The organism is Archangium sp. (assembly GCF_036277355.1).
Lineage (GTDB): Bacteria > Myxococcota > Myxococcia > Myxococcales > Myxococcaceae > Archangium.
Genome location: NZ_DASUNC010000046.1, coordinates 1 through 55,786 on the forward strand (window position 1 = coordinate 1; position 55,786 = coordinate 55,786).

General features: G+C 70.2%; 49 protein-coding genes and 1 pseudogene (1 of these 50 cut by a window edge). 25 read left to right on the forward strand and 25 right to left on the reverse strand.

The features are described from left to right. Positions 1-426 precede the first annotated feature (426 nt). The 4 genes from VFZ09_RS11345 (at position 427) to VFZ09_RS11360 (ending at position 4,689) form a co-directional block, all read left to right on the forward strand. Positions 427-1,692 carry a (d)CMP kinase gene (locus tag VFZ09_RS11345; protein ID WP_329727543.1) on the forward strand — a complete coding sequence of 422 codons (1,266 nt, stop codon included), beginning with the start codon at positions 427-429 and terminating at the stop codon, positions 1,690-1,692. Positions 1,693-1,811: 119 nt separating this feature from the next. After that, on the forward strand, positions 1,812-2,231 hold the full coding sequence (locus VFZ09_RS11350) for an MGMT family protein (RefSeq protein WP_329727544.1): 420 nt from the start codon (positions 1,812-1,814) through the stop codon (positions 2,229-2,231). Between the two features lie 179 nt (positions 2,232-2,410). Further along, a complete protein-coding gene (locus VFZ09_RS11355) occupies positions 2,411-3,706 on the forward strand; it encodes an amidohydrolase family protein (RefSeq protein WP_329727545.1) in 1,296 nt (431 codons plus the stop codon). Next, positions 3,703-4,689 carry a class I SAM-dependent rRNA methyltransferase gene (locus tag VFZ09_RS11360; RefSeq protein WP_329727546.1) on the forward strand — a complete coding sequence of 329 codons (987 nt, stop codon included), beginning with the start codon at positions 3,703-3,705 and terminating at the stop codon, positions 4,687-4,689. The genes VFZ09_RS11355 and VFZ09_RS11360 overlap by 4 nt, the downstream gene beginning before the upstream one ends. Here VFZ09_RS11360 and VFZ09_RS11365 read toward each other — a convergent pair whose 3' ends face one another. Continuing rightward, complete coding sequence (locus tag VFZ09_RS11365) at positions 4,690-8,502, reverse strand: ATP-binding protein (RefSeq protein WP_329727547.1); 3,813 nt, start codon at positions 8,500-8,502, stop codon at positions 4,690-4,692. Positions 8,503-8,647: 145 nt separating this feature from the next. Next, positions 8,648-8,989, reverse strand: a complete 342-nt coding sequence (locus VFZ09_RS11370; protein WP_329727548.1) for a hypothetical protein — start codon at positions 8,987-8,989, stop codon at positions 8,648-8,650. Positions 8,990-9,278: 289 nt separating this feature from the next. Here VFZ09_RS11370 and VFZ09_RS11375 point away from each other — a divergent pair, with 289 nt between their 5' ends. From VFZ09_RS11375 to VFZ09_RS11390, 4 genes are all read left to right on the forward strand, one after another. After that, positions 9,279-10,148, forward strand: coding sequence for an oxidoreductase (locus tag VFZ09_RS11375; protein ID WP_329727549.1), 870 nt, complete (start codon positions 9,279-9,281; stop codon positions 10,146-10,148). 99 nt (positions 10,149-10,247) lie between these two features. Further along, a complete protein-coding gene (locus VFZ09_RS11380) occupies positions 10,248-11,432 on the forward strand; it encodes a serine/threonine-protein kinase (RefSeq protein WP_329727550.1) in 1,185 nt (394 codons plus the stop codon). Between the two features lies 1 nt (position 11,433). Further along, positions 11,434-12,228, forward strand: coding sequence for a tRNA pseudouridine(38-40) synthase TruA (gene truA, locus VFZ09_RS11385; protein WP_329727551.1), 795 nt, complete (start codon positions 11,434-11,436; stop codon positions 12,226-12,228). A 49-nt stretch (positions 12,229-12,277) separates the two neighbouring features. After that, entirely contained in the window at positions 12,278-12,967 is a 690-nt protein-coding gene (locus VFZ09_RS11390; RefSeq protein WP_329727552.1) for a hypothetical protein, read from the forward strand. 210 nt (positions 12,968-13,177) lie between these two features. Here the strand turns inward: VFZ09_RS11390 and VFZ09_RS11395 are convergent, their stop codons facing one another. From VFZ09_RS11395 to VFZ09_RS11425, 7 genes and pseudogenes are all read right to left on the reverse strand, one after another. Then, on the reverse strand, positions 13,178-13,936 hold the full coding sequence (locus VFZ09_RS11395) for a DUF5953 family protein (protein WP_329727553.1): 759 nt from the start codon (positions 13,934-13,936) through the stop codon (positions 13,178-13,180). After that, positions 13,933-15,048: a DUF6310 domain-containing protein gene (locus tag VFZ09_RS11400; protein WP_329727554.1), complete on the reverse strand. Its 1,116-nt coding sequence runs from the start codon at positions 15,046-15,048 to the stop codon at positions 13,933-13,935. The genes VFZ09_RS11395 and VFZ09_RS11400 overlap by 4 nt, the downstream gene beginning before the upstream one ends. Before the next feature lie 14 nt (positions 15,049-15,062). Further along, a pseudogene (locus tag VFZ09_RS11405) lies at positions 15,063-15,296 on the reverse strand (SMI1/KNR4 family protein); the annotation flags it as partial. A gap of 9 nt (positions 15,297-15,305) precedes the next feature. Then, a complete protein-coding gene (locus VFZ09_RS11410) occupies positions 15,306-15,656 on the reverse strand; it encodes a DUF2019 domain-containing protein (protein WP_329727555.1) in 351 nt (116 codons plus the stop codon). Positions 15,657-15,708: 52 nt separating this feature from the next. Then, entirely contained in the window at positions 15,709-15,921 is a 213-nt protein-coding gene (locus VFZ09_RS11415; RefSeq protein ID WP_329727556.1) for a hypothetical protein, read from the reverse strand. Positions 15,922-15,945: 24 nt separating this feature from the next. Beyond that, positions 15,946-16,314 carry a translation initiation factor gene (locus VFZ09_RS11420; protein WP_329727557.1) on the reverse strand — a complete coding sequence of 123 codons (369 nt, stop codon included), beginning with the start codon at positions 16,312-16,314 and terminating at the stop codon, positions 15,946-15,948. Positions 16,315-16,343: 29 nt separating this feature from the next. Next, positions 16,344-17,246, reverse strand: a complete 903-nt coding sequence (locus VFZ09_RS11425; RefSeq protein WP_329727558.1) for a GNAT family N-acetyltransferase — start codon at positions 17,244-17,246, stop codon at positions 16,344-16,346. Between the two features lie 80 nt (positions 17,247-17,326). Here VFZ09_RS11425 and VFZ09_RS11430 point away from each other — a divergent pair, with 80 nt between their 5' ends. The 4 genes from VFZ09_RS11430 (at position 17,327) to VFZ09_RS11445 (ending at position 26,637) form a co-directional block, all read left to right on the forward strand. Continuing rightward, positions 17,327-18,214, forward strand: a complete 888-nt coding sequence (locus VFZ09_RS11430; protein WP_329727559.1) for a hypothetical protein — start codon at positions 17,327-17,329, stop codon at positions 18,212-18,214. Positions 18,215-18,309: 95 nt separating this feature from the next. After that, positions 18,310-22,317, forward strand: a complete 4,008-nt coding sequence (locus VFZ09_RS11435) for a protein kinase domain-containing protein (RefSeq protein ID WP_329727560.1) — start codon at positions 18,310-18,312, stop codon at positions 22,315-22,317. Positions 22,318-22,459: 142 nt separating this feature from the next. After that, a complete protein-coding gene (locus tag VFZ09_RS11440) occupies positions 22,460-25,612 on the forward strand; it encodes a serine/threonine-protein kinase (protein ID WP_329727561.1) in 3,153 nt (1,050 codons plus the stop codon). 281 nt (positions 25,613-25,893) lie between these two features. Continuing rightward, positions 25,894-26,637, forward strand: a complete 744-nt coding sequence (locus tag VFZ09_RS11445) for an XRE family transcriptional regulator (protein ID WP_329727562.1) — start codon at positions 25,894-25,896, stop codon at positions 26,635-26,637. Positions 26,638-26,655: 18 nt separating this feature from the next. Here the strand turns inward: VFZ09_RS11445 and VFZ09_RS11450 are convergent, their stop codons facing one another. The 3 genes from VFZ09_RS11450 to VFZ09_RS11460 all read right to left on the reverse strand — a co-directional run bounded on the left by VFZ09_RS11450 (position 26,656) and on the right by VFZ09_RS11460 (position 29,925). Next, positions 26,656-27,312 carry a hypothetical protein gene (locus VFZ09_RS11450; RefSeq protein WP_329727563.1) on the reverse strand — a complete coding sequence of 219 codons (657 nt, stop codon included), beginning with the start codon at positions 27,310-27,312 and terminating at the stop codon, positions 26,656-26,658. A gap of 361 nt (positions 27,313-27,673) precedes the next feature. Next, positions 27,674-28,012 carry a hypothetical protein gene (locus tag VFZ09_RS11455; protein WP_329727564.1) on the reverse strand — a complete coding sequence of 113 codons (339 nt, stop codon included), beginning with the start codon at positions 28,010-28,012 and terminating at the stop codon, positions 27,674-27,676. Positions 28,013-28,080: 68 nt separating this feature from the next. Continuing rightward, entirely contained in the window at positions 28,081-29,925 is a 1,845-nt protein-coding gene (locus VFZ09_RS11460) for an RICIN domain-containing protein (protein WP_329727565.1), read from the reverse strand. Between the two features lie 150 nt (positions 29,926-30,075). Between VFZ09_RS11460 and VFZ09_RS11465 the strand changes: the two genes are divergently transcribed. The 7 genes from VFZ09_RS11465 to VFZ09_RS11495 all read left to right on the forward strand — a co-directional run bounded on the left by VFZ09_RS11465 (position 30,076) and on the right by VFZ09_RS11495 (position 36,925). Next, the gene (locus VFZ09_RS11465) at positions 30,076-30,789 is read left to right on the forward strand and encodes a hemerythrin domain-containing protein (RefSeq protein WP_329727566.1); all 714 of its coding nucleotides are present in this window, start codon (positions 30,076-30,078) and stop codon (positions 30,787-30,789) included. A 103-nt stretch (positions 30,790-30,892) separates the two neighbouring features. After that, entirely contained in the window at positions 30,893-31,417 is a 525-nt protein-coding gene (locus VFZ09_RS11470) for a hypothetical protein (protein WP_329727567.1), read from the forward strand. A gap of 174 nt (positions 31,418-31,591) precedes the next feature. After that, positions 31,592-32,314 (forward strand): sigma-70 family RNA polymerase sigma factor, encoded by a 723-nt coding sequence (locus VFZ09_RS11475; RefSeq protein ID WP_329727568.1) that lies wholly within the window; start codon positions 31,592-31,594, stop codon positions 32,312-32,314. Then, positions 32,311-33,771, forward strand: a complete 1,461-nt coding sequence (locus tag VFZ09_RS11480) for a serine/threonine-protein kinase (RefSeq protein WP_329727569.1) — start codon at positions 32,311-32,313, stop codon at positions 33,769-33,771. Before VFZ09_RS11475 ends, VFZ09_RS11480 begins: the two co-directional genes overlap by 4 nt. Positions 33,772-33,823: 52 nt before the next feature. After that, entirely contained in the window at positions 33,824-35,518 is a 1,695-nt protein-coding gene (locus tag VFZ09_RS11485; RefSeq protein WP_329727570.1) for a hypothetical protein, read from the forward strand. 14 nt (positions 35,519-35,532) lie between these two features. Next, positions 35,533-36,207 (forward strand): hypothetical protein, encoded by a 675-nt coding sequence (locus VFZ09_RS11490; RefSeq protein ID WP_329727571.1) that lies wholly within the window; start codon positions 35,533-35,535, stop codon positions 36,205-36,207. Positions 36,208-36,253: 46 nt separating this feature from the next. Continuing rightward, positions 36,254-36,925 (forward strand): hypothetical protein, encoded by a 672-nt coding sequence (locus VFZ09_RS11495; protein ID WP_329727572.1) that lies wholly within the window; start codon positions 36,254-36,256, stop codon positions 36,923-36,925. Positions 36,926-36,991: 66 nt separating this feature from the next. On the opposite strand, the gene VFZ09_RS11500 is transcribed toward VFZ09_RS11495, so the two are convergent. Beyond that, the gene (locus VFZ09_RS11500; protein WP_329727573.1) at positions 36,992-37,831 is read right to left on the reverse strand and encodes a hypothetical protein; all 840 of its coding nucleotides are present in this window, start codon (positions 37,829-37,831) and stop codon (positions 36,992-36,994) included. Then, positions 37,828-38,082 (reverse strand): hypothetical protein, encoded by a 255-nt coding sequence (locus VFZ09_RS11505; RefSeq protein WP_329727574.1) that lies wholly within the window; start codon positions 38,080-38,082, stop codon positions 37,828-37,830. Before VFZ09_RS11505 ends, VFZ09_RS11500 begins: the two co-directional genes overlap by 4 nt. A gap of 591 nt (positions 38,083-38,673) precedes the next feature. On the opposite strand from VFZ09_RS11505, the gene VFZ09_RS11510 reads away from it, so the two are divergent. Further along, positions 38,674-39,141, forward strand: coding sequence for a hypothetical protein (locus VFZ09_RS11510; protein ID WP_329727575.1), 468 nt, complete (start codon positions 38,674-38,676; stop codon positions 39,139-39,141). 8 nt (positions 39,142-39,149) lie between these two features. Further along, positions 39,150-39,701, forward strand: coding sequence for a thiol-disulfide oxidoreductase DCC family protein (locus VFZ09_RS11515; RefSeq protein ID WP_329727576.1), 552 nt, complete (start codon positions 39,150-39,152; stop codon positions 39,699-39,701). Between the two features lie 3 nt (positions 39,702-39,704). On the opposite strand, the gene VFZ09_RS11520 is transcribed toward VFZ09_RS11515, so the two are convergent. The 4 genes from VFZ09_RS11520 to VFZ09_RS11535 form a co-directional block, all read right to left on the reverse strand. Next, positions 39,705-40,277, reverse strand: a complete 573-nt coding sequence (locus VFZ09_RS11520) for a nucleotidyltransferase family protein (protein ID WP_329727577.1) — start codon at positions 40,275-40,277, stop codon at positions 39,705-39,707. Beyond that, complete coding sequence (locus VFZ09_RS11525; RefSeq protein WP_329727578.1) at positions 40,274-41,383, reverse strand: XdhC family protein; 1,110 nt, start codon at positions 41,381-41,383, stop codon at positions 40,274-40,276. The genes VFZ09_RS11520 and VFZ09_RS11525 overlap by 4 nt, the downstream gene beginning before the upstream one ends. 219 nt (positions 41,384-41,602) lie before the next feature. Continuing rightward, positions 41,603-43,204 carry an N-acetylmuramoyl-L-alanine amidase gene (locus VFZ09_RS11530; RefSeq protein WP_329727579.1) on the reverse strand — a complete coding sequence of 534 codons (1,602 nt, stop codon included), beginning with the start codon at positions 43,202-43,204 and terminating at the stop codon, positions 41,603-41,605. Positions 43,205-43,298: 94 nt separating this feature from the next. Further along, positions 43,299-45,545 (reverse strand): YfhO family protein, encoded by a 2,247-nt coding sequence (locus tag VFZ09_RS11535; RefSeq protein WP_329727580.1) that lies wholly within the window; start codon positions 45,543-45,545, stop codon positions 43,299-43,301. A gap of 176 nt (positions 45,546-45,721) precedes the next feature. Here VFZ09_RS11535 and VFZ09_RS11540 point away from each other — a divergent pair, with 176 nt between their 5' ends. After that, on the forward strand, positions 45,722-46,483 hold the full coding sequence (locus tag VFZ09_RS11540) for a 2OG-Fe(II) oxygenase (protein ID WP_329727581.1): 762 nt from the start codon (positions 45,722-45,724) through the stop codon (positions 46,481-46,483). A 12-nt stretch (positions 46,484-46,495) separates the two neighbouring features. On the opposite strand, the gene VFZ09_RS11545 is transcribed toward VFZ09_RS11540, so the two are convergent. From VFZ09_RS11545 to VFZ09_RS11560, 4 genes are read right to left on the reverse strand one after another with little or no spacing between them, the layout of a single operon-like run. After that, complete coding sequence (locus VFZ09_RS11545) at positions 46,496-47,059, reverse strand: hypothetical protein (RefSeq protein ID WP_329727582.1); 564 nt, start codon at positions 47,057-47,059, stop codon at positions 46,496-46,498. A 12-nt stretch (positions 47,060-47,071) separates the two neighbouring features. Next, positions 47,072-48,667: a hypothetical protein gene (locus tag VFZ09_RS11550; RefSeq protein WP_329727583.1), complete on the reverse strand. Its 1,596-nt coding sequence runs from the start codon at positions 48,665-48,667 to the stop codon at positions 47,072-47,074. Between the two features lie 19 nt (positions 48,668-48,686). Next, on the reverse strand, positions 48,687-49,946 hold the full coding sequence (locus VFZ09_RS11555) for a glutathionylspermidine synthase family protein (protein ID WP_329727584.1): 1,260 nt from the start codon (positions 49,944-49,946) through the stop codon (positions 48,687-48,689). After that, complete coding sequence (locus tag VFZ09_RS11560) at positions 49,943-50,800, reverse strand: DUF350 domain-containing protein (protein ID WP_329727585.1); 858 nt, start codon at positions 50,798-50,800, stop codon at positions 49,943-49,945. The genes VFZ09_RS11555 and VFZ09_RS11560 overlap by 4 nt, the downstream gene beginning before the upstream one ends. Positions 50,801-50,963: 163 nt before the next feature. Here VFZ09_RS11560 and VFZ09_RS11565 point away from each other — a divergent pair, with 163 nt between their 5' ends. Further along, positions 50,964-51,653: a GNAT family N-acetyltransferase gene (locus tag VFZ09_RS11565; RefSeq protein WP_329727586.1), complete on the forward strand. Its 690-nt coding sequence runs from the start codon at positions 50,964-50,966 to the stop codon at positions 51,651-51,653. Here the strand turns inward: VFZ09_RS11565 and VFZ09_RS11570 are convergent. Then, positions 51,626-52,480, reverse strand: a complete 855-nt coding sequence (locus VFZ09_RS11570) for a hypothetical protein (protein WP_329727587.1) — start codon at positions 52,478-52,480, stop codon at positions 51,626-51,628. The genes VFZ09_RS11565 and VFZ09_RS11570 overlap by 28 nt on opposite strands. Positions 52,481-52,609: 129 nt before the next feature. Between VFZ09_RS11570 and VFZ09_RS11575 the strand changes: the two genes are divergently transcribed. Beyond that, positions 52,610-53,626: a tetratricopeptide repeat protein gene (locus VFZ09_RS11575; RefSeq protein ID WP_329727588.1), complete on the forward strand. Its 1,017-nt coding sequence runs from the start codon at positions 52,610-52,612 to the stop codon at positions 53,624-53,626. Continuing rightward, positions 53,623-54,132 (forward strand): hypothetical protein, encoded by a 510-nt coding sequence (locus VFZ09_RS11580; protein ID WP_329727589.1) that lies wholly within the window; start codon positions 53,623-53,625, stop codon positions 54,130-54,132. The genes VFZ09_RS11575 and VFZ09_RS11580 overlap by 4 nt, the downstream gene beginning before the upstream one ends. Here VFZ09_RS11580 and VFZ09_RS11585 read toward each other — a convergent pair. Both VFZ09_RS11585 and VFZ09_RS11590 read right to left on the reverse strand, forming a co-directional pair. Next, positions 54,104-55,018, reverse strand: a complete 915-nt coding sequence (locus VFZ09_RS11585) for a DUF2381 family protein (protein WP_329727590.1) — start codon at positions 55,016-55,018, stop codon at positions 54,104-54,106. The genes VFZ09_RS11580 and VFZ09_RS11585 overlap by 29 nt on opposite strands. Before the next feature lie 23 nt (positions 55,019-55,041). Next, a protein-coding gene (locus VFZ09_RS11590) for a serine/threonine protein kinase (RefSeq protein ID WP_329727591.1) crosses the window boundary here: on the reverse strand, positions 55,042-55,786 show its 3' portion. Its footprint extends 962 nt past the window's final position; 745 of the gene's 1,707 nt are visible here — the last part of the coding sequence; its start codon lies beyond the right edge, outside the window; its stop codon occupies positions 55,042-55,044.

A 55,786-nucleotide genomic window follows, 5' to 3' on the forward strand; every position in this document is an offset into this window, starting at 1 on the left:
CCAACCTCCCGTCGAGGACGCCGGGAGCGGCGGAGGTTCAGCCTCAGCGGGAGTGGGGTCGGCCCCTCCTGCCTGGGACAGCAGCAACAGCACCAGCAGTGTGGAAGTCATCGGCGCCTCCAACAGCAGCCCCAGAGACTAGCCCGGATTATTCACCAGGGCCTGGTGGGGAGCCGCGAAGCAGCCATGCGCAGGGCCCGGGGGTACGATCTGGCTCGTTGCCCCTATCTGGCAGGTGAGTGGCGGTCAGGTTGGTAAAGGGGCGCGAAATCCGTGGGGGTTGGATGCCAAGGACTCGCGCGCAAGCACGGGACGCACCTCGGCCGTGTCGGCCAGGTGGCCGAAGCAGCAGAAGCGGGGCGTGCACCGCGCGTCAGCTCACTGGCGGCGGCCATGACAGCCTCACCCCGGCGCTGGAGGCCGGGATTGCCTGAGCAGCAGCGCCCCGCCATCGCTGGACGTGTCCGGCGCGTCGCTGCCCTCGTGGCCCGGGCGCTTCCCGCGGGCGAGCGGCTGCCGCGCTCACGTCTGCTCGATGTGGGATGCGGGGCGGGACGCTGGGCCTCCCGGTGGGTGGCGGCGGGGGCTCGCGAGGTGGTGGGGGTGGAGCCGGCACCTCCCATGGCGGCCGCAGCGGCCGCACTTGGCCTGGAGCGGTTCCGGCTGGTGCCCGGTCCCATCGAGGAGCATGTGCCGGAGGGAACCTTCGACGCGGTGCTGGCGAGCATGTCGTTGGATCATGTCGAGCACGTCGCCCCGGTCCTGGGCCGGTTGGCCCGGCACCTCACTTCCCATGGCCGGCTCATCGTGACCACGGAGCACCCACTGCGCACGGCTCCGGTGGATGGACCCCGTTGGGTGGAGGAGCCGGGCGGAGCGCGCTCCGCCCGGGTGCGTGACTACGACCAGGAAGGGTGGCGGGTGTTCCAGTGGTTCGGACACCCGTCGCCCGTGCGCGTGTACCACCGGACGATGGGCTCCTGGGTCCGGCTGTTGCGCGAGGCGGGGCTCGAGCTCATCGCCGTGCATGAGCCGGTGTCGGACCACCCGAGAGATGGGAGGAGTCCGCGCTTCTGGCTGCTCGTCGCGCAGAAACCAGGTTCCCGGCGCTCCCTGGTGACCGTGGATGGCGCGGCGGCGAGCGGGAAGACCTCGTTCGGCGCGAGGCTCGCCCAACGGCTGGAATGGATGCTGGTGGATTCCGGCCAGCTCCAGCGTGCGTTCGCCTGGAGAGGGCTCGCCCAATCGCACTCGCAGCCCGTCCAGGTTCGCTTCGACGAGGGCCGCGCGCGGTATTTCGTGGGCGCGCGAGAGGTGACGGACGAGCTGGGGAGTCACGCCGTGGCGCGGGCCTGCTCGGAGGTGGCCCGGAATCCCTCGGCGGCGGAGGAACTGGCCGCGATGCTCGGAGAGCTGACACGCGAGCGCTGTGTCGTCACCGGACGCGCCATGGGCCGCTTCCACGTGGACCCCGTGGCGCGTTTCTTCCTCTCGGCTCCCGCGGAGATACGCGCCGCCAGACGCGGTTGCTCCGTCGAGGAGATTGAAGAAAGGGATCGCCAGGACAGGGAGCGGGGCCGGCTGCTACCGCCGGACATCGATACCCTCCTGTTCGACACCGGTGCACACGCGCTCGAACCGCTCGTGGAGACGGCGCTGGCCGTCATCCGGCAACGGCTGGTGATGTCCTGACCGGGAGGTCTCCCGCCCGCCGACTTCACGTGTCGGGTCGGGTGCCCGACGGCGGACGTAGTACCGACTTCCCTGGACAGGTCCTCTGAGGTAGTACACGGCACCTGACTGGAGAAGACATGTCCACGACCGTTACCATCACCATGCAGGAGCGAAGGTTCTTCGAGCGCATCTACCAGGTCGCCGAGCAGGTGCCGCACGGCCAGGTGTCCACCTACGGGGACATCGCGATCATCGTCGGGGGCGGGTGCGATGCGCGCATCGTGGGGCTCGCCATGGGGGACCTGGGGCCGCGCGCGGCCAAGGTGCCCTGGCAGCGGATCATCAACCGCTCGGGAGGCATCAGCACGCAGGGGTACAACCAGCGCGAGCTGCTGGTGGCCGAGGGCGTCGAGTTCGACGACAAGGGCAAGGTGCTCCTGGACCGCTTCCGCTGGGCCGGGCCGAGCCAGGAGTGGGCCACGAAGCACGGCTTCACCCCGCTGCCCGCACGCAGCCCGGGCAAGGAGGAGGACAAGTCCCAGATGCGCCTGTTCTGAGCCTCCCGGGGGGCCGGGCTCACCCGGGTTCGGGGTCGGGGTTACTCCGGGTAACAGTCTCCGAACACCTCGGCGATCCACTGGCCCGCGCCCTGCGTATACTCGGCGCCTCTATGGAAGGCCGCCTGGTTCTCAAGAATTGCTCCATCTTCCGCGCCGACGGCCGTGGACGTGCCGGTATGGCCGTCGTCATCGAGGGCGGCCTCATCCGCCGGGTCGCTCCCGATGCCGAGGTCCCCGTGCTGCCCGGGGACTGGGAGGTCTCCTGCCGGGGCCGGCTGGTGATGCCCGGCCTGGTGGACTGCCATGCGCACCTGGTGGGGGACCTGATGGTGCCCACCTCGGGCGAGCTCCTGCTGCACCCGCCCCAGGTGCGCCTGGAGCACGAGCGGCGTCTGGCCGCCCAGCTCACCGCCTCGGAAGTGGAGGTCCTCTCCCTGTACGCCATGGCCCGTGCGCTGCGCTCGGGCATCACGCTGGTGGTGGACCACCTGTCGTGTCCGGGGGACGTGTCCGGGGGACTGGATGCCCAGGCGCGCGCGGCGGAGCAGCTCGGCCTGCGGCTGGTGGCGAGCCATGCCACCACCAGCCTCGAGGGCACCTCCGAGTCCCTGGCCCAGGCGGAGGCCAATGCCGACTTCGTGCGGCGCCGCGGCTCCCATCCGCTGGTGCGGGGCGCGCTCGGCTTCCATGCCTCGTGGACGTGCGCCAATCCCCTGTTGCAGCGGCTCAGCCGTCTGCGGGAGTCCTCGGGAGCGCCCGTCGTCTTCCACCTCTCCGAGGGGGACCACGACCTGGCCACCACCTGGGAGCAGCACTTCCAGCGGGTGGTGCCCCGGCTGGAGGCCTTCGGGCTGCTCGGGCCGCTGTCGGTGGCCGCGTACGCGCGCGCCGTGGACGACACCGAGTCCGTGCGCCTGGCGGAGACTGGCACCTGCGTGGCGCTCGGTCCCGGGTCGGCGCTCCTGGTGGAGCCCAGTGGCCGGGCCCTGGAGACGCTGCATGGACGCCAGAACCTGATGGGGCTGGGCAGCGCCGGACACGGCAACCTCTGGGACGCGGTCGCCGCCTCGCTCATCACGGCCCTGGGCGCCGCGCGCGGCTCTCGGCTGGTGGACCCCGATGGCGTGCTGGTGCAGCTCTTCGCGGATGGCCCGGCCGAGCTGTGCTCGCGCCTCTACGGCGTGCCCTCGGGCTCGGTGGAGGAGGGGCGGCTGGCGGACCTGGTGGTGTTCGACTGCGTGCCCGCGCTGGACCCCGACAGCGGACAGGCCCCGTTCCTCCTGGGCCAGCTCGGGCGCTCGCGGGTGGCGTGGAACATCGTGGATGGCCGCGTCACCGTGCGCGAGGGGCAGGTGCTCGGCATGGACGATGTGGGGCTGGCGCGCGAGGCGTCCCTCGTGCTCTCGCGGCTGTGGGCGCGCACCCGCATCCCGGAGTCGGCGGCCCACTTCTGGCCGGTGCGCCAGGGATGAGCCCGGGGACCGCTTCCCTGGTGGAGCTCCTCCGCCAGGCCCACGAGCGGCGCGCCCCGCTGCGCGAGGACCCGCGCACCACGGCCTTCCGGCTCGTCAACGGCGAGCCCGATGGTGTGCCGGACGTGACGGTGGACGTCTTCGAGTACCTCCACGTGGTGAGTCTCTACCGGGACTTCACCCCGGACGAGGAGCAGGCGCTGCTGGAGGGCGTGATGTCCGCGTGGGCGCCGCGCAGCGTGTACCTGAAGCGCCGGCCGAAGGAGGCGCGCCACCTGGCCAACGTGGCGAAGGAGCAGCTCGCCCCCGAGCAGGCCGAGCGCGGCGAGCCGGTGGAGTCGCTGGTGGCGCTGGAGAACGGGCTGCGCTTCCTCATCCGTCCGGGGCAGGGGCTGTCGGTGGGCCTCTACCTGGACATGCGGGACACGCGGGCGTGGCTGGCCGGAGAGGTGCGCGGCCTCACCGTGCTCAACCTCTTCTCGTACACCTGTGGCTTCGGCGTGGCGGCCACGGCGGGTGGGGCGAAGCGTGTCCTCAACATCGACGCGAGCCGCCGCGTGCTGGACTGGGGCGAGGAGAATGCCCGCCTCAACGGGCAGCCGGTGGAGCGGTACGACTACGTGGCCGGGGATGTCTTCGACTGGCTGGGCCGGCTGGCGCGCAAGGGGGAGACGTTCGACGTGGTGGTGGCGGATCCGCCCTCGTTCGCCACCACGCGCACCAGCCGCTTCTCCGCCGCGAGGGACTACGCGCAGCTGGCCGAGGCCGCCGCCCGGGTGGTGGCACCGGGAGGCCGGTTGGTGGCGTGCTGCAACCTCGCCACGCTGGAGCCGCGCCGCTTCGAGGCCATGGTGACGGAGGGCGTGTCCCGGGCGAAGCGCAAGGGCAGGGGGCTGCTGCCGCTGGGGCCCTCGCCGGTGGACTTTCCCGCGTCCGCCGCGCACCCGGCCGCCCTCAAGGTGCGGGTGCTGGAGCTGCCTTGATCAGGCCGTGGCCAGCCGTTTGAGCAGGGACTCCAGCACGTCGAGATCCAACGGCTTGACGAGGTGGGCATCGAAGCCCGCCTCCTTGGACTGCTGCCGGTCCGAGGCCTGGCCGTAGCCCGTCACGGCGATGAGCCGGATGCCCCGGGCCGCGTGCCGCTGGCGGAGCAGGCGCGCCAGCTCGTAGCCGTCCATGACGGGCAGCCCGATGTCCAGCAGGGCCACCTCGGGCTGGAACGTCTCCGCCATTTGCAGGGCGCTCGGGCCGTCATAGGCCACCCGGGTCTCGCACCCCAGGACCTCGAGCGACTCGGAGAGGATGTCGGCCGCGTCCCGGTTGTCGTCCACCACGAGCACGCGGCCGGGCACGGTGTTTCGCGCGGGCGGTGCCGGCTCCACCTGGACGGGGGCGGCCACGCTCTGCTCCTCCTCCACCCGTGGCAGCGGGAGCCGGACCGTGAACTCACTGCCGTGCCCCCGGCCCTCGCTGTGCACCTCCACACTGCCGCCATGGAGCGTGACCATGCTCCGGACGATGGCGAGCCCGAGCCCGAGTCCTCCCTGGGACCGGTCCAGGGCCTGGCTCTCCTGGACGAAGAGCTCGAACACCCGGGGCAGCGTCTCCGGATCGATGCCCGTGCCATTGTCGCGGACCCGGACGACGGCCTGGTGGCCCTCCCGCACGGCCTTCACCGAGATGCGGCCGCCGGGCTCGGTGTACTTCGCGGCGTTCGTCAGCAGGTTGGAGAACACCTGGGCGAGCCGCGTTGGATCCGCGTCCAGGCGCAGGCCTCGCGGGGGCACGTCCACCGTCAGCGTGTGCTCGCGCTGTTCGATCAACGGGCTGGCCTGCTCGAGGGCCTTGGCCACCACCGTGGACAGCTCGAGCTTCTCCCGCTTGAGCTCCACCTTGCCCCGTGTCACGCGCGACACGTCCAGCAGGTCATCCACCAGCCGCACCAGGTGCTTGACCTGCCGCTCGATGAGGGTGCGCTCCCGCTCCATCTCCGCGCCGCCGCGCAGCTGCATCAGCTGCAGCGCCGTCAGGATGGGGGCCAGGGGATTGCGCAGCTCATGGCCGAGCATCGCGAGGAACTCGTCCTTGGCGCGGTTGGCCGACTCCGCTCCCCGCCGGGCGAGCGCCAGCTCCGTCACGTCGAAGGCCACGGCCACGATGCCCTCCACCTGGCCCGCCTCGTCGAGCATCGGCTGATAGACGAAGTCGAAGAAGCACTCCTCCAGCACACCGGCCGTGCCCCGGTTGAGCATCATGCGCACGGACCTGCCGATGTACGGCTCGCCCGACGTGAACACCGTGTCCAACAGCTCGTAGACGCCCTGGTTGGCCAGCTCCGGAAGGGCCTCGCGCACGCTCCGGCCCAGCACCGGGCGCGTGGAGAACAGCTGGAGGTAGCTCGCGTTCAGGAAGTCGAACACGTGCTCGCGGCCCCGCAGGATCGCGATTCCCACCGGGGCATGCTGGAAGACGCGGGCGAGCCGCCGGTGGTGCGCCTGCTCCACGGTGCGCAGCCGGGCCCGCGCGAGCTGGGACTCGACGCGCGCCACCAGCTCCCGGGCCGAGAACGGCTTCACCAGGTAGTCATTGGCCCCCGCCCGGAGTCCCTCGACATGCGCCTCCTCGCCGGCGCGTGCCGACAGGACGATGACGGGCACGTTCCGCGTGTGCTCGTGGGCGCGCAGCTCCCGCAGGAGCCCGAAGCCATCCAGGCCCGGCATCATCACGTCCGTGAGCACCAGGTCCGGCGGCCGCGTGCGTGCGGCCTCGAGCGCGGCCACGCCGTCCGGGGCCGTCTCCACCTGCCAGCGCTCGGCGAGCAGCCGGCCCACGTACTCGCGCATGTCCGCGTTGTCGTCGGCGAGCAGGATGCGGGCCCCGGCCACGATGTCCATCACCGGGTGGACCGGCGCGCTCAGCCGCGAGGGCTCCACGGCGGGCACCTCGGGCGCGCCGGGCAGCCAGCGCAGTGCCTCGTTCACATAGGGCGCGGCCCCGAGCGCCGTGGACTCCCGCGTGCGGCCGGCGGCCACCCGCTCCTTCGGCAGGTGCGCCGTTCCGGCCGGGATGCGGACGGTGAACGCCGTGCCCTGGCCGGCCGTGCTCGTGGCGGTGATGGTGCCCCCGTGCATGCGCACCAGCTCGTGCACCAGCGCCAGGCCGATGCCGGAGCCCTCGTGCGTGCGCGAGCGCGCCCCCTGCACGCGGTGGAACCGCTCGAAGAGGTAGGGCAGCTCGCTCTCGGGGATGCCGGTGCCCGTGTCGCGCACCTGGAGCTCGGCGCCATCGCCCACCCACCGCTGCGAGACGTGGATGGCGCCCTCGAACGTGAACTTCAGCGCGTTGGAGAGCAGGTTCAGGACGATCTTCTCCCACATGTCCTGATCCACGTGGAGCGGCTCGGGGAGGGGAGGGCAGTGGACCTCGAAGGAGAGCCCCGCGCGCTCGATGGCCGAGCGGAAGGCGCTCGCGAGGCCGGCCGTCAGCTCCGCCAGGTCCACCGGGGTGTACACGGCCTGGACGCGGCCGGCCTCGAGGCGCGCGAAGTCCAGCAGCGAGTTGACGAGCTTCAACAACCGCAGCGCGTTGCGGTGGACGGTCTCCAGGTTCTCGCCGGTGAGCGCTCGCGAGGGGGAGGCGAGCGCGTCCTCCGTGGGCCCGAGCATCAGCGTCAGCGGGGTGCGGAACTCGTGGCTGACGTTGCTGAAGAAGGCCGTCTTCGCGCGATCGATCTCCGCCAGCGCCTCGGCGCGCTGGCGCTCCTCCTCGTAGGCGCGCGCGTTGGCGATCGCCGTCACCACCTGATCCGCCGTCAGCCGGAAGAGGCCCAGGTAGTGGTCATCCAGCACGCGCCGGGGACTGACGCCGGAGACCAGGAAGCCGTACGGGTGGGGCTGGCCGGGCCGCGACAGGGGGAAGACCACCGCCCGCTCGGAGGGAATCCCCCAGCGGCCTCCCGGCATGGGACCGAAGCGCTCCGAGAGGTCGTCGACGAGGGCCTCGCGTCCGGCGCGGGCCGCCTCGGCGAACGGCCACCCCGCGGTGTCGCGGGCGTTGGCGTCGAAGGGCACGTGGGTGGGCTTGCCCGGGCCCTCGTAGCGGTCCAGCCCGGTGGTGCTCACGAGCCGGAGCTCCCGGGCGTCCTCGCTCAGCAGATAGAGGAGGGAGAAGGGCAGGTCGGCGTCGTTCTCCGCGAGGATGCCCGCGGCCGTGCGGCAGGCCTGCTCCGCGGACTTCGCCTCGGCGGCCCGTGCGGCCAGCTCGCCCAACATCCGCAGCTGGCGGTTGTCCCGCTCCTGCCCGGTCGTCTCCTGCACCGTGACGAGCACGCCGCCCACCTGGCCTCCCTCGGCGGGGACGGGGCTGTACGAGAACGTGTGGTAGGTCTCCTCGGGGAACCCGCGCCGGTTGATGAGGAGCAGGAAGGACTCGTTCCACGTCGCCGGGGCCCCGTCGAGCACGCCCCGGGCCATGGGCCCGATGACGTCCCAGATCTCGCTCCACACCTGTACGGCGGGAGCGCCCAGGGAGGCGGGGTGCTTCTCTCCGAGGATGGGCCGGTAGCCGTCGTTGTAGATTTGAATGAGGTCCGGTCCCCACCAGAGGAGCATGGGGAAGCGGTTGCGGAGCACGACGCCCACCATCGTCTTGAGGCTGGTGGGCCAGCCGGACACGGGGCCCAGGGGCGTCTTGGACCAGTCCAGCGAGCGCACCAGCGCGCCCAGCTCACCGCCCTCCGCGAGACAGCTTTCCTGGGTGCCGGAGACGCCGGGCGCGGAGGGGTCGTTCTTGTGCATTCCAGGTCTCGATCGCGAGGGCGGTTCGGGCTTGTAGCGAGGGAGACCCGGTTTCGCCGGGCACGTCCCTCACACCAGGCCGCTCGCTGTCCCGGGGAGCCACCTGCCTGGCGACTGTCTCCAGGCGGGTGGCTCGGGGTGCTGCCTACCTGCCTCGGCCCGGCACCTTGCTGGACAGGTCCGGGAACACCTTGCGCCACTCGGGAATGTCGTCCTGGGCGGCCGAAGCCGACGAGGCATTGCCCTGCGTGGCGTGGGATCCCCGGGCGGGCGGCGGCGGGGGCGGCGCGCTCTGCGCCTTCGGGTTCCGGCCGCCCGTCCGGGTGGATTCCTGGAACTGCTCCGTCCCGACCATGCGCCGGAGCGCACCCGCGGACCGGCCCAGGTTCTCCAACACCTTCGTCACGTCCTTCAACTGGGCGGTGCTGTCCTTCAGCCTTCGGTCCAGCAGCTCAAAGGGATGTGCGCCCCCTTCAGCGTTCTTCATGAGAATGGTCTTCCTCTCCAGCTACGTGATTCCCCCAACGTGCTTGTAAATCCGCGCGGGCGCAACAGTTCCGTGCGTCCGCGGGGGGCCGGGGGGAGGAGCGGAGGTTGGAGCGTCAATCAGGACACGGCAGGGGCCTGCTGGACGGCCCCCGGGTTGCCTGTCCGCCGGGTGGGGATGTCTGTCATTGTCCGGCTTGACTCCTGACCCTAGGTCATTTAATAAGTGACTCATGGTCAGCGAGCGGCTGGCCGGAACCTTTCGTCCTCGCGGAATCCAGGAGGCAGTCATGTCGAACCAGGCCTTGTCGAAGTCGGTCCTCATCACCGGGTGCTCCACGGGCATCGGGCGAGCCACGGCGTTGCGGCTGGTGCGGGCCGGGTGGAAGGTGTACGCGACGGCGCGGAGCGTGGAGAAGCTGGGGGAGCTGGAGGCGGCGGGCTGCCGCACGCTGGCGCTGGACGTGACGGACGAGGCGTCCATGGTGGCGGCGGTGCGCCAGGTGGAGCGGGAGGACGGGGCGGTGGGGGTGCTCATCAACAACGCGGGCTACAGCCAGTCGGGGGCGCTGGAGACGGTGGAGCTCGGGGACGTGCGCCGGCAGTTCGAGACGAACGTGTTCGGGCTGCTGCGGCTCACGCAGCTGGTGCTGCCGGGCATGCGGCGGCAGGGCTGGGGGAAGGTGGTGAACATCGGCTCCATGGGCGGCAAGCTGACGTTCCCCGGGGGCGGGGCGTACCACGCGACGAAGTACGCGGTGGAGGCGCTCAGTGATGCGCTGCGCTTCGAGGTGAAGGGCTTCGGGGTGGACGTGGTGCTGGTGCAGCCGGGGCTCATCCGCACCGAGTTCAGCCAGACGGCGGTGGGCGGCATGAGCGCCAGCCTGGAGAAGGCGGACGGGCCCTACGCGGGCTTCAACTCGGCGGTGGCGCGGTCCACCCAGGAGGCCTACGTGAAGGGGCCGCTGGCGAAGCTGGGCGGCGAGGCGGAGGACGTGGCGCGGGTCATCCAGCGCGCTGTGGAGGCCCGCCGGCCCCGCGCGCGCTACACCGTCACCGCCTCGGCGAAGGTGATGCTGGCGCAGCGGGCGATGATGCCGGACGGCATGTGGGACGCCTTCCTGCGTACGCAGTTCCCCCAGCCCGGCGCGAGGAGCTGACCCCCGGGGCGGCGCAGCGGCCACGGCGGCCCTTTCCGGGGGCCGGGCCGCGTTGAACTTGGCCAGAAGGGCCTCGGGGGCGCTATCGTGGTGGCACTGATGTCCACCGCCGCCCCCCGCGCCCCCGTGCCGTTCGGCCAGTACAAGCTCATCGATCGCCTCGCCGTGGGCGGCATGGCGGAGCTGTTCCTCGCGCAGCAGTCCGGCCCGGACGGCTTCGAGAAGCCCGTCGTCATCAAGCGCATCCGCCCGCACCTGTCGCGGCAGTCGCCCTTCGTGCGCATGTTCCTCAACGAGGCGCGGCTGGCCGCCCAGCTCAACCACCCCAACATCGTGCAGATCCACGACCTGGGGAAGGTGGGGGACAGCTACTACATCGGCATGGAGTACCTCTTCGGCCGGGACATGCGGCGGGTGGTGCCCAAGGCCGAGTCGCTGGGGATTCCCTTCCCCATGGTGTACGCGCTGAAGATCGCCTCGTCCGTGTGCGAGGGCCTGTACTACGCGCACCAGAAGGTGGACCTGTACGGGGCGCCGCTGAACATCGTCCACCGGGACGTGACGCCGGAGAACATCTTCGTGTGCTTCGACGGCACGGTGAAGGTGCTGGACTTCGGCATCGCCAAGGCGGCCAACCGGGCGGAGCAGACGCGCGCCGGAGAGCTGCGCGGCAAGCTCAGCTACCTCAGCCCCGAGCAGTGCCTGGGCAAGCCGTTGGATCACCGCAGCGACATCTTCTCGCTGGGCTCCGTGCTCTACGAGTGGCTCACCGGCTTCAAGCTCTTCACCGGCGAGTCGGACGTGTCCGTGATGCGCAGCATCGTGGATGGGAAGGTGTACGCGCCCTCGTACTTCCGGGCGGACATCCCCGAGCCCGTGGAGGCCATCCTCATGAAGGCCCTGGAGCGCGACCGGGACAAGCGCTACCCCACGGCCTGGCACTTCCAGCAGGATCTGGACCGCTTCCTCAACACGTACGACTTCACCCCCTCGAGCCTTCACCTCTCCAACTTCCTCAAGCAGCTCTTCCTGGACGAGCTGGAGGAGGAGCAGCAGCGGCTCAAGCCCCAGCGGCCGGCGCCGTTCTCCGCGCCCGCGCCCACCACGCAGCCGGAGCTGGAGTCCGTGCTCCCCGTGGAGGAGCCGTCGGGCGGCGAGCGCATCGTCGCGGTGCCCGTGACGGCCGCGCAGCTCGAGTCGCTGGAGGCCCTGGCGCGCAAGCACGGCGTCCCCGTGGGCAAGATGGTGGGGGAGCTCCTCTCGGTCTGGCTCAAGTACCGCTGACATGCCCCGCCTGAAGCTGACCCTCGAATACGACGGCACCCGGTACGTGGGCTGGCAGGTGCAGCCCAACGGCGTCTCCATCCAGTCCCAGCTCGTCCAGGCGCTCGAGAAGCTGCTCGGCGAGCGGGTAGAGGTGGAGGTGGCCGGCCGCACGGACGCGGGCGTGCATGCCACGGGGCAGGTGGTGTGCTTCGACACGCCGCGTGCGCTGCCGCTCAAGGCGTACTGGAAGGGGCTCAACGGCCTGCTGCCCGAGGACATCGCCGTGGTCCGGGCCGAGGAGGTGCCCCCCGAGTTCGACCCGCGCCGCTGGTCCCACGGCAAGCGCTACCGGTACCGGGTGAGCAACAGGCCCTCGCGCTCGCCGCTGCGCCGCTTCACGCACTGGGAGGTGTTCTCCCCCCTGGACGTGGAGGCGCTGCGGCGCGGTGCGGCACACCTGTTGGGGCGGCATGATTACTCCGCGTTCCGGGCCGCGGACTGCCAGGCGGCCCATGCCGTGCGCGAGGTGCGCCGGGTGGACATCCAGGGTACGTCCGGCGACGAGCTGTCCGTCACCGTCGAGGGCACCGCCTTCCTCAAGCACATGGTGCGCAACCTCGTGGGCACCCTGGTGGAGGTGGGCAAGGGGCGCCGTCCCGACACGTGGGTGGCCGAGGTGCTCGCCTCGAGAGAGCGCAAGCGGGCGGGTCCCACGGCGCCGGCCCATGGGCTGGTGCTGGAGGAGGTCTTCTATGGAGATGGCCCGCCTCCTCGGACCCCGGGCGGCACGGCGGACGGCGAAGACGCGGAGTGAGGACTCCGAGTGCGTGCCGGGGCCGGGGTTGCGCTAGGCTGCCGTTCCCGTGAGCACTCAGAAGAAGAGCGTCCTCGATCCGCTGCGCGTCCGCGTCCGCCGTATCCAGTTCACCGTGGGGCTCGGCTTCCTCGCGTTGGTGATGGGCACCGCGCTGACGCTGTCGCTCTCGCTGCGGCTGTCCGACAGCATCGGAGCGCTGCCGTCCTGGCTCATTGATTTCTTGTTGGCTCCGGTGCTGCGGCACCTGTGGGTGCTCGCCGTGCTGCCGGTGCTCTGTTACGGCGCCGCCCGGATCATCGAGCTGAAGCCATGGGCCACGGCGCTGGGGGCCGCGGCGACGGGCCTGTGCTTCACGCTCGCCATCGAGTTCACGAGCAAGGGAATCGATGGGTGGCTGGCGGCGGGAGGACTGTCGCTGGTGTTGGAGCTGGGGGTGGTGGCGGGGGGCGTGGTGCTCAGCCAGCGGGCGGTGGTCCGGGGCCGGGCCGACGCGGGCAAGCAGGAGACGAAGGCCCAGCAGCAGGCGAGTGAGCGCAAGGAGGAGTACGCCGAGTTCCTCCGGGAGGCGGAGCTGGCGGGAGAGAAGAGCGCCCAGCGGGAGGCCGCGAAGCCCGAGGGGCAGGGGGCTCCCGTGCAGTCGCTGCCGTTGCCGGAGCAGCCCGCGGCGCCGGCCGCTGCCTCCGAGGAGACGTCCGAGCAGAAGCCCCCGGGCGAGCCGAAGGCTCCCGCCGCCTGAGCGCGCCCCTCCCGGCAAGGAGTGGTTACCCCGGGGATACCGGCTGGGCATGGACCCCTGGGCCTGCTTCCGCGACGTGCCGCCCAAGCTCGGTGACACCCGCTTCCCCGCCTCCCGCCTCGCGGAGCTCCTCCCCGAGTCGTGGGCCCAGCAGCAGGCTCAGCAGCGATCCCCGGCTCCGAGGTCTCCTCGGGCCGGGGTTTTTCTTCCTCACGCCTCCGAACGCCCACCAATCTCCGGGAAGCGCGCATAGGCTCGCTTGAGGGCCTCGAGGTGCTCGGGCTTGTCCAAGTCGAGCGGCGCCGCGGTGAGACTCACAACCCATCCCCCCGACGCCGTTCGCCTGGCGCGCGACAGCAGCTCCGCGTCGCGCGAGGGGTCCGGGAAGCCGATGGCCTCCGCGGCCACCGCCGACCAGTAGTTGATCCACCCCAGGTACCGGGGCACCTTGGGCGAGCGGATGTTCCACGGGAGCTTGAGCATTGGCAGCCCAAGCGGCGGCCCGTCAGGATTCCCGGACTTCGGCCCTACTTGCGCTGCGATGACCTGCCTCACCGGCCCGGGGGCCACGGTCCCCCACCTGGCACGCACTCCTTCCGCGACGTTCTCCAGCATATCCACTGCCGCCACGACAACGGGCTCGTCATGGGGGAGCTTCGCATGGACGATAAGCAACGGCTCGCCCCCCGGACTCGCAATCGCACTCTCTCGCTGCCCATCCACCAACACCGGGTAGCTCTCGTCCCCATTGCACAACAACCCAAACCCACCGTCCGCGGCCGACTCCGCCAGCCACGCCGCGCGCTGACGAAGCGCGACGGGCCGCCCCGCGTCGGAGACCCGCCACGCCAGGCGCAAGCCGGGGAGAGCCCGCTCCATCCCTTCAATAGCCGCGAGCGGCCTCCCGTCGTCGCTCGTGAGCGCTGGCGCGAAGACATGCAGATGGAGGCGAGCCCGAGTAGTCATCATTTGCACCCTGTGACGACGATATCAAAGCTGTCGTCCTCATCCAGCAGAGCGGCTTTGTGCGCCTCGCTGATCACCCCCACTTTGAAGGTATACCCACAGGCCAGAGCAATCGCGCGGTACTCCCTGAACTCCTCAACCTCCTTCTTGACCGTGATCCCCTTGAGGAAGTCGCTGTACCCGTCGAAGTACTCGACCTTGATTTCCCACAGCACCCGTACTCCCACCTGAAGCGCGTCGAAGCTCTTGCCATCGACCTCTGCATCCTTCCCGGGCCAGCGGTTGGGCGGATACCCGTCGGCGCACGTGTTGTGCGCCTTGTTGCCTCCCTTATGCGGCACCGGAAGGGCCTCGCACTTGCGCTCGCGTTCCCTGTCGGTGGGCTCGGGGGCCGGCCCTGGCGGCCAGTTCTCGCCGGTGGGCTTGGGCTTGGGAGCCCGCTTCTTCTTGAGCTCCGGCGGAGCGGGCTTCGTCTCTGTCACCGGCCGTGTCTCCGGTACGGGCCGTGTCTCCGGCACCGGTCGTGTCTCCGGTACGGGCAGCGTCGGCGGCGGACGCACCTGGGGACGGCCCCGCTTCTCGTACGCCTCCAGCGCCTCGGAGATCGCGAACCCCACCACCACCACGCCCACGACGACCACCGCGCCCACTGCCAGCTCGGGCGCCGCGAGGACACAGAGCCCGATGCCCAAGGCCCCGGCGCCCGCTGAGGCGACAGAGCACCGTCCCGTGGGGTCCCTGAACCGCACCCGCTCCTGGTCGAGCGCGTAGAAGCACCGCTCCACCAGGTCGGCCCATGGCTGGCCCGCCTCAACGACGCACCGGCCCCCGTCCGTCCAGGGCAGCTTCGCCGCCCGCCGGAGGTGGGTGACCACCAGGTCCTCGCGCGGCACCTCGGCCGCCACCTGGGCACCACCCCCACGGCGCCAGCTGCGCCTGCCGGTGAGCGTCCCTCCCATGGGGTAGCTCGTCGCGCACGCCGCCTGCAGCCCGAGCACCACCAGCACCAAAGCACGCGAGACAATCCAGGGCCTGCCGCGCGAACTCCGCCGGACCTCGAGCTGCGTTCCGCCGCCCTCCCCCACCGCAGGACCTGGGTGCTTCTTTTTCACCATGGCATTGGCCTTTCCATGGCCACCCGTGCCCGGACGATCTTGGACAGGGGAAGGATGCGGTAGGGAGTGTCCGGCAACCGCTCAATCAGCTCCGCCCCGTTGCAGTGCAGATAGAAGGCCCAGAGGTCTGGGTCCAGCCGCCAGCCCACCCGCTGTTCGAACTCCTCGAGCTCCTCGGGCGTAGCGGGTGGATACGGGAAGTGATCGCGGGAGACCTCTTCGAGCAGGCTGCTCAGGGTCATGGCCATTGTCGTGAGCTATTCCGGGTCGAGGGTCCAGGTACCTTCCTCCCATCGTTTCAGGGTCATGATCGCTCCGATAGCGGCGACTCCTCCTTCCTTCGCTGCTACTTCCAGGACAGCCTTGGCTTCTGCCGTCCGGTAGCGCAGCAGGAATGCTGCCGCCATGGCTCGAACATCTGTGCGTGGGTGTTTCAACAGCACCGAGAGGGCATCCCGCCCGGCGTTGCCCTGTGCTCGTAACTCCTGCAGCGCGGCCGTGTAGCGTTTCGCGTGTTTGTTCCCCGTTCTGGCATCGCCTCGCCGAATGGCATCGGTCTGGGCGGCCACGTTCTGGGCGAACTGCTCGACGAGTTCCTCCAACTTCATTACCAGAATCCCTTCGGATGGGAACTCCTCGTGGCCCTTGCCGCTCTCGGGCTCAGAGCTGTGCCAGGAGGCTCGCGACGAAGAAGGCCAGCAGGAAGGCCGCGCCGACGGAGAAGCCCCACAGCAGGGACAGGCGCCCCTGGCGGGCCAGGCTGGGCGTACGCAGCAGCCAGGGGCCCACGATGAAGGAGAGCGGCCAGTAGTAGATGCTGAAGGCGTAGAGCACCGGCGTGACGCCCACGAACAGCCCCGTCGAGCCGGTCATGGGGCCTCACGGGCCAGGGACGGTTCAGCCATGTACCACGCGCTGTGCGCCCCTGCGCAGCAGGAGGTCCGGCAGCTTGAAGCGGTGATCTCCTCGCAGCACCAGCCGCTCACCCTCCACCGCGCCCGTACAGGCCAGTCCCCGCTGCAAGGCCTGGAGCCACTCCTGCAACCCCGCGGCGGGCAGGCCCAGCCCCTCCACCACCGTCACCTCCTGGCCCGCTCGGTCCGTCTCGAGCCGCACCACCACGCGCTCGGGTCCTCCCGGGGGCGGGGTGTCGGGGAAGTCCTCCCGGCGCAGCTGGGGCTTCGTGGAGGGCAGCGTGTCTCGCAGCGCCCCGAGCCGGGCGAACGGGTTGTTGAAGCCCTTCTCCTTCGGATCCTGCTTCGCCATGTCACCTCCCGCGTGCGGGCTCCAACGTGTCAGGTGGGCAGCTCGAGTGTCCGGGATGCGCCCACGTGCCGGAATCCGAGGCGCTCATATACCCGCCGTGCCGGGTTGCCGTCGCTCACGACGAGGCTCAGGGCCGGCAGCTCCGCCCGGGTCGCGAGCCACAGTGCACGGCGCAACAGCGCGGCGCCAGCCCCGGCATATCGGGGCGCGGGATGCCGGTACACCTCGATCACCCACGGGCCTCCATGGGGAGGCGTCCCGTCACGCAGGGTGACGAGACAGACCCCAACGACCTTGTCCCCATCCAGCGCGAGCCCGCTGCACGGCAGGAGCGGACCCAGCACCTTCCCCGCGAGAATCCCGGCGACCTCCTGCCGTGCCTCAGTGGGGGTCCATCCAAAGCAGTCCGGGTGCCCGGGCGGATAGGCCACGAGCAACAGCCGCGCCAGCTCCTCGGCGGTCCGCTCGACCCCTGTCAGACGGAGGCCCGCCGGTACTTCGGGGGCGCTCCATGCGGAGGGCGCGGGAGCGGCCCGCAGGTCACGGGAGTACCCGTGCGCGTGCCGCAGGATCCGGGCGCCTCGGCCGATGAGCTCCGTGCCCAGGGCCTCATCCTCCGTGGAGAGGACCCAGCCGCGCAGGGTGGAGCACAGCACGTCGGCACACCGGGCCGCGTCCACATGCGGCATGCGCCAGGCGAGGTCCGCCCAGGGCCGCCCCTCTCGGGTGGTGGGCGTATGCGCGAGGACGATGTTCCCCCTGTCGTCCCGCACGGGCTCACGGGGGAGCCCCGCGTGCGCCCAGGGATCTCCGGGCTCCGTCATGCCGTCCGTGCCCGGGGTGACAGAGGCCAGAGGACGGCCCGAGCCCTCGCTGTGCTCGGCTCCCTTCTCTCGTGGCCCGCCGCTCTCCGGTTGTGTCTGTCTTGTCATACGAGCCCCCGCCGAGCGTCATCACAACCACGCGAATCGTGCTCCGTCCACTTTGACGGTTCAATCCACAGGGGGCTTGTGTGTCGAGAGGACGTATCTATTACGGCTTGGGTGTCTTCTTCGGGTTGGTGCTCCTGTCCTGGGTGTTCTTCCTGCTGTCCTTCCTCCGCCGGGCCCGCTTCTTCCACCCCACGGGGGTGGTCTACACGGCCACGGCGTATCCGGCTCCCGGACTCGCGTCCGTGGTGGGCATGGAGGCTGCCGAGCGTCTGTCCGGCTGCGCCCTCGTCCGCTTCTCGGGAGGTATCTTCAAGCAGCATGGCACGGCCGTGAGGACGGACTCGCTCGGGCTCGGCGTGCGCTTCCACGGCAAGCCCGGGCCGTGCGCCACCAATGAGCGGGGCGGGCAGGATCTCTTCCTCGTCTCCTTCCACTCCTTCGGAGCGATCGCCCACGACATCAAGGCCACCAACCCCGGGGATTATCTGGCCAACACCTACTGGGCCATCACGCCCTATGAGGTGAAGGGGTTCGGCCAGGTCTCGCTGCGCATCACCGCTTCCGGCTCGGGCGCCCCGGGCTCGTCGCGGGACGAGCGGCTCGAGGACGCGGTCCAGGCGGGCACGGCCAGTCTGCGGCTCGAGATGGCTCCGTGGGGGACGAACGACTACCAGCCGCTCGCGGATGTCCGGCTCGAGAGCCGGGTGGAGCTGGAGGACGAGCTGCGGCTCACCCCGCATGCCGCGGGGTGTGGGCTGCGTCCGATCGGCTTCCTGCAGGGACTGCGGGTGTTCCCCTATGCCGCCAGCCACCTGGCGCGGCGGCTCCGCCCCGAGACTCCGAGGAGGGCGCTACGGCCTGGCACCCGGCTCACCCTCCCGGACTCCGGGGCGAGCCATCGCACGAACGTGAACGTCCCACCTGCCTTCTCGTCCCGGAACGAGGCTCGGGAACGAGGGGTGGGTTGAGCTTCGTTGCCCGCTGCCCGCCGGGTCCATAGCTTTTCAGGGCGGGCAGGCAGGGCGCCGGAGCGGGTTCCGTCGAGGGGGCGCGGGAGAATGCCATGCAAGGTGGCGATGACACTTCTGACAGGCTCGGCAGCATGTCCGGGGAGTCGGACCTGGACGACTCCTTCCTGCGGGAAGTGGCCCAGGTCCCCGTGCCCCTGCGCAGGCCCCTTCCCGGGGAGCGCCTCGGAGGCCTGGATGGCCGCCGCTTCAAGCTCCTCGAGGAGCTGGGCGCGGGCGCCATGGGCCAGGTGCTGAGCGCCTGGGACGAGCAGCTGCGGCGCGAGGTGGCCCTCAAGTTCCTCGTGCCCCGCGAGGAGCTGGCGGGCCTGGCGCTGGCGGAGGCCCGGGCCATCGCGCGGCTGGACCATGAAAACATCGTCCGCATCTTCGACGTGGCCGAGTGGGCCGGGCGCCCGGACGAGCCGCGCATCCCCTTCCTGGTGATGGAGCGCCTGGAGGGCGAGTCGCTCGCCCAGCTCATGCGGCGCGAGCGGCCCACGCTGCGGCGCACGCTGGAGATCATGATGGCCGTGGCCGCGGGGCTGGCGCACGCCCACGAGCACCACATCGTCCACCGCGACCTCAAGCCCAGCAACATCCTCATCACCCGCAAGGGCGGGGTGAAGCTGCTGGACTTCGGGCTGGCGTACCTGCTGGAGCCCACCACCGCGCTGGCGCCCCGGCTGCCCATGGCGGGCACGCCGCCCTACATGGCGCCGGAGCAGTGGCGGGGCGAGGCGTTGGACGAGCGCACCGACATCTGGGCCGCGGGCGTGGTGCTCTACGAGATGCTCACGGGAGAGCTGCCCTATTCGAGCGTGAACCTGGAGGAGCTGCGGGCCCGGGTGCTGTCCTCCGAGCCCGTGCCGCTGTTGCGCGAGCGCCACCCGGAGCTGCCCTGGGAGCTGGAGTCGTTGCTGGCGGTGATGCTGGCGAAGGATCCAGCCCGGCGGCTGCTGTCCGCGGCCGAGCTGCAGGAGGAGCTGCGCGAGCTGGAGGAGCACCTGCGCCCCGGACGCAGGCAGCCGCGGAACGTGGCCCCGCAGCGGCGCCAGGTGACGCTGGTGGCGTGCAAGCTCCAGGGGCTCACCCACCTGGCGGAGGACATGGACGCCGAGGACTTCGGCGAGTGCGAGGCGGCCTTCCACCGTGGCTTCTCCCGGGTCATCCAACAGCATGGCGGCTTCGTCACCCTGTGCATGGGCGACGAGGCGTTGGCGTGCTTCGGCTATCCGGTGGCGCGCGAGGAGGACTCGGAGCGCGCCGTGCACGCGGGCCTGTTGCTGGTGCCCGCCATCCGCGAGGCGCTCGGGGAGCGGCTGCCGTGGAGGGAGCGGCCGGAGTTGAAGGTGCACGTGGGCATCCACACCAGCATGGTGATGCTGGATGACCTGCCGCAGGAGCTGCGGGGGCGCACGCCCGGCATCCAGGGGGAGGCGCCGAAGGTGGCGGCCTGGTTGGCGCTCCAGGCCGGGCCGGACGAGGTGGTGCTCAGCCGCGAGGCCCATGCCCTGGTGCAGCGCGCCTTCGTGACGGAGGCGCTCGGTTCCCGCTCCTACGAGGGCTCGCGCAGCGTCCGGGTGTACCGCGTGCTCGGCGCGCGCCGGACGGTGTCCCGGTTCGACCGGACGCTGGCCGTGGGCGGAGGGCTCACCCCGCTGGTGGGGCGGGAGCGCGAGGTGGCGGAGCTGCTCTCGCTCTGGGAGCGGGCGCGGGCGGGGGAGGGCGGCTTCGTGTTGCTCTCGGGCGAGGCGGGCATGGGCAAGTCCCGCCTCATCCAGGAGCTGCGCGAGCGGATCGGCCGGGAGCAGGCGCTGCCCCTGCGGCTGCAGTGCTGGTCCCAGTTCTCCACCAGCGCCTTCCATCCGCTCATCGAGGCGTTGCAGCGGTTGTGGCTCTCCCCGGAGCGCTCTCCCCAGGAGAACCTGCGCGTGCTGGAGGAGTGGCTCGCGCCGTGGGCGCTGACGCCCGTGCAGGTGGGCGTGCTGGGCTCGCTGCTGTCGCTGCCGGTGGCGGAGTCCTCGCCGCACCTGCGCCTCACGCCGGAGCGGCAGCTGGAAGAGCTGCTGGACGCGCTGGGCACGCTGCTGCTGCGGGTGGCCGCGGCGCACCCGGTGCTCCTGGTGGTGGAGGATCTGCACTGGGCGGACCCTTCCACGCTGCGGATGCTGGGCTCGCTGATGGAGCGGCTGGGGTCGGCGCGTGTCCTGGGCGTCCTCAGTGCCCGTCCCGAGTTCCGCCCGCCCTGGTCCGCACGGCCGGAGTTCCACCGGCTCACGCTGGAGCGGATGTCGGCGGAGTGCACCGTGCGCCTGGCGAAGGAGATGGCCCGGGGCCAGGAGCTGCCCGAGGCCGTGCTGGAGCAGCTGGTGGCGCGCACGGATGGCGTTCCGCTCTTCGCCGAGGAGATGACGCGCATGCTGCTGGAGGGCGGGGCGGCGGCGTCCATTCCGGTCACCCTGCAGGAGCTGCTCCTGGCGCGGCTGGACACGCTGCCGCGGCGCCAGAAGGAGCTGGCCTGGTGGTGCGCCGTGCTGGGCCGCGGCTTCACGCGCGAGCTGCTCCTCACCGTGACGGGCCTGCGCGAGGCCGAGCTGCGCAGGGACCTGGCGGGGCTGGTGGCGGCGGGCCTGCTGCAGCGCTACGAGGAGGCCGCCGGGCCCTGCTACCAGTTCCGCCACGCGCTCCTCCAGGAGGCGGCGTATCAATCCCAGACGCGCGGAGTGCGGCGCGAGCACCACCGGCGCATCGCGCTCGCCCTGGTGGAGCACTTCCCCGGGATGGTGGAGAACCGGCCCGAGCTGCTCGCCCACCATTACACGGAGGCCGGGGAGGTGAAGCCCGCCATCCGCGCGTGGAAGCAGGCGGGCCTGCGCGCCAGCCGGCGCTACGCGAACCAGGAAGCCGTGAGCCACCTCACCCAGGCGTTGAAGCTGCTGCGGAGCCTGCCGGATGCCGCGTCGCTCCTGCCCGACGAGCTGGAGCTGCTGCTGGCCCTGGGCCTGCCGTTGGTGCAGCTGCGGGGCTACCACTCGCCCGAGGTGGCGCGGGTGTACGAGCGCGTGCGCGAGCTCTTCCGGCTGGTGGGCGAGGGCGTGGCCCGGATGGAGCTGCCGTACTGGGGCGCGTACGCCTACTACTTCACGCGGATGAAGTTCCAGGAGGCGAACGAGCTCGCAGAGCTGCTGGTGGGCCTGGGCCGGCGCCAGTCCAACCGGGAGCTGCTGGTGATGGGGCACCGGATGATGGCCACCAACACCTTCACCTGGGGCGACATGCCCACCGCCCTGGCCCACATCGAGCAGGCCCTGGTGCACTCCGAGGAGCCCTCGCTCGAGCACCACCGGGCCCTCGCGCTGAAGCAGACGGTGAACCCGCGGGCGATGGCACTCGTCTTCAGCTCCGTCATCCACTCGGCGCTCGACGAGCAGGAGGTGGCCCGCCGCCATGCACACGAGGCGTTGGAGCTGGCCGGCAAGCTCGGCCATCCCCACACGTGTGCCGGCGTGTTCTCCTACGCGGCCATGGGCGCGCAGATCCGCGGGGATGGCCGGAGGACGCTGGAGTGGGCGGAGCAGGGCATCGCGGTCGCGGGCGAGCACCGGTTCCGGCTCTGGTTGTGGTGGTCCACCCTGCTGAAGAGCTGGGCCCTGGCCGAGCTGGGGCAGGCGGAGGAGGGACTGGCGCTCATGCTCCGGGCGCTCGAGGAGTGGGCGCGCTCGGGCTTCGTGCTCGGGACCCTGCATAACTCCGCGATGCTCGCCGACATCTACCTGAAGCTGGGCCGGGCCGAGGAAGGACTGGCCGCCATCGAGCACGCGCTGACGCCCGAGAAGCTCCGCACGGGTGAGACGAGCTTCGAGGCCTATGCGCATCTGGTCCGCGCCCGGTTGCTGGTGCTGCGCGGCCGGGCGCCGGAGGCGCGCGAGGCGTTCCTGCGGGTCCTGGAGAGCGCTCGCAGGCAGGGCACGCGCATCTACGCGCGGCGTGTCCTGACGGAGTGGGGGCGGTGGCTGGAGCGGCCGGAGCCGCGGCTGGACGAGTCCCTGCCGTACCCCTGAATCATCGCGCTCACGGCACCCGGCGTCCCACCAGCCGCGTGAGGATGTCCTGGAACTCGCCGGGGCCTATGTCAGCCGCTTCCAGGGTGGCCAATCCTCCGCGCCTCGGGCGAGAATGCGGCGGCACATGGGGAAAGAGCGAATGGCGGACAGCCCGATCGACGACAGCATCTGCCCCGAGGAAGGCGCCGTACGCGAGGCCTTGTCGGGACGTTTCCCGGAAGCCGAGGTGGCGCGGTTGCTCTCGCACGCGGAGCGGTGTCCCGCGTGCAGCCGCCTGCTGGTGCGCAGTGGCACCCTCGCCTCGCCGGAGGAGGTGCCCACCCACGTGGTGGCCCCGCCGGCCCCGCTGGCCCAGCCTCCTCCCGAGGAGGTGCTCCCCCGCGGCGCCATGGTGGGCCGCTACATGGTGCTCGAGAAGCTCGGCGCTGGGGGTATGGGCGTCGTGTACGCCGCGTATGACCCCGAGCTGGATCGCAAGCTCGCCCTCAAGCTGCTCCACCCGGGCTCGGATCAGGTGGAGAAGAGCGGCGGCCAGGCCCGGCTGATGCGCGAGGCCCAGGCTCTGGCGCGGCTGGCCCACCCGAACGTCATCTCCCTCTTCGACGTGGGGACGTGGAGCGGGCGTGTCTTCCTCGCCATGGAGCTGGTGGAGGGGCCCACGCTGCGCGACTGGCTCAAGCAGGCGCCCCGCTCCTGGCGCGAGGTGGTGGAGGTGTTCACCGCCGCCGGACGGGGGCTCGCGGCCGCGCACGCCGCGGGGCTGGTGCACCGCGACTTCAAGCCGGACAACGTGCTGATGGGCGGGGACGGCCGCGTGCGCGTGCTGGACTTCGGTCTGGCCCGGCCCGCCTCGGCCGCCGACGAGCCGCTGCCCGCGCCCGCCGCGCTCCCCCTGCCCGAGCGGAGCAGCTCGCCACTGGACACGCCCCTCACCCGCGTGGGCCTCGTCATCGGCACGCCGGCCTACATGGCGCCGGAGCTCTACAGCGGCGGTGTCCTCGACGCGCGCTCGGACCAGTTCAGCTACTGCGTGGCCCTCTACGAGGCCCTCTATGGCGAGCGGCCCCATGGCCGGACGCCGGGCCCGCCCTCCACGTGGCGCACCCCCGAGCCCCCTCGGGACTCCCGCGTGCCCGCCAGCCTGCGGCGCCTCGTGCTGCGCGGGTTGGACCCCAAGCCCGAGCAGCGCTTCCCCTCCATGGAGGCGCTGCTCGAGGCGCTCGGCCAGACGCTGCCGATGCCCCAGCGCTACTGGCTGGTGGCCGCCACCAGCCTGCTGCTGCTGTCGCTCGGCGTGGGGTTGCCCCTCCAGTACCGGGCCCAGGCGGAGCAGCCCTGCCGGGGCGGTGCCCGCCACCTGGAAGGGCTGTGGGACACCGCGCGCAGGGAGTCGCTCGGCAAGGCCTTCCACGCCACCGGCAAGTCCAACGCGGACGAGTCCTGGTCGCGCACGGCCCAGGTGCTGGACACCTATGCCCGGGGCTGGGTGTCCATGCACGCCGAGGCCTGCGAGGCCACCCGCGTCCGTGGCGAGCAGTCCGACGAGGTGCTCTCGCTGCGCATGGCCTGTCTGGAGCGGCGGCTGCACGCGCTCCGGGCCCTCACGGACGTCTACTCCCACGCGGACGCCGCCCTGGTGGACCAGGCCGCCAAGGCCGCCCACTCGCTGCCCACGCTGGATGGGTGCGCCAACGTCGAGGCCCTGCGCGCCACCGTCCGCCCGCCGGAGGAGCCGGCCACGCGCGAGAAGGTGGAGCAGCTGCGGCTGCGGCTCGCCGAGGCGCGGGCCCTCTTCGACAGCGGCCAGTTCAAGCCCGCCCTGGAGCGCGTCCGGACGCTCGCCGGGGAGGCGGTGGCCCCGCGCTACCGCCCGCTGGAGGCCGAGGTGCTCGAGCTGCGCGGGGCCCTGGAGGAGAAGGCCGGGGACTTCCCCGCCTCCGAGGCCACGCTGCGCCAGGCGGTGTGGGCCGCGGAGGCCGGCCGCCACGACGAGGTCATCGCCTCGGCCTCGGCCCGGCTGGTGCGCTCGGGGATGCTGCAGGCCGAGTTCGAGCAGGGCCGCGAGTGGGCCGAGCACACCCGCGCGGTGCTGGAGCGCATGGGCGGGGATGACCGCATCGAGGCCTTCGTCACCAACGCGCTCGGGGCCATCCTCCTGCGCGAGGACAGGATGGACGAGTCACTGGAGCACTTCCGCCGGGTGGTGGCGCTGCGCCAGAAGGTCTACCCGGCCGATCACCCCGAGGTGGCGGCGGGCTTCAACAACCTGGGCGCCGCGCTCACCAAGCTGAACCGGTACGAGGAGGCGCGCCAGCAGCTCGTCCAGGCGCAGGCCATCTACGAGAAGGCCCTGGGCCCCACGCATCCGGAGACGGGCAACGCGCTGCACAACCTGGGGCGCCTGTCGCAGCACCTCGCGGACGACGCGGCGGCCCTGCGCTATTTGCGGGGAGCCCTGACGGCGCGCGAGGCGGGGCTGGGGCCGGAGCACCCGGAGGTGGGGGCCACCTCGGGCTCCATGGCCGTCAGCTACTGCAACCTGCGCCAGTACACCGAGTGCCTCGCCATCTCCGAGCGGGGCCTGGCCATCCGGACGAAGGCCTTCGGGCCCAAGCACACGGAGCTTCCGGCCAGCCTGAGACAGGTGGGGACGGCCCTGGAAGGCCTGGGCAGGAAGCAGGAGGCCCTGGAGCGTTTCCAGCAGGCGCTGCGGGTGGCGGAGTCCCTCGAGACGCCCTATCCCCCGGATGTCATCTTCTCCCGGGTCGAGCTCGCCAAGGCCCTGCGGGCCCGAGGCCGCCGTGCCGAGGCCCTGCCGCTCCTCCAGCGTGCCCTCGCCCTGGCGGAGAAGGAGATGGGCAAGGACGCCGTCGAGACGGCTTCCGCGCTGGAGGGACTGGGCGCCTGGCACCTGGAGGGTGGGCAGCACCGGCAGGCCCTCGCGCATTACCAGCGGGCCGTGTCCATCCGGGAGAAGGACAGCCCGCCGGGGCACCCGGACCTCTTCGAGCCGCTGGTGGGCGTGGGCAGGAGCCAGGTGGCGTTGAACGCACCGGCCGAGGCGGTGGCTCCGCTGGAGCGGGCGCTGGCGTTGGTGGGCTCCCCGCGCATCGCCCCGGAGGATGCGGCGGACCTCCGCTTCCTCCTGGCCCGGGCCCTGTGGGACGCGGGCACGGGGCGGGAGAAGGCACGGGAGCTGGCCACCGGGGCGCGGGAGGTGCTCCTCCAGGCGCACAAGGCTCCCGAGGCCGCCCAGGTGACGGCGTGGCTGGAGGCCCACGGCGGCCCCTGATGCGGGGGCGGGGAGGCGCTCCGGGGGGTTTGGCCGCCTGGCTGCCCTCCCACCGGGGCCGTGCCATTGACAGGACGTCCGTTAAAACGGATATTGCGTTCGTCCGCTACGGCGGACATGGTTCCGCTATCGGAGAGACCCTCTGTCATGAGCTCGGCTGCCGAAGTGATCAACCTCGATGAGTTCCGGAAGCGGCGTGAGTCCAGGCCTTCGTCGACTCGGTCGCCCGCCCCCATGAGCCTCTGGACGCCGGTGTGGGTGTGGGTCATGGTCTGGCCTACGTGAAATCGGTCCGCGAAAACACCCCTCCCACCGGGGAGGAAACAGAAGAGACGGTCCCCGCCGCCAAGGGCCGGGGCAAGAAGAAGGAGCAGGGGGCCAGGAAGGCGGAGGCTCCCGCGCCCGAGGCCCCGGGCTCCGAGGAGGAGTGGGCCTACGAGGTGGCGCACGCGGATGCGTCGACGGACCTGGCGCCCATCGTGGGCCGCAACCTGCGCCGCCTGCGCACGCAGCGGGGCCTGTCCCTGGAGCGGCTGGCCAAGGCGTCCGGGGTGAGCCGGGCCATGCTGGGGCAGATCGAGCTGGGCCAGAGCGCGCCCACCATCAACGTCATCTGGAAGATCGCCCGGGCGCTGGGCATCCCGTTCTCGGCGCTGATCAGCACCACGGCGCAGAGCGGCACGCGGTTGATGCGCACCGCGCAGTCCAAGCGGCTGGCGTCGCATGATGGGAGCTTCAGCTCGCGAGCGCTCTTCCCGTTCGACGAGCCGAGGCGCGTGGAGTTCTACGAGCTGCGGCTGGCGGCGCACGCGGAGGAGCGGGCGGACGCGCACCCGCCGGGGACGATGGAGAATCTGGTGGTGACGGCGGGGACGGTGGAGATCGACCGGGGCGACGAGCACCACGTGCTGGCCACGGGAGACGCCATTCTCTTCGAGGCGGACGTGGCGCACGTCTACCGCAACCCGGGCAACACGGAAGCGGTGATGTACCTGGTGATGACGTACGCGGAGACGGTGGGCTAGTTCCGGCGGCTGCGCTCGCTACGGCTCCAGCATCGCGAGAAGCTGCTCCAACCGCTTTCGGTGGCTGGGCGTGCTCGCGAGCTCGTGCGTGAGATGATTCATGGCCAGGGTCCGAAGCCGGGAAGGGATGCGCTTCCGGTCCGTGGGCGTCAGGCGCTCGACGAGACTTACCCAATCGGAGCGGCATCCCAATCCCTCTCCAAGTGCGGCGAGCTGCTCGAACTCTGAAAGGCTCAGCGTCGGCGGGTCGTCCGCATCCATGATGCGGCTGCAAAGTGTTTCAAACGCAATCGCACGTTCCCCGTGACTCGCGAAGTGGCGAACGTCTTCCATGCCGCCCACGCGCTCCTGGAATGCGTCGCAGAACCGGGACAGTCGTGCGTCCAGCCTGTCGCTGAGGGCTTTCCGGAGACTGGGGGTCTCCAACCGGAACACGCGCTCGGGCCCGCGCGCCCGTGGACTCCAGCCCTGGGCGAGGGCGTGAAGAATCGCCTCACGCACCAGCCAGGGGGAGATGGTCGTGCCATGATCGACCCAGGTCACCATGCGCTGCCCGGGTGAATCCGCGGCCTCCACCACGATACCCAGGCCGGGCTCGTCGCCAGGTGCAACGACCCAGCGGAACCGCGCGCCCTCGACCGTCATCAACCGGGTGCCTTTCTTCGCCAGGCCCATGATGTTTTCTTTCCCCCCTCCAATGTACGCCAGGCGAGACCTGACGGGTCCGCTGGAGTTCGCCTTGGTGGGAGCAGTACCAGGGTCATCGATGCCGGTGGCGGCCTCATCGCGCTGCGCGCCAGCGAATCCGGCCTGTACGTGTCCGCGGACTTGAACCGGGGGGGCCAACGCGCCGCTGTACGCCAGCCGCGCGTCCGTGCTGAAGCTGATCGCGCGGCGGGAGTGGAACAACGGCTACCCGTTCACCTCGGGGCGGGGTACATCGACGGCGCCCTGATGAAGACGGTGACGCGCGCGGAGGTCGAGCGGTATGGACCCTGGGCGTATGACAAGCCCTTCTTGCCTTTCCAGGCACGGGTCAGTGTTTGCCTGGCCCGTCCGGCGGCTGGAAGCCCGGGGCATCCCACGGGAGCCCCTCTCCTGGGCGTGACTTGGGCTGACGCCCCGTCTCCCACGCCTTCGCGAACAGCTGCTCCGTGGGGCCCAGTTGTTCCAGCACCTCGGGGGGGACGGGACCCTCGCAGAGCGCGGCCACGCCCGGTTGCTCGCGCAGCGCCTCGAGCTGTCCGGGCGTACCCCGGACGATGGCGAGGCGAGGGGGCAGGCGTTGTGTCACCTGAAGGGAGGCGGCCACCCGCGACAGCACGTCGCTGGCGCGGGAGACCTCGGCATCGATGATGAGCAGGGCATCCGTCATGGCAGGCCACACCACCCGTGGGCAGCGGAGAAGGGCCGGCGCCGGCTGGCGGCACCCGGCCCGGGTTTTCACCAGTGGGGGACGAGCCACCGCTGGTTGTTTCCGCCGTGCCAGTCGTACTGGATGACGGGGGCGGAGTCGTTGGAGGAGCCATACGCCACGTCGAGCACCTTGCCGCTGTGCCTGGCGACGATGCGCACGTTCCCATCCCCCAGCGGCTCGATGCGGAACCGCTGGTTGTTCCCTCCGTGCCAGTCGTACTGGATGAGCGGCGCCGAGTTGGCCATGGAGGCTCCCTCCACGTCGAGCACCTTGCCACTGAGCTGGGAGACGAAGCGGTAGCAGCCATCGCCGAGCGGCTCGGGCCGGAAGAGCTCATCGGCCCTCCCGTGGTAGGCGAACTGGACGATGTGCGCTCCGCTGCTGGAGGAGGCGCCCTCCACGTCGAGCACCTTGCCGCTGTGCTTCGCCACGATGGGGGCCGTCATCAGCCACCGCTGGTTGGAGCTGCCATGCCAGTCATACTGGATGACGAGCGCGGAGTCGCTGGTGGAGCCATACGCCACGTCGAGCACCTTGCCGCTGTGTTTGGCGATGATGCGCACGTTCCCATCCTTCAGCGGCTCGATGCGGAACTGTTGGTTGTCTCCTCCGTGCCAGTCGTACTGGATGAGCGGCGCCGAGTTGGCCAGGGAGGCCCCCTCCACGTCGAGCACCTTGCCGCTGTGCTGGCAGACGAAGCGGAAGTAGCCCCCGGGGAGCGGATCCGGCCGGAACAGCTGATTCTCTCCGCCGTGGTAGCGGTACTGGATGAGGTGTGCGCCATTCTGGGTGGACGCATTCGCCACATCGAGCGTCTTCCGGCTATGGCTGGCCACCAGGCGCGCGGCCATCCAGCCGAGGTGGGCCGGCGTCACCGTACACATGCTCCAGTCATTGCCCTTCATGATGCAGGGGACGCCGCCCCCGGGAGCGCAATTCTCGCAGTTGGAGTTCGGTTTGCCCCAGCGGCCATGGCTCCCTCCGCAGCTGCAGCCACTGCTCGCGTACTCGTCGGGGCACATGAAGATGTGGCCGGACTCGTGCGCGAAGACCCGGTCGATGTTGTCGGGCCCCCAGCCGTCGTTGTCGTAATGCATCACCAGATACGGCCCCCCGACGAACGCATACGCGAACCAGGACACGGGGTATTTGGTGAAGAAGGCGCAGTAGGTCCACCGCGTCTGGAATTGCTGGCGCAGATGCTCGATGTACTGGGTGACACCCTCCCCCGAGCCCGGGTAGCCGAGCGAGACCATGGCGGGATTGCGCCACAGCCCCTCGAGGTCGGGCGCGTTCGGATCGGGCGCCACGTTCAATTGGACGAGCTGGATGTCATACGTGAAGGAGAGCCCGGCCGCCGGGTAGGTGCCGGCGTAGTAGGAGAGCCCGTTCTGCACCTCCGCGACGACCTTCGCCTGCTCGGCCGCGCTGAACTGCAGTCCGCCGGGCCCCCCGACGATGACGACCCCCACGGCGACGCTCCCCTCCAGGTAGGCACTGGTCGGCCCGGCCAGGGCTCGCAGGGCCCTCACCTGATCGGCCTGGGGTGTCCTCGCGCAGCCTCCCGGGGGGAAATTCCAGGGTTGGCCCTGGCGCGGCCGCTGGCTCTTGGCCTGGGCGTACGCGGGAGAGCTCCTCAGCTGGAAGGCCGCGAGGCCCAGCGCTTCGACAGGGGAGAGCCGCGCGCGTGTCCCCGGGTCGAGCGGCCCCTCTTCTTCTTCACGCGCTCCCGGCAGCGGCTCGACAATCCGGACGCGGTCGCCATAGCGGTGCAGCACCCGCCCGGTCTCCTGCCCGTCGATGGCCTTCCTCGGTGTCCCAGGTGCTCCTTTGACGAGCAACCTCTCCTGGATGGACAAGTCCCCAGCCATGTCTCCCTCGCTTTCTCCTCATTCGAGCAACACGCCACGTCACGGCGGCTATTTTCGCCGCCGTGTGCGTCCGGTGGTGGGCACTGGCCTCGGGGGACGATGGCGGCGCGTGACGGGGACGACAAGCTGGGCCCTCTTCCGGAGGTCCACATGTCCCGAGACGCCAGCCGCCGCCTGTTCCTCTCGATGACCTCGCTCATGGGAGCGGGGCTCGTATGGGGTGAAACCGCCGGTGCCGCCCCTCCCTCCCGGGGCAAGGAGAAGAAGGAGAAGTCCGAGCCCGCCGAGGTCAATGCCACCGAGGACCTCATGCGCGAGCATGGGGTCATCCGCCGCACGCTGCTCGTCTACGAGGCCTGCGCGAGTCAGCTCGGCACCGGGAGCCCGCCGCGCGCGGACGTCCTCGCTTCCGCCGCGAACCTCATCCGCCGCTTCGCCGAGAACTACCATGAGCGTCTGGAGGAGGAGCAGGTCTTCCCCCGCCTGGAGAAGGCCGGGAAGCAGGGCGAGCTCATCCGGGTGCTCCGGGAGCAACACGCCGCGGGGCGCAAGCTCACCGACGGCATCCTGAAATCCGCCACCCCCGTCGCGCTCCAGGACGCGGGGCGGAGGCAGGCCCTGGCCTCCTCGCTCCAGGCGTTCGTGCGCATGTACCAGCCGCATGCCGCGCGCGAGGACACCGAGCTCTTCCCCGCGTTCCATGCGCTCTTCGCCGAGGCGGAGTTCCACGAGCTGGGCGAGCGCTTCGAGGAGCAGGAGCACCAGATTCTGGGCGCTGGCGGCTTCGAGAGCGCCGTGGCGGAGGTGGCTCAGCTGGAGACGGCGGTGGGCATCCACGACCTCGCCGCGTTCACCGCCCGCTGAGCCGGGTGGAAACACGAAGAGCCGGCGGGCCCGTGGGGCGCGCGCCGGCTCTCGTGCTTCAGGCCCTCGAGGGCCCGGGTGCTACTTCGCGGTGCACATCATCATGGGCATGCCGTTGCACATCATCATCATCGGCATCCCCATGGCCATCATGGAGTTCATCGCGTCACAGCACTCCTTCATCATCTCCATCTGGCCGGCCTCCATGGGCATCATCCGGCACATCATGCCGTCCTTGCCCATCTCACAGGTCATCCGGGCCATCATCGGCATGCGCATCATCATGGGCATCATCATCGGCATGCCGCCCATCATCGGATTCATGCCCATCATCCCGCCCATCATCGGGTTCATGCCCATCATCATGGGGTTCATCCCGCCCATCATCGGCATGGGCATGGGCATGGGCATGGGCATCATGCCGCCCATCATCGGGTTCATCCCGCCCATCATCGGCATGGGCATCATGCCGTTCATCATCGGGTTCATGCCCATCATCGGCATCTGGTTCATGCCCATCATGGGGTTCATTCCGGACTGCATCGGCATCGGCATCTGGGAGGCAGGCGTCATGGTTCGTCCTCGTGCGGGTGTGACTGGGAGTGCTGCTTCGGGGGCGGGAAAGTAGAGAGTGGGGTTGTCCCGGACAACGCGGTGAGGACTTTTCCTCCAGTGAAACGGAGGCGCTGCTCCAGGCGGCGGAGAAGGCGTGTCCGGCAGAGAGCAGTGCCCGGCGCGGATGTGCACTCCCGGTCAGCGCCCCCCCGAGAAGGTCATCCCGGAAGTGCGCTAGAACGGACTCATGAGCGCAGATCCGCGAGAGGAAGGGCCGGGCACCTTCCCACCCACGCGCTGGACCCTCATCCGGTCGGCACGGGCCTCGCCGGAGGCCCGCCGCGCGGCGCTCGAGTCGCTGCTGCGCACCTATTGGCGCCCGCTCTACGTCTTCATGCGCCGCCAGGGGCTGGACGCCGAGCCCGCGCGCGACGCCGTGCAGGATCTGCTCGTGCGGCTGTTGGAGCATGACTTCCTGGAGCGGCTGAACCCCGAGAAGGGCCGGCTGCGGGGCTACCTGCTGACGGCGGCGCGCAACCACCTCGTGCACCGGCATGAGCGGGAGAGCGCCGCGAGGCGCGGAGGGGGCGTGGCACCCATGCCACTGGACTTCGAGCTGGCCGAGCGCATCGCCTCGGAGGACGCGCGGGGCCCGGACGAGGCCTTCGAGCGGGAGTGGGCGGCGAGTGTCATGGAGCGGGCGCTGGCGAGGCTGAAGGAGGAGTTCGAGAGTGGGGCGCGCAAGGGCCCCTTCGCGCTGGTGCTCCAGTTCTTCCGTCCCGGCGAGCCGCCGAGCTACCGGGAGGCGGCGGAGGCGCACGGCATGTCGCTGCCACAGCTCAAGACGTTCCTGCACCGGGCGCGGGTGCGCTACCGCGAGCTGGTGCGCGAGGAGGTGGCGGACACGGTGGGAGGGCCCGAGGAGGCGCAGGCCGAGCTCGCCGAGCTGCTCCGGGTGTTGAAGCGATGAGCGCCGAGGCGAGGAGTGTCCGGTGTCCACGCTGCGGCACGCCCGGGGTGGGCGGGCGCCTGGCGGTGTGTCCGGGCTGCCTGCTGGACGAGGACGTGGAGGATCCGGGGCGGATCGGCTCGTTGGAGCTGGAGGAGGAGATCGGCCGGGGAGGGATGGGCCGGGTCTTCCGGGCGCGGCACGTGCGGTTGGATCGGCCGGTGGCGGTGAAGTTCCTGGCGGGGGAGGGGGCCTCCAGCGCCGAGGCACAGGCCCGCTTCGCCCGGGAGGCGCGAGCGCTGGCGCTGTTGGACCATCCGAACATCGTCCGGGTGCACGACTTCGGCGACGAGGAGGGTGAGCGCTTCCTGGTGATGGAGCTGGTGGAGGGCCGGTCGCTGGCGGAGCTGCTGCCCATGGCTCCGGCGGAGGCGGTGCGGGTGGTGCTCCAGGTGTGCGACGCGCTGGCCTACGCGCACGAGCGCGGCGTGGTGCACCGGGACATCAAGCCGGCCAACGTGCTGGTGGCGGACGACGGCCCGGTGAAGGTGACGGACTTCGGGATTGCCCGCATCGTGCGGCAGGAGGGCCCGCGCGACACGCTCACCGCCGCGCACGCCGTGGTGGGCACGCCCGAGTACATGGCACCCGAGGCGCTCGCCGGAGCGCCGCCGGATCCGCGCATGGACGTGTACGCGGTGGGCGTGCTGCTGAACGAGCTGGTGACGGGCCGGCCACCGGTGGCGGGGGCGCCGGCGCTGACGGGGGCGCTGGGTGCGGTGGTACGGCGGGCGGTGGCGCTCGAGCCCTCGCGGCGCTACGCGAGCGCGCGGGCGTTGGGCTTGGATTTGAGGCGGCTCGCGGATGGAGCGGAGGAGGCGGCGCTGCCTCCGGACGAGGCCATCTGGCTGCGCGCGGTGGCGGTTCTGCAGGCGGTGGCGAGCGCGCTGGTGCTCTGGGCACTGGTGGTGTCGGTGACGCCGCGGGTGGTGGCGCCGCACGAGTTGGATCCACTCACCATGCAGCCCGCGGCCCGGCTGGCGGATGGCCGGTGGGTGACGCGGGCGCGCTTCGAGACGGGCCCGATTCTGGGAGCGGTGGCGGGGCTCGCGGTGGCGCTGGCGGCGTATGGGCTGCTGCGCAGACATTGGCGCCACGAGGGCCTGGACGCGCCCGCGCCGGAGGTGCCGCTGCGCGAGGGCCGGAGCTTCCTGGGAGTGGCGTCGGCCTGTTCAGGGCTGTTCGCCCTGCGGGGCGTGCTGGAGTGGGGCGCGGGAATCTCCATGCCGCCCTTCATGCCGCTGGTGGGAGGGCTGCTGGAGTTGTCGGCGCTGTACCTGCTGTGCGTCTCCATCCTGGAGGCCTGGCGGCGCCAGCGCCCGCTCTCCCGCGAGCCGATGCTGTGGGCGGGGCTGGTGCTGATGCTGACCCCACCGGTGCTCGAGTTCGGCATGTACCTGTGGCGCTGGCAGCCTTGAGGAGCGAGGCTGTGCGAGTGCTCCGGTGGACTCCGCGGAGAGGGACTCCTTGATGACACGCAGGACGTGCGGGCGGGCCGTGGCGGTGGGGCTCGCGGTGTTGCTGGCGCAGGGATGCTCCACCGTGTCGCACACGGGGCGGAGTGGCTTCTCCCTGCCGGAGCGCGCGTCGTCTCCGGGTGAGGCCACGTTTGTCTCCACCCAGTGGAGCAGCTCTTCCCCCGAAGACAGAAGCGAGGATGCCGAGGCACGGCGAGCGGAGGTGGAGTGGGCACTGGCGCGGATGTGGGAAGTCGCCAGTGGAGTGGAGCAGGTGGGCACGGTGCTGGAGTTCACCTTCTGGGTGGAGCGCGGGGCCTTCACGCTGCTGTCCCAGCACCGGAGCGCAGCGGGAGGGGAGAAGGGCCAGCCAGCGAAGGCGGAGTCCTTCACGCGGGAGCTGCGAGGGTTGCTCGCCGTGCTCGCCGAGACGCGCACGGGAGCGCTGGTTTTCACATTGCACCGGGAGCGGAGCCGCTGGCGGGTGGACTCCGCGGCGGCCTCCCGGGAGGAGCCCCCGGAGGCGAGGAAACATCCGGCGCGGCGCATGGAGACCACCGCCGGGCCGCTCCTGGCGGTGCAGGCCATGACGAAGCAGGTGGTGCGCCTGCTCCAGGTGCCCGCGGGCGCTTCGGCGCGGATGACGGTGGAGCTCACCCTGGAGGATGACCGGCTGACGGGCTGGAAATCGGGGCCCTACCAGGCCGGGTCAGGTGGCGGGGTGCGCCCCGCGGATGGGTGGACGGCGCAGTCCCTCACCCTGGCGGTATTGCCCTTCACGCGGGGACTGGGCCCCCGCACGGTGCGGGTGGAGCTGTCCGGGACGCATGAGGGGGCGAGCGCCACCTCGCACTGGTGGGTGGAGCGGGCGGAGACGTTGCGGCCGGCGCCTCCGGACGAGGCGGTGGAGGACGTGCTGCGCGAGTACCGCCGGCTGCACGCGGAGATCTTCCACCGCTACCGCGAGGAGATGGTGGACTCGGTGAAGCTGGCGGGCGCCTTCACCCTGGAGCAGGTGGCCCTCTGCGCCATCGGAGGACTGGTGGGCAAGGGCCTGCACGTCGCCTTCGAGGCGTTGGCGCCCACGGTGATGCGAGTGGTGACTCGGGGCGGCACCGCGGGGATGCGCTGGTTGCGCACGCAACTCGTCCGGGCGGGGCGCAAGGACCAGGAGCTGTTGCGGCGGCTCTTCGTAAGGGTGGAAACGGAGGGCTTCGACTCCCTCTCCACCGCCGAACGCAAAGAGCTCACCGAACTCCTGCGGCGCATGGAGCAGTCGCTCACCGTCAAATTGAAGGACAAGCCAAAAGATGCACTTCGTGCCAAGGCTCAACAGGACTTCTATGGCATCTTCCATCCCGAACTGGCCGCAGTGCTGAAAGGCTCCCGGGGAGAACGATATGACATCCACCACCTCATTCCCCTGGAGTATGCCCACCTCTTCCCCGAGTTGGACATCAATGCCGCCGCCAACCTCAAGGCCTTGGGCAAGCCCGTTCATGAGGGCATCAACAAGCTGTGGAATCTCTTCCGCATGGAGGTTGGCGACAGGGCCAGTCCCGAGCAGGTTCGACAGATGACAGCCATCACCCGGCGACACTTCGAGAGCTGGTTCAACAAAGTCTACGAGCCGAGCCAGTCAGACGCTCTGTTCCAACGGGCCATGACGGCGGCACTGGATGACGTCCGAGCCCTGGTTCCGAAGTAACAGGAAAGATACGCATGACGAACGATACTTCATTGCCTGGACTCGACCGGCTGCTAGCGACCTGTGAGAAGTATTCCGTCCAAGTCAATACTAGAAAGCCTTGGGGAGGAGCGTCGGACGCGGGTACTCTCCTCTTGGGTCTGCCGCTTGACCCGATGCTGGCCGCCTTCTATTCACGATTGGGCGGGCTTCATCTTGACTTCGATCTTTTCGTGGAACCCTGTGACGAGCAGGTGAACGGCATCCTCATGGCGAATGAGGAGGTCCAGCCCTATTGGCCCGAGCCATTTCGCTCCCTTGTCATCTTTGGATGCCGGGAGGCGTCGGCCTATCGCTATGCCACGGTTCCGAGTCTGGCGGATGCGCAAGGCTTGCAACCAGTCGTCAAGGTCGACCCCTACGAGGATTTCTACGCCCTTCCCATTGCCTCCAATGTGGACCGCTTCTTCGACACCTACGCTCGTTATCTGGAACTCGTCTACATGGACCCAGAAATCCGGGAGGAGCGGGGAGCCTGGCCCGTTTTTCCCTGGGACGTGCCGGAGCTCATTGCCACGGACCGGACGTTGATGCGCATGCTGGTAGAAGGACGCTTCGACTTCCTGATGTTTCGGCAGGGAGTCGGTGCCGAGAGGACCCACGAGGAAATCCGGGAGTGGATCGCTCAACTCCGGGCCGTGAGCACGTGATTTGGACGCGGACGGATGTGTTGCGAGGTGAAGAGGAGTGACGCATATGACGGACGTTCCCATGCCCGGATTGGAGCGGCTGCTGGCGGCCTGCGAGAAGTACCCCGTCCAAGCCAAGACTCGAAAGCCCTGGGGAGGAGCGCCGATCGCGGGTTCTTTCCTGTTGGGTCGGTCTTTCGACCCGATGCTGGCCGCCTTCTATTCACGGCTGGGTGGGCTCCTGCTCGATTCCGGCCTCTATGTCAACGCATGCGATGAGCAGGTGAATGGCATCCTCATGGCCAACGAGCGCGTTCAGCGGCAATGGCCCGAGCCGTTCCGGTCCCTCCTCGTTTTCGGAGGCCAGGAGGCGCTGGCCTATACCTATGCCACGATTCCGAGCTTGGCGGATGCGCAGGGCCTCCAACCCGTCGTCGAGATCGACTCCTACGAGGACATCTACGCGGTTCCTATCGCCTCCAATGTGGACCGTTTCTTCGATGCCTACGCCCGCTACTTGGAGCTCATCTACGAGACGCCCGAATTCAGGGACTGTCCCGATGCGAGGCCCCTTTTCCCCAATGAAGTGCCGGAGATCATCGCCACCGACCGGACGCTGATGAACATGCTGGTGGAAGGCCGCTTCGACTTCCTGATGTTCCGGGAGGGAGTTGATGCCCAACGGCGTCACGCGGAAATCCGGGAGTGGATCGCTCAACTCCGGGCCGTGGGCAAGTGAGTTGCCCAGCAGCGCATCGACTGCACGGACTGGAGTGACCTGTTCACATGTGGAGAGCGTTGCGCCTCATTCATCCCTATCGGAGGTACTCCCTTCAGCCTGCTGCTCCTTCTCCCTCTCCTCGATTCTCTTCTTCTCCTGCTCCCAACCCTTCAGGATGGAGATGGGATGAAGTGTGCTGTGAGCGATTCTCCGGTGATGAATGGCGATGTAGTGCTCACCCGCGATCTGGACGAATACCCAGATGGGCGGCGCCGGTTGGTTCGCCCACCACGCCTCCGCTTCCGCGCGGGTGGCGAATACCGCTGCTGGAGGCGGAAACCCTCGCGACGTGACGGCCTCGATGAATCGTTCCAGGGTGTACTGGCGCTCGAATCCACGCACGGCCCTGTCACGAAAGTAGAAGAGTTCGAGATAGTCGTCCCCCACGAGGACGTGGGCACTGCTCGGCGGCTCGGCGAGATTGTTCAGCCACGCCTCTGCCTCTTGCCGTGTGTCGAAGCGGGCGATGACGGGCGGCGGATTCCCGTAGAACGTCTCGAGATAGTCGTAGAAGTCGTCCTGCTGGCCGGTTGAACGAATGAACTCGAGTTCGTCGATGGCGATTTGAACGAGATGCTGGTCGCTGGGGGACTGCTGGGAATCGCGAATCCGTGAGAGGATCTCCCGTGCCTGGGTGAGTCGCTCGCTGTACTCACCGCTCCAATCGGAGGCCTCGGCAGGGGGACGATCCGCGGCGGCGCGCCCGAGGTAATCCTCGAAGCGATACACCTGACCCGTGCGCCAGATGTAGAAGTTCGCCTCTTGGATCAAGCGATACAGTGATTCCTCCTCACGCGTCCGTGTCGCTCGCCAGCGGTTGGCGACCAACATCCCGGCATTCGAAAGCAGCTCGAAGATCGTCACGGCTTCACCGCCAGCATTCGGAACGTGGGCATCGGGCTTGACGAAGCCATGGCCATGAGGGGCAACAGCGCGAGCCCACCACCCCCAGAGCCCACGAAGACGGCGACGAAAGCAACACCCGCGATGACCACGACAGCCCCTACGAGGAGGGTGGTGCGGTTCTCCTTGACCCATTCGATCGCGGGCTCGATGGCTTCGAATTTCACGGGCTCGGGCTCCACGTCGTGCAGGCAGTTCGCCAGTTGCTTCATACAGGCCCCTTCACAGTATGAGTATTTGCCAGTGCGCCATGGGCCATGAATACGGGAGTCGTATACATACTTGCTGACCTGACGTATCCGCGTGCTGGCGAGACACTCTGGGACGCAGACGTCGTACTCGTGCCGGCACTCCTCGGCCGTGAACGAGGCGGTAACGACCCGTCCGTAGAACCCGTTGGCGTGGACCTGGCTTTGGTACGCGTTCAGCTCGAACCCAGCGACCGGCCGCCAGCTGTGGGTGACCTGTCCGTCCGGTTGTTGCGTGATGAGAAGGACGTATCTGGCCAGGTCCTCGGGGCCTGTGGGCCCGGTGGCTGACGCACGTGTCGTGCCGCAGGCCACGAGGAGGAGGGCGAGACTCAACGCGGTGGCTCGCTGGGTGACAGATGTCGTTCTCATGAGGGGGGCCCTGTAGTGAATCCCGCGTGGATCGCACACTTCCTCGCCGCGAGCACGTGAATAAAAAGCCGCCCCGCAACCGCGAAAATTCCTTCCGGTACTCCCTGATGGAAGGGGAGGGCGGCGCCAACCCACAGGGGCACTGGAGCCCCGGACGGCCGCGCTCCCCGAGGGAGACGTGTCATGGAGCCGACCTCGCTGGCGACCCCCGTACCCGAGTCCAGCCACTTCATGGTGGTGGCCTACCTCCTCTACCTCGGAGTGAGCATCGGGCTCACGGTGTGGGTGGCGAAGACACTGCAACGCAACGGTGCACACTTCCTTCACGACGCCTTCCTGGGCAAGGAGCGTCTGGCGGACTCGGTGAACCACCTGCTGGTGGTGGGCTTCTACCTGATGAACATCGGCTACGTGTCCCTGTCGCTCAAGGAGCACCGCACCATCTGGACCGTGCAGGAGATCATCGAGCTGGTCTGCACCAAGGTGGGCTGGGTGATGGTGGTGCTCGGCGCCATGCACTTCTTCAACCTGTATGTCTTCAACCGCATCCGCCGCTCGAGCCAGGTGCGTCACCAGCCGCCGCCCGTGCTGCCGCGCGAGTTCACCCGGGTGGCCGTGCCGCAGCAGACCCCCGTGTCCGAGGGCGTGTGAGGCCCGTCATGCGTGCCCTCAGCGTGCTGTATGACGAGACATGTGGCTTCTGCGTGAGCTGTGCCCGATGGCTGGAAGCGCAGCACACACTGGTGGAGCTCGAGTGCCTCCCGGCGGGAGGCGAGGCGGCGGCGAGTCGCTTTCCCGAGCTGCGCCGCTCGGCCTCCAAGGAGGAGCTGGTGGTGGTGGACGACGAGGGAGGCGTCTACCGCGACACCCACGCATGGTTGATGGTGCTGTGGGCGCTGGAGGACTACCGGGCCTGGGCGCAGCGCCTGTCCCGGCCCGCGTTGATGCCGCTCGCGCGCAATGCCTTCGAGCTGCTCTCCAGCAACCGCCGCAAGCTGTCCGGCTGGCTGCACCTGGAGGACGAGGCGGTGCGGCGGCACCTGGAGCGCGAGGCCGGGCCTCCCGGTGCTCCGAAGTGCGCCCCGGGCGACGCGGCCTGCCGCCTGCCGCGCAGGGTGCGATGTGAGGGGTGCGGCCGGCCCATGGCGGAGGGACGTACCGCCTGTCCCCACTGCCTGGCGGACGTGGTCCGCGCGATGGAGCCGGGCTGAACGTCAGGTGGAGAGCCGGGAGAGGTCCGCGGCCGTGTCCACGTCCTCACTCCCTCCCGGCAGGGGCACCTCCACCACGCGCGAGGGCTCCCGGACGATGACCTTGCGCGCCCCCTGGTCCGCCTCGAGTGCCTCCAGCTCGGGACGCAGCGCGCGGGAGAACAGCGCGGGCACACCCCGTGCCCCGTCGTAACCCGAGGCCACGATGGGCGAGCGTGTCCGCGCGAAGGTGTCCACCAACCCCCTCAAGTGCGCGGAGTCGACCCGGAGCTGATCGCACAGCAGCACCAGCACCGCCTCCACCTCGGGCAGGGCCCTCACGCCCACGCTCAGGGAGCGGCCCATCCCCACCTGCCACTCCGGGTTGTCCACCGTCCGCACCGGCACGTCCGCGAGCTCCGCGGCCACCGCCTCGCCATGCGCTCCCACCACCACCACCACCGGCTCGCAGCCCGCGGCCACGGCGGCCTCGGCCGCACGGCGCACCAGCGTCCGTCCCTCGTGCACCAGCAGCTGCTTGGGGCGCCCCAGCCGCGAGGAACCCCCCGCGGCCAGCACCACCGCGCCCACCTTCACGCGAGCCTCCGCGCCGCCGGTGACGGGGCGTCCGCGTGGATGGGGGCCTGCCGCTCGCGCAGCTTGCCGCCCTCGCGCCGCGCCAGCACGGCCCTCAGCTCGGCCACGATGGAGAGCGCCACCTCCTCGGCGCCCTCGGCTCCCACGTCCAGTCCGATGGGCGCGTGCAGCTTCTCCAGCTGCGCGGGAGCCGGGGCGGGGGACAGCTCCCCCAGCACCCGGTCCGTGCGCGAGCGCGGCCCCAGCACCCCCAGGTACCGCAGCGGTTGCGGCACCAGCCGGGCGAGCAGCTCGCGATCCTGCGGCAGGCTGTGCGTCATCACCACCGCGAGCGTGCGCGGCGAGAGGGCCACCGTGTCGAGGATGTCCCGGGCCTTCGTCGCCACCACCGCATGGGCCCGGGGAAAACGCTGCCGCAGCAGCTCCGCGGGCTTGTCCGCCACCACCGTGACGTGCCAGCCGAGGCTCGCGGCCTGCACCACCACCGGCGCCACGTCGAAGCCGCCGCCGAACAGCACCACCGGGGGCGGCGGATCCACCACCTCCACCAGCACCTCCGCGCCGCCGCACGGGCCACTCCAGGTACGCCCCGCCTCGAGCGCCTCGCCGGCCGCGGCCCGCACCGCGTCTCGCAGCGGCCCGGACAGGTTGCTGGCCTCCTCGCCGTCCTCGCGCAGCAGCAGCCGCGCGCCCACCTCGCCCCCCCGGTACACCGTGGCGATCACCCCGCGCTGGGCCCGCTTCCTCGCCTCCTCCGCGAAGGCGAGCGCATCCACCGGCCCGGGCTCGCAGCGCTCCAGCAGGATGTCCACCACGCCGTTGCACCCGAGCGCGAACGTCAGGCCGTCCTCGTCCTCGGTGCTGTCCACGGTGGAGTCGTAGCGCAGCACGTGCGGGCCGCCGGACGTCCAGAAGAAGGCCTTGCGGACCACGTCCCGCTCGAGGCACCCGCCGCTCACGCCTCCGGCGAGCCGGCCCTCCTCGGCCATCAGCATGCGCGCCCCGGGCCGCCGGTACGCCGAGCCGGACACGGCCACCACGGTCGCCAGCACCAGCGGCCCCCGCGCGCGGGCCCGGGCACGCAGGATCTCCTCCAGTTCCTTCACGGTGTGTCTTCTCCCGCCGCTCCCGATGTCGTGGGAGCGAGGGGCGGCACTCTACCACCCGGGCTCTCGACGCGGAGACGCATCTCCGGCGGAAAGCAGACGGGCGGACAAGGCCTGGGCCCCTGCTCGGGAAGGGGAGCCTGGAGGGCCCCCCGTTTCCCGCCGGAGGCCCCGGGGCCTCATGCCGCGCCCGGGACCTCCCTCACGTCACCACCGGACCTACCGGACCTGGATGGCGTCCGCGACGACCACGAAGCCGTCGGCGGCCCAGCGGCTCAGCTGCACCTTGTTCCAGCCGGCCGGGAAGCTCCACGTGCCGAGCGTGTTCCACGCGCCACCGCCCGTCTGCTGGTTCTTGTACACCGTGGCCAGGTTGGTGCCGCTGGCGTTGGTGATGATGTAGGGCGCGGCCGCCGAGCGGTTGGTGCCCGACGTCCACCGCGCGTCGATCGTCTTGGTGGCCGCCGACGGCAGGTAGAAGAAGAAGACCGCCGGCTCGGAGACCGCCGCCGTCGAGGCGTACAGGTAGTTGGAGCCGTAGTAGCCCGCCGTCGAGGTCGTGGCCGTCCAGGTCCCCGTCAGCTGGATGTAGCCCTTGCTGGTGTCGTTGGCGGCGTTGTTGTTGTCGATGATCAGACCCGTCGCCGGGGGCGGGGTGCCGTCACCGCAGTAGGACTTCACCTTGCTGATGTACGTGGACCACGGCCAGTTGGGGCCCGGGTCCGTGCGGTTGTACGGCTGCAGCCGGCCGTGCGCCACGATGTGGTAGCTGTCACGCACCACGGTGCGGTCGCGCGAGATGTCGCACGAGAGCTTCGCCGAGGCGTCGATCTGCCCCGTGGGGAAGGACGACTGGCTGGCGTAGCCGCCGTGCTCGATGCCCACCGAGAAGTTGTTCACCGACGAGCCGTTGAGGCCGCACATCACGCTGCCGTTGAGGCCGCAGTCGTAGCTGGCCGCCACGTGCCAGGCGCGGTTCGTCTCGGCCACCAGCTGGGTGATCTCCGAGCCGCTCTCGTTCACCACGTAGTGCGCGCTGGCCCCGGCCGACGAGTTGGTCAGCCAGCTCCAGCAGCCCGAGTAGCCACCCTCGCAGGTGTGGATGACGATCATCGAGATGTCCGTGCCCGACGGACGCGCGTTGTAGTTGGGCGAGGCGCGGAAGATGGCCGGGGCGTAGTCCGCGCTCATCGAGCGCACCATGTCCGGCGAGGGGAACTTCGCCTGCGCCTGGGTGGGCATCAGCGACACGGCCAGCTCGCCCGCGGGCGTCTGGGCCACCGCACCCTTGCGGAGGATGTCATACACGCCCTGGTGGACGTACTGGGCCTGCGCCTCGGCGTTCTCGATGCCGCTGAGCTTCGCGGCGGCCGGGGCCCACGCGCCCACGTCCGCACGGTCCACCTTCAGCGCGTCCGCGTACGAGGACAGCAGCGCCGCGGCGGCCCGGATGTTGGCCGTGGGGTCGGTGCGCGCCGCCTCCTCGGTCACTCCCGCCAGGCGCGCGCCCTCGGCGAGCTTCTCGCCGCGCAGGGCCATCAGGCCGTACGCCGCTGGCATGCCCTCGAACTCCACCTCGCCCCGCACCATCTCCCACCGGGTCTCGGTGTAGGAGATGGCCTTGAGCAGGTCGGCCGGAACGCCGAAATCAGCGCCCGCCTTCGCGAAGGCGGCGTCCAGCTGGTACGGGGTCCGCTCGGCCTCGGGACGAACGTCCTCGTGCGCGGCCGGCGTCTGGGGGGCGGTGGGCTCCTGGGGACCGCAGGCCGCCAGGGCGAGCGCGGCGGCCAGGGTGGCCAACGGCTTGGACAGGGTCTTCATGCACACTCCTCGGGGGGGGAACGGGGGACGACGCGAGGAGGATGCATATTCTTGGGCCTCATAGGAAGACCCTTTTTTCAGGAAAACTTAGATTTCAAGACATCGGACGAATCCGGTGCCAGGGCCACCGCCACAGCAGCAGGAGGGTGAGGAGCACCAGGGAGAGCGCACTGAGGGTCATGCCGGCGGTCAGTCCCGGCGCCTCGTAGCGGAACACCACCTCGTGCGTGCCCGCCGGGACGCGCACGCCCCGCACCACCAGGTTGACGCCGAGGATGGGGGCGGGCTCGCCTCCCACGGTGGCGCTCCAGCCCGGGCTGTGCAGGTCGTTGAGGACGAGCACTCCGGGGGCCTCGGCCTGGACGGCCACGCGCACCTCCTCGGGGGCATACGCGGTGACGCGGGCCGAGCCGGTGGCGGGAGGCCCGGGAGGCTCCGCCCACCCGGGGACGAGCACGGTGCCCCGCTCCAAGGTGGCGAGCTGCTCCACCGGCGCCCTTCCTGGCTCCAGCGCCCGGGGCGCGCCGAGCCAGGCCCGGGGCCAGACCTGGGGCACCTCGAAGAGGAACACGCCCGTGCTCGTCCGTCCGCGCGGCTGGAAGCCCAGCTTCACCAGGTCCGGCCCGTAGGATTCCAGGGTGAGCGCCGCGCCCACGTTCAAGCGGGGCGCGAGCGCCTGCACCCAGGCGAGCCCCGCATCGAGGATCTCCGGGAGCCGCGGGGGGTGTCCCTGGAAGTAGAGGTCGGGCACCTCGATGCCGTAGGGGCCTCCCATCAGGGCGATCAGCGCGTCGCGATCGAGATCCACCCGGCGCCGCTCGGCCTCGGTGGCGAAGCCGCTCTCGTCGAGTTGAAGGGTGCCGAGGCCGAGATTCATGACGCGCTTCTGTCCGAGCCCCACGCCCATGGCCCGCAGCGGCTCGACGGTGACGGGGGGCGAGGCGGAGTCCTCGAGGGGCCGCACGTCCAGGGCGGGCAGGCTGCTGGAGGTGGTCTCCAGGAGCACCAGGGCGAAGAGGACGGGGCCGCGCAGTCCCGCGTTGACCCGCGTCAGGAGCGCGCACAGGGCCAGGACGCCGGCGCCGAAGGCGAGCGAGAGGCCCAGGTCCCCCAGGTAGCCGCCGGCCTCGGCGGAGAACGCGCCCGCGGCGCCGAGGGCTCCCACGGCGAGCAGTCCCAGGCCGCCCGCGGCGAAGGCGGTGGGGCGCCAGCGTCCCTCCAGGGCGCGGCTCCAACCGAGCGCGGCGAGCACGGCCCAGGGCACGAGGAAGAAGGGGACCAGCTTCTCCGGCCAGCGGAAGCTGTCGAGCAACGGGAGGACGGCATAAGCGAGCCGGTAGAGGCCGCCGTACCTGCCGAGCGCGAGCAGCAGCCCCACCAGCGCGAGGCCCCCGAGCACTCCGCGCACGCGCCGGGACACGCCCGGGTGCAGCAGTCCGAACACGGCGAGGCAGGACACCAGGGCACTGCCGCCGAGGGCCTCGGCCCACAGGAGGTAGCCGGGGACGGAGCCGAAGAGGGCCTGGGCCCGGCCCGGGGCTCCCAGCGGAGACAGGCCCGGCAGGAGGAGCTCGGGCAATCGGAGCGGGTGGAGTGACCAGTACGTCGCGTCCTCCCAGCTGACGCCCCCGGCACGAGCGCTCGACTGCAGCAGCTTCCAGGAAGGCAGGAGCTGGGCCGCGCACACCCCCGCGAGCAGCACCGCGCACACCGCGGAGCCGGCGAGGTAGGGCCGCCAGCGTCCCTCGGCCAGGGCCAGTCCGAAGCACCCCGCGGCCAGGGTGAAGAGGTAGGCCCCCTGGAGGTCGCCGATGAGCAGCGTGGACGCGCTCGCGCCGAGTGCCAGCAGGAGGTGGGCGCGGTCCCAGCCGCGGAGCGCCACGCGGCCGAAGGCGTAGAGCTGCACCGGCAGGACGGCCGCGCCCCACAGGTAGACGATGTTGGCCGTCTCCGAGGTGAGGTAGCCGCCGAGCGCATAGGCCACCGCCGCCGCCGCGCTGCCCCCGCGCGTGGCGCCGAGCAGGCGGGCCAGCCGCCAGGTGCCCCAGGCCGCGAGCGCCACCGCGCACAGGCTCTGCACGGTGATGACGAGCTCCGGACGCAGCAATACGGACAGCCACGTCAGCGGGTGGAGCACCCCGCACACCGCCTGGGCATGGAAGGGGCTCCCGAGCGATTCATAGGGGAACCAGGAGGGGAACTCTCCGGCGCGCAGCCGCTCGCCCACGTAGGCCCGGCACGGCACCATCATCCGCCACGTGTCGCGCCGGTAGAGCTGCTGTCCCAACCAGAGCGGGGCGTAGAAGCCCGCCAGCACCAGCGCCACCACTCCGGGGGCCACGCGCTCGAAACCGCCCTGCCTCGACTCCTGTTCGTTCTCCAGAATGCGCTCCTTGCCTCGCGGAGGGGAACCATAGCCTTTCCACTCCGCGCGGATGTTGTCGGGAGGTGGACGGGGTGGCTCTTTTTCGAGGGGCGCTTGACGCTCCGTCGGGAGCCACGCATCGTCCCCCCACCATGGCCGTGCCCCCTCGTGCCACGGTAGCCGAGTGCTCGTGGGAGTCCCTGCGCTCGGGTACCTCGGACTTCCTCTCCGTGCTCGATGCGCACCTGGGCGTGCGCATCCCCGGTTTCCTGCCGCCCTCCGAGTGCGCCGCGCTCGCGCGCCGTGTGTACGCGGGCCGGCCGTTCTGGATCTCCGATTTCGACGGCGTGCAGTTCTCCCTGGGCCGCGCCTGGTACACGCACCTCGAGCAGGATCGCGAGGAGGAGTACTTCGCCAACGCCCGCACCTCGGACGCGGTGGTGGAGCGGATGCTGCCGGGCCTGCAGGGCCGTCTGTGCGAGGCCATCTCGACGCTGGTGGGAGCGCCCGCCGTCAAGCGCGAGGGCTGGTGCGGCCCCGGCGTCCACATCTTCCCGGCCGGCGAGTGGCTCTCCCACCACGGGGGAGACGTCCACTACGACAACGAGGGCCTCTCCGAGGAGCAGTGTGCCCGCCGCTCGCGTGCGCTGACGCTCGTGCTGATGCTCCAGCCGCCGGAGTCGGGCGGGGCGCTCCGCCTGTGGGACGTCACCTTCGCGGGGACCGACGACGTCTCCGAGCAGGAGCTCCAGTCCCCGCGCGCGGATGTGGACTACCGGGTGGGGGAGCTGCTCGTGCTCAACAGCTACCGGCTGCATCAGATCCAACCCTTCACCGGCACGCGCGACCGCATCTCGGCCACGGCGCACGCGGCGCTGGATGAATCGGGCTCGTGCTGGGAGGTCTGGTTCTAGGCCCGCGCGCCGTCAGGTGAGCTGGCGCAGGTAGTGGAAGTTCCCGCCCGACAGATCCTCCTTCGTGAGGCCGCAGGCGGGGTCGTCTCCCGGCAGCAGGTACACGACGTCGGACTTCACGTGCAGGAAGTTGAGCAGCCCGGGCCCCTTGAGCAGGTGATGGAAGGTGTTCTTCTTCCAGAGCTTCGCCTCGGCGATGTCGCAGTGCGCGCCCAGCCGGTGGTCGCTCGTGCTGCCGTTCTGCAGCAGCAGCGCCAGGGTGCACGCGAGGTAGCGCGGAGTCCCATCCTCGGGGGCCGGCTCGGTCCGGGCCTCCTTGCCCTGCAGCCCGTCCACCCAGTCCTGGAAGTCCTTGGGCGCGCGGGCCGGGTCATCCCAGTAGTCCCACACGCCCATCTCGAAGCGGTCGGACTGCCGGCGCAGCACGCTGCAGACGCGGCCGTAGAAGTCGTGCATCCGCGCGTAGTTGGTGCGCTCGGGTGAGGAGCGGATGATCTTGTGCAGCTCGCGGTACGTGGAGTCGTCCGGGCCCTGGAGCTCCAGCACCACCTGCATGGAGAAGACGGAGTAGTTCATGCGCCGCTCCTGTCACCCGCCCGAGGAGGAGTAGCTCGAGGATCGGCTCCACGAGCTGCGTGAGGAGAACGCCGGGCCGAGGATGGCGCGGCTGTTGCTCGACGTCCGCATGGCCACCTTGCCGAAGCCGGCGGGGAAGGGCCGGAAGGCACCGGTGGCTCCGCGGGGGATGGCGGAGAACATCGTGGTGCGCCGCTTCGGCTCATAGGCATACCCCTTCGAGACATTCTGGGGCACCTGGGGCACGTCCTTCGCCGAGAGGATGCCGGCCGAGGGGAGCCCGTGCACCAGGCCGGTGCTCATGCGGGTGCGGCCCCAGGGGTAGATGAACCAGAAGGAGTCGTGCGCCGTGCGCGAGCCCCCGTAGTACCAGGGGCGAGTCCCCGAGGCCGTCCCCGCCGCGACGGGGCCCGGGGTTCCGCCGTCCGAGGCGGTGCGCGCGGTGGCTCCGGCGTCGGTGCCCGCGTCGGTGCCGGCGTCGGTGCCCGCATAGGGCCGGGCCGGGGGGAGGCTCGCGGCGGCCATCGCGGAGGTGCCCCCGTCCATGGGCGTGCCCCCGTCCATGGGCGTGCCCCCGTCGGGAGTGCCCGTGCCCGGGCCCGTGGCCACGGCGGGCGGGGCGGGCTCGGGCTGGAAGTCCTTGGCCGCCACCAGCTTCACGTCCAGGCCCGCGGTGCGCCAGGCCACGAAGTCCTCGTTGAGATCGTCCAGCTCCTGCGACTGCCCCTTCCCGCCGGGGACGACGTACAGCACGTGCTGGATGCCCAGCTTGCGCAGCTGCTCGGCGGAGGGCATGCGCGCCATGTAGCGGTTGTCGAACTCCCGTTCCTGGTCGTCGTAGGGCGCCAGCCGCGGACGATCGAGCACGAACACCGGAGGCGCGGGGAGCGTGCGCTTGTTCGCGAGCCCCCGGAGCGTGGGTTGGTAGTACGTCGCCGCGGCCAGCGTGAGGTGCGCCGGCACGACGCCCACCGGGTGCGGCCAGTTGTCGAAGGTGAAGACGGGCTCGAAGCGCTCGGCCAGGGCGGTGGCGAAGGCGATGGCCTCGGGGCCGGGCAGGTCCACCAGCACGGCCGTGGCGCGCGCCGTCTCCGGCTGCTCCGCGAAGAGGGCGGCCAGGGCCTGGCCCTGCTTGAACGCCGTGTCCATCTCGGGCGTGAAGATGGGGCGCAGCGCGAGGGCCAGCGAGCCGGCGGAGCTGGAGGACATCGACTGGAAGAGCGTGGCCTGGTAGAAGGGCTTGAGCGCGTCCTGCCTCGGCGTCATCTCGGTGGCGAGTGACTTGAGATCCTCGGGCTTGAGGGGAACCTTGACCGGGTTGGCGAAGGTGAGGCTGTCGCCCGTGGCGCCGAAGTTCCACCCGCGCTCGCGCTGCATCTGCAGGGCGTCGTGGAGCTCCAGGTACTCGTCCTCGCCCGAGCCGGCGAGCACGAAGCCTCCCACGGCCACCGCGCCGCCGAACACCGCGAGCGCCTGGAGGGCCCTGCGCCGGGAGACGGGGTCGCTCATCGCCGAGAGGCCCTCGTTCCACCACTGCGCGCCGACGAGGCCCGGTTGCCGGGTCATCACCTTGCGGTGGAAGGGGTTCGGGTCGGTCTCGCTGCTCATCGTCTCGTCTTCCTTCCCTTCACGGAGTGACCAGCACCGGAGTGCTCAGCGCGCGCGTGTCGGTGGCGCCCTGCTGCACGCGGGTATAGAGGCCGGCCGCCTCGCCCGCGATCACATAGACGCCGTGGTTGATCATCTCTCCGCCCGCGGTCTCCTCGGCGGCGAAGTAACGCTGGGCCACCCAGCGGCCGGGCACCGCGTGCACCAGCGCGGCATTCCATTCCTGCTGGGGCGTGAAGCGGCCCACCAGCACCTCGTCTCCCTCGGCGCCGTAGTCGGACTTGAGCACCCACGCCTCCCGATCCCTCGCCAGCTCCTCGATGGGGAGCGTCTCCATCCGCACGGTGTACGGGATGTGGGCGCGGATGGTGGCGCGTGCACGGGGGGAGAAGCAGTCGTGCCGCTCCCACATGAAGGCCATGGCCCGCTTGTTCTGCGTGAGCACGGCGCCGAAGGGATTCACCACCACGCACCGGCCCTCCAGGCACGCCTGGAGCACCACGGAGAGCGGGCCGGCCAGCGGCACCATGTCCTCGAAGGGCTCCTCGTCGTCCCAGACGGGGAGCCGCTCGCCCCACCAGTCCGTCTTGTAGTGGCGCAGCAGCACGTCACACGGCTCGCCGAAGAGGCGCACCCGCCCGTCCGGCCCCGGGGTGAGGTTGAAGGGCGAGCCCAGGTGCACCGTCCACCCGCGCGCCTCGAACCACTGGCGGTAGAGCCGCACCAGCCCCAGGTCCTCGGGCATCTCCGTGGGGTAGAGGATGCCCACCGAGAGCTGCTCGGGCGCGGGCACCAGCAGCCGGGCCGCGAGCGACTCCACCAGGGAGCACATGCGCTCGCCCAGCTGCGTGTTGGGGTCCACCGTGCCCGGCCAGGCGGGCTGCACCAGCGGGTTGAGCAGCACGGCCTCGACCTCGCCGGTGGGCGTGTCGCTGTTGAGCTCGCACACCGCGAGCTGCCCGTCCTTCGTGAGGAAGACGTCCGCGCGGGCGAAGCCGTGCCAGAAGGGCTGCGACGCCTGCCACATGAGCTTCTGCCCGGGCGTGAGGGCGAAGAAGCCGTCCAGCACCTCGGGCGAGGCGGCGCACGCCAGCACCAGCTCGTGGTAGACGGCCGCCACGTCCTCGGCGGCCCGGAAGAGCGCGGCCTGTCGCTCGCGGGGGAGGAGGAGGGGCTCGGCGCGGAAGCGGGGCGCGCCCTCCAGCCACGGGTCCGTGACGAGGCCCGTGCGCACCAGGTGCTCGGCGAGTGCCTCGTAGGTGAGGGGCGGCGTGCTCATGCCAGCCGGGTCACCAGAAAGGCGGCGGCGAGGTACGAGACGGCCTCCAGCACGCCCATGCCCAGGTTGCGCTCGGCGGCGATGCCTTGATCCAACCGGCCGCCGCGCAGGGTGAAGCGCGCGCCCAGCAGGAGCGTCTGAACGAAGAGCTGGCGCACCGGGTAGAGCGCCAGGGCGAACACGAGCGCCAGCGCGTAGCCGCGCAGTGAGACCGCCCAACCCTCGAAGGTGCCCTCCACCGCGTGGCCGATGATGAGGGAGAGCGCCACGGTGATGCCCGCGTAGCTGAGGGCCGCGGCGAGGTTCTCCCCGAGGATCTCCTCGGCGTCGTCGTAGGCGGTGAGGGTGCGGAAGAGCATCACGAACAGGTGCAGGGTGACCTGGGCGATGACGACGAAGACGAGCACCACGCCCAGCGTGCTCAGGTCCGTGCCGGACACCGAGCGCGACAGGAGGATGCCGGTGGCGAGGTAGTGCGAGCCGGCGGCGAGTCCGGCGGCGACGTTGCCGCGCTCGACCTCGGCCGCCAGCCGCGCGCGCAGCAGCACCCGCACGCCGAGGTGTCCGAAAACCACGAGCAGCACCAGCGCCGCCAGGCCATAGGCGGACACCCACAGCACGTCATGGCTGATGCTCTCGCCCTGCACGCACCCGGCGACCACCGAGCCGGAGATGAGGAACAGTCCGAGCACCTGGCCCACCTGGACGAGCGCATGGGCCATGTGGCCCTCTTCCATGTCCGCGCGGACGGTGTGTGCGGGAGACAACAGCCGCTGTCCGGCGCGCAGGAGCAGCAGGAGCACGACCGTGGTGATCGCGCCAAAGGCGGGCAGGTAGAGGGGGCGGAGCTCCATGAGGACCGGCATGCTACACCGGACGCCCCGGTAAGCGCCTGGAATCACTTGGCGTGGACGCACCTGCTGTCGGCTGGCTTCCATCCGAGAGGAACAGGCGAGGGGGCGGCTTGCCGCGCTGCGGCATCGAACCCAGGTTGCGCGGACCACGGGGGAGGTCCGCATGCAGCCGTACCGTCGTTTCCATTCTCAGTATCGAGAACGGTTGTCGCTGTCGGACGGGACGTGGGCGGAGCTGCGGATGGTCCGGCCCGAGGACGCGGCGCTGTTGCGAGAGGGCTTCGAGCGGCTCTCCACGCGCTCGCGCTTCCAGCGGTTCCTGTCGGCGAAGCCGAGGCTGTCGGCGGAGGAGCTGAACTACCTGACGAGCGTGGATGGGGAGCGGCACGTGGCCATCGGCGCGGTGACGTGGAGCCCGGGGGGGAAGGAGATGGGGCTGGGGGTGGCCCGGTTCTTCCGCCTGGCGCACGCTCCCGAGGTGGCGGAGGTGGCCATCACCGTGGTGGACGATGCGCAGGGCAAGGGGCTCGGCCGGCTCCTGCTGGACAGGCTGGTGGAGGCCGCGCGCGAGCGGGGTGTGGAGCGCTTCGACTTCCGGGTGCTGGCGGGCAACGTGCCCATGTACAAGCTCGTCCAGACGCTCGCGCCCTGCGAGCCCGAGCAGGACGAGGAGTCGCTGTGCTTCAGCGTGCCGCTGGGGGCGCCCGCGCGGGGAGGCTCGGAGGCGCTGCGCTCGTTGCTGGCGCTGGCGGCGCAGGGGGCGCTCACGCTCATCGGGCCCACGTGCCGGTGGAGGGCCACGTCCCGCGTGCCGCCGCCGGTGGCCTACGAGGAGGAATCCCGCTCCCCTTGAGGAGCATGGTCCCGCTGGAGCTGCTCGAGGAAGGCGGGCGTGAAGACGCCATCCACGCGCAGTGAGTAGCGGAAGAAGGGGGCGGCCTCGACGCCGTGGTAGTCGAAGTCGTTGAACCAGTAGGCGCGGCCGTCCACGTGCGTCTTCTCCTGGCGCTCCTCGTTCCAGAGGTAGAGGCGCTTGTTGCCGCGCGGGCAGACGGTGATGAAGTGGTCGGGGGCGGTCTGGTCCTCGGGCTCGCCGTCGCGGTGGACGGTGCCGTGGTCGTTGGCGTTGAGCCCGAGCAGGGTGCAGCGGCCGATCTCCTGGAAGGGGAGGGACTTCACGAAGGCCACGGTGCGGGGGAAGTAGAGGCGGGCCTCGCGGGTGAAGTCCTTGCCGGCGCTGGTGCTCTTCTCGCTCCAGTAGCCACCGGGGACGAGCTCGTAGAAGACCTTCCAGGGGAAGTAGACGCCGTGCTTGAACTCGAGGAAGCGCATCTGCTCGCGGGTGAGCGGGTGGTCTCGCTCCTCGCCGAACTCGTACGCATGGCGGCGGCGCGCGTCGAAGGCGCCGGGGTCGCTTCCGAGCGAGACGAAGGTGGCGAACTCCTTCTCGGAGAAGCCGCGGATGACCTGGCCGTAGTCGATGTAGGGGTCCTCGGCGAGCGAGGGCGGGACGATGCCCATGGCCTTGTGACTGCCACCCGTGTAGCTGGTGCCCACCTGGGCGAGCGCGTAGCAGATTTCGTCATCGAGCGAGGCGAGCGGGGCCAGGTCGAGGTAGGGCTCGAGGTTGATGAAGGGGCGATCCCAGATGCCCACGAGACCGTTGCGTGCGCCTGCCATGGCGTGTCCGTCCGACTCCGGGCCTTGGAAGGGAGGCCCTGTTCCGGGGCGCAGGATACGTCCCCGGGGGCGGAGCGGGAACGCCTGTGGAGGCCGGGCTTCCCACGGTAGGCTGGCCCGGTTCACCCCATGCCCTGGCTCGCCCTCGCACTTCTCGCCGTGATTGCCGTGCTGCTGCGGCAGCCGCTCATCGGCGCGCTGTTGGCGCTGGCGGAGGCGTGCAGCTTCCAGTGGGGGGCCTATCGCGGCACGCTCCGCCTCACCCGGGCCATCGGGATGCTGGGGGCCGATGAGTTGACGTGGCGGTCGCTGCGGCAGCTCCAGGTGCATGCCCGCGAGGCGCTCGGACAGACGGCACGGGCCGTCGAGGGGGCGCGGCGCCTCGCGGACGAGGCGAGGAGCGTGGGCGATTGGAGTCTCGCCAACACGGCCATCAACACCTTCATCAACGCGGGCCTCTACCAGGAGGCGTTGGAGGTGGAGCGGCGGTGGGAGCCCCAGGAGGTGGACGACCCGGAGGCGCAGGGAGCCGACGAGGAGGAGGCCCTGGCGCGGTTCAACCTCTGCGAGGCGCTCTACAACCTGGGTGAGTGGGAGGCGGCTCGGGAGCGGCTCCGGGCGGTGGAGGAGTCACCGGCCGGGGAGCCGCTGCTCCGGCATGCGATCCTCATGCAGCGGGCGTGGATTCAAGCGCACACCGGGAAGGGGGCCGAAGCGCTCGAGACGCTGGAGCGGTTGAACCGTGAGGACATTCCCCGGGTGTATTGGAGCGAGGTGGCCTTCACGCGGGCCGCGGCGTTGCTGGCGCTGGGGCGGTACGACGAGGCGGGGAACGAGGTGAGGGCGGGGCTGAAGCTGGCGCGGCGGGTGGCGAGCACGAGGAACGGGCTGTTCATGCTCGGGCACATCGCGCTGGCTGCGGGGCGGTTGGAGGAGGCCGCGCGTCACTTCGAGGCCGGTGCGGCGCACCCGTACCAGGGGCAGGGTGGGGGCGCGCTGCTGGCGTGGGGTGATTGTCTCGAGAAACTGGGCCGGGGTGAACGGGCCCGCGAGGCGTGGAGGCGGGTGCTCGAGAGAGATCCACAGAGCGCCGCGGCGCGCGAGGCGGCTTCGAGGCTCGGGCATGCGGGGTTGCACACCACATGAAGACTTCACGCCAGCAACATTCTTCAACCTTCAGCGAAGATCTCGATCATCACTACTTGGAGTTGCTCAAGGAGAAGGCGCCCTATGAGCGATGCAAGCGCGAACTCCTCGAGCTGGAGAAGCACTGGCTCCAAAAGGCAAAGACCGCTGCGCAGCGCCTCGCGGTGCAGCGCGTTATTGCGAATACCCTCCTGACCGAGGCGTACGGTGACAGGATGCCGTGGAAGGAGTTTGGCCGGTGGCTTCGTCGTCTGCGACAACTCGGCTTCCGAGATCTGGGCATGCGCGTCCACGTCACCTGCCTCTACGTGCAGTCCCTCCACCTCTTTCCTCGGCAGGCCCGCGAGGCGTGGGAAATGTTGGAGGATGCCGAGCGCAGAGTGCGCCGACTCCGTCGAGAGAACCCTCTGCGCGAGGAACACACCGAGGCCATCACACACGCGAGGAAGGCCGCCAGGGTGCCGCCTCCCCCTCCTTCTACGGGAACGTCAAACCGTGCACGGTGATTCCGCGTGAGTTTTCATCCCTCAGCCACAGCGTCAACTCGCCACGGCCCTCGGTCCGCGGTGCGTCCACCTCCAAGATGACCGAACCTTCGCTGTTGGGCCCAATGGGATTCTCCTGCCGGAGTTTCATCCTCCCTACCTCATGGCCCTGGGCGTCCACCAGCGAGCCCACAGCGGCTGTCCAGGGCTCTGGGCTCGAGTTCTTCAGCCACAATTCCGCTGCCATGCTCTTGTCCGAACGGTAGCCGAAACCCCACTCATAGGTCAGTACCCCCTCGGAGCGGACGAACTCCTTCTTCTTGAGTTCTTGGCACTCAACGCCCTTCTTGCTGAGCATCTGGTTGGCGATCAGGCCCAGCAGCCCGCTCGACTGCTCGAGTCTGACCTGTAGCTGAACGAGCCTGTCTCGTGTCCGCTCGAGCTCGTCGAGCAGTTGCCGGGTCTTTGCCTGCTCCTGAGCTATTTCGAGCAGCAGGGCCTCTCGGGGGCGTTCGTCGCGGTACACCTCCACCTGGTGTGTGGCGCGTCCCGGGTAGCCGACCAGCGAGAAGGTGACACGCTGTTGGGTCGAGCCCTCCCCCAGCGTTGCTGTCAGCCGGAGGCGCTCGCCCTTCACCAGGTCTGGTGGGGGCAGGAGGCTGAGCGTGCTGCGCCCTCGTGTCAGCTCCTGGAAGCGTACTTCGTCTTGCAACTCCACCTTCACGAGCGAGTCGAAGACGAAGTTCGTCATGAGTCCTGGGCTGATGCAGATTTCCGGGGCCGCTGCCACAGGTACCAACGCAAGCTCGACGTGCTGCAACTGCTTGCACACCGCGTCGATGGGCGGCTGGATCAGCGGTGTTCCTTGCTGAAGCACGAGAAGCAGGATGAAGGAAGGGGAGGGCACGGGCAGCCTTTTGCAGCACGGGTCTATTGGAAGTGAAGGACGTGCTCGACGGACATGATGTTGGAGACACGGGCCTTCTTGGACGTGCTGCCGGGTTCCATGGCAATACCGCGTCCCCTCGTGGTCCTCATCTCCAGGCAAATCGGAGCCATCTCACCATCAGGCAGGCGAACCCGGGTGAAACGGCCGTAGACACGGCCCTCGCCGAAAAACAGCTCGCCGTAGATGTGGGTGTGTCCGGGCAACGCTCCCCAGGGGGGGAGGATCTCGCCAGTGACAGGCCCCTCCGAAACCCAGGCATCAGAGTAGTCGTTATCAAATGGATGGATGATGATGCGTTCCATCGTGAGCGGGAGGATGTTGAGTCGTCTGATGGTTGCGTCGGCGCCGGGCGGGCAGTCCGCCGGCTTCGGAGGCTGCCGATGCTGCGGACCACTCACGCAAGCGGACCCGGCAATGCAGCCGGCGGCAAGCAGGGCCTTGGTCGTCTTGGATTTCGTCATGGACTGTTCCTCTCGGTTCGTCGCGGTGGCGGCGGGCGCGGGGGTGGATGACTTCCCGGGTGCCGCGCCGTCACCAACCTCTCTCGTCAGCCCGTCTGGCGCCAATTCCTGGCGAGGAATGACCTGCGGCGGTGGAGTCGGGGAGGGAGACTCCTTGCGTTGGTCAGGAGGGCTCTCCATCGAGGATGGCTGCCACCATGGAGCAAGCAGAGAAAACACTCCGGACATTCCCAGCGCCGTGGCCAGGACGAGCCCGGCAACCCAC

What these genes read in the sequence shown, in the direction of transcription:
- VFZ09_RS11350 (WP_329727544.1), top strand. Translation starts at nt 1,812, where the DNA reads ATGTCCACGACCGTTACCATCACCATGCAGGAGCGAAGGTTCTTCGAG.
- VFZ09_RS11355 (WP_329727545.1), top strand. Translation starts at nt 2,411, where the DNA reads ATGGCCGTCGTCATCGAGGGCGGCCTCATCCGCCGGGTCGCTCCCGAT.
- VFZ09_RS11360 (WP_329727546.1), top strand. Translation starts at nt 3,703, where the DNA reads ATGAGCCCGGGGACCGCTTCCCTGGTGGAGCTCCTCCGCCAGGCCCAC.
- VFZ09_RS11365 (WP_329727547.1), bottom strand. Translation starts at nt 8,502, where the DNA reads ATGCACAAGAACGACCCCTCCGCGCCCGGCGTCTCCGGCACCCAGGAA.
- VFZ09_RS11370 (WP_329727548.1), bottom strand. Translation starts at nt 8,989, where the DNA reads ATGAAGAACGCTGAAGGGGGCGCACATCCCTTTGAGCTGCTGGACCGA.
- VFZ09_RS11375 (WP_329727549.1), top strand. Translation starts at nt 9,279, where the DNA reads ATGTCGAACCAGGCCTTGTCGAAGTCGGTCCTCATCACCGGGTGCTCC.
- VFZ09_RS11380 (WP_329727550.1), top strand. Translation starts at nt 10,248, where the DNA reads ATGTCCACCGCCGCCCCCCGCGCCCCCGTGCCGTTCGGCCAGTACAAG.
- truA (WP_329727551.1), top strand. Translation starts at nt 11,434, where the DNA reads ATGCCCCGCCTGAAGCTGACCCTCGAATACGACGGCACCCGGTACGTG.
- VFZ09_RS11395 (WP_329727553.1), bottom strand. Translation starts at nt 13,936, where the DNA reads ATGATGACTACTCGGGCTCGCCTCCATCTGCATGTCTTCGCGCCAGCG.
- VFZ09_RS11400 (WP_329727554.1), bottom strand. Translation starts at nt 15,048, where the DNA reads ATGGTGAAAAAGAAGCACCCAGGTCCTGCGGTGGGGGAGGGCGGCGGA.
- VFZ09_RS11410 (WP_329727555.1), bottom strand. Translation starts at nt 15,656, where the DNA reads ATGAAGTTGGAGGAACTCGTCGAGCAGTTCGCCCAGAACGTGGCCGCC.
- VFZ09_RS11415 (WP_329727556.1), bottom strand. Translation starts at nt 15,921, where the DNA reads ATGACCGGCTCGACGGGGCTGTTCGTGGGCGTCACGCCGGTGCTCTAC.
- VFZ09_RS11420 (WP_329727557.1), bottom strand. Translation starts at nt 16,314, where the DNA reads ATGGCGAAGCAGGATCCGAAGGAGAAGGGCTTCAACAACCCGTTCGCC.
- VFZ09_RS11425 (WP_329727558.1), bottom strand. Translation starts at nt 17,246, where the DNA reads ATGACAAGACAGACACAACCGGAGAGCGGCGGGCCACGAGAGAAGGGA.
- VFZ09_RS11435 (WP_329727560.1), top strand. Translation starts at nt 18,310, where the DNA reads ATGCAAGGTGGCGATGACACTTCTGACAGGCTCGGCAGCATGTCCGGG.
- VFZ09_RS11440 (WP_329727561.1), top strand. Translation starts at nt 22,460, where the DNA reads ATGGCGGACAGCCCGATCGACGACAGCATCTGCCCCGAGGAAGGCGCC.
- VFZ09_RS11450 (WP_329727563.1), bottom strand. Translation starts at nt 27,312, where the DNA reads ATGGGCCTGGCGAAGAAAGGCACCCGGTTGATGACGGTCGAGGGCGCG.
- VFZ09_RS11455 (WP_329727564.1), bottom strand. Translation starts at nt 28,012, where the DNA reads ATGACGGATGCCCTGCTCATCATCGATGCCGAGGTCTCCCGCGCCAGC.
- VFZ09_RS11460 (WP_329727565.1), bottom strand. Translation starts at nt 29,925, where the DNA reads ATGGCTGGGGACTTGTCCATCCAGGAGAGGTTGCTCGTCAAAGGAGCA.
- VFZ09_RS11465 (WP_329727566.1), top strand. Translation starts at nt 30,076, where the DNA reads ATGTCCCGAGACGCCAGCCGCCGCCTGTTCCTCTCGATGACCTCGCTC.
- VFZ09_RS11470 (WP_329727567.1), top strand. Translation starts at nt 30,893, where the DNA reads ATGGGCATGCCGTTGCACATCATCATCATCGGCATCCCCATGGCCATC.
- VFZ09_RS11475 (WP_329727568.1), top strand. Translation starts at nt 31,592, where the DNA reads ATGAGCGCAGATCCGCGAGAGGAAGGGCCGGGCACCTTCCCACCCACG.
- VFZ09_RS11480 (WP_329727569.1), top strand. Translation starts at nt 32,311, where the DNA reads ATGAGCGCCGAGGCGAGGAGTGTCCGGTGTCCACGCTGCGGCACGCCC.
- VFZ09_RS11485 (WP_329727570.1), top strand. Translation starts at nt 33,824, where the DNA reads ATGACACGCAGGACGTGCGGGCGGGCCGTGGCGGTGGGGCTCGCGGTG.
- VFZ09_RS11490 (WP_329727571.1), top strand. Translation starts at nt 35,533, where the DNA reads ATGACGAACGATACTTCATTGCCTGGACTCGACCGGCTGCTAGCGACC.
- VFZ09_RS11495 (WP_329727572.1), top strand. Translation starts at nt 36,254, where the DNA reads ATGACGGACGTTCCCATGCCCGGATTGGAGCGGCTGCTGGCGGCCTGC.
- VFZ09_RS11505 (WP_329727574.1), bottom strand. Translation starts at nt 38,082, where the DNA reads ATGAAGCAACTGGCGAACTGCCTGCACGACGTGGAGCCCGAGCCCGTG.
- VFZ09_RS11510 (WP_329727575.1), top strand. Translation starts at nt 38,674, where the DNA reads ATGGAGCCGACCTCGCTGGCGACCCCCGTACCCGAGTCCAGCCACTTC.
- VFZ09_RS11515 (WP_329727576.1), top strand. Translation starts at nt 39,150, where the DNA reads ATGCGTGCCCTCAGCGTGCTGTATGACGAGACATGTGGCTTCTGCGTG.
- VFZ09_RS11530 (WP_329727579.1), bottom strand. Translation starts at nt 43,204, where the DNA reads ATGAAGACCCTGTCCAAGCCGTTGGCCACCCTGGCCGCCGCGCTCGCC.
- VFZ09_RS11540 (WP_329727581.1), top strand. Translation starts at nt 45,722, where the DNA reads ATGGCCGTGCCCCCTCGTGCCACGGTAGCCGAGTGCTCGTGGGAGTCC.
- VFZ09_RS11545 (WP_329727582.1), bottom strand. Translation starts at nt 47,059, where the DNA reads ATGAACTACTCCGTCTTCTCCATGCAGGTGGTGCTGGAGCTCCAGGGC.
- VFZ09_RS11550 (WP_329727583.1), bottom strand. Translation starts at nt 48,667, where the DNA reads ATGAGCAGCGAGACCGACCCGAACCCCTTCCACCGCAAGGTGATGACC.
- VFZ09_RS11555 (WP_329727584.1), bottom strand. Translation starts at nt 49,946, where the DNA reads ATGAGCACGCCGCCCCTCACCTACGAGGCACTCGCCGAGCACCTGGTG.
- VFZ09_RS11560 (WP_329727585.1), bottom strand. Translation starts at nt 50,800, where the DNA reads ATGGAGCTCCGCCCCCTCTACCTGCCCGCCTTTGGCGCGATCACCACG.
- VFZ09_RS11565 (WP_329727586.1), top strand. Translation starts at nt 50,964, where the DNA reads ATGCAGCCGTACCGTCGTTTCCATTCTCAGTATCGAGAACGGTTGTCG.
- VFZ09_RS11570 (WP_329727587.1), bottom strand. Translation starts at nt 52,480, where the DNA reads ATGGCAGGCGCACGCAACGGTCTCGTGGGCATCTGGGATCGCCCCTTC.
- VFZ09_RS11575 (WP_329727588.1), top strand. Translation starts at nt 52,610, where the DNA reads ATGCCCTGGCTCGCCCTCGCACTTCTCGCCGTGATTGCCGTGCTGCTG.
- VFZ09_RS11580 (WP_329727589.1), top strand. Translation starts at nt 53,623, where the DNA reads ATGAAGACTTCACGCCAGCAACATTCTTCAACCTTCAGCGAAGATCTC.